The following is a 55,753-nucleotide window of genomic DNA, read 5'->3' as shown; positions in this document are numbered from 1 at the left end:
CAGCTATACCGATCCGGCGATGGGAAATGCATAAGCAACAGTATACTTTACGATATAAACAACCTTCTTACCATGAAAATGAATTACTCCCTGCTTGCATCCTCCATGATGCTCATTATGGCTACATCCTGCGGAACGGCAGACAAAAAGGATGCCGGCAGCTTTGACAAACAGGCTCACCGTGGTGGACGGGGACTGATGCCGGAGAATACGATCGCTTCTGAAAAGAATGCTATCGATTACGACTGTACGCTGGAAATGGACCTGTATATGTCCCGGGACAAGCAGATCGTGGTTTCGCATGATCCCTATTTCAACGCCGATTTCTGCCTGACGCCCCAGGGAGATACCATGAGCAAAAAGGACGGGCGGAGCCGCCTGCTTTATAATATGCCCTATGACAGCATTGCCAGATACGATGTGGGCTCCAAGCCTTATCCGGCCTTTCCCCGGCAGCAGAAGATGCATGTGGCCAGGCCGCTGCTGAGCGTGCTGATCGATTCCGTGGAAGCCTATGCCGCGGAGAAACATCATGTCAACCATTACAACATCGAGCTGAAGACAAGTCCGAAGAGCGACGGAAAGAATTATTCCAGCCTGGAAGAATATGTTGACCTGGCCTTGGGTATCATCATCGAAAAAGGCATTGCGCCCCGCACGATGATCCAGTCCTTTGACGTACGCGCGCTGAGGATAGTGCATCAGAAATACCCCCAGGTGAAAACTTCTTTTCTTGTAGGGAATAAGGATAAAAAGACGGCCGACGGTTATATTGCAGCGCTGGGCTTTAAGCCGGATATATTCAGTCCCGAGTTCTCGATCGTTACTCCCGAGCTGGTCAAGGCTTTTCATGAAAAAGACGTGCTGGTCATCCCCTGGACGCCCAATACGCTCGAGGAGATCCGGCAGCTCAAATCCATGGGGGTGGATGGCCTGATCACTGATTATCCGGACCTCTATGCCCAGCTGTAGCACGGTCATCCCGTTTTCCTGACCGGCGCTGCGATTTGGATTTTTTCTTAATTTTAGAAGAATCTAAACGATAGCATCATGTCTGGAAAAAATAAGCATAATAATTTCTTTGACCGTTTCTCTGCCGCCGTGACCCGGATAGCGGGCAGCTCTACCGCATTTATTACGGCCCTTGCCCTTATTATTGTATGGGCCGCTATGGGGCCGCTCTTTCACTTTTCAGATACCTGGCAGCTGGTGATCAATACGGGTACTACCATCATCACCTTCCTGATGGTATTCGTGATCCAGCAGACGCAGAACAAGGACACCATGGCCCTGCAGCTGAAGCTGAACGAGCTGATCGCCACCAGTAAAACGGGGAGCAATCGGCTCATAGATGTGGAAGACCTGACGGAGGACGAGCTGAAGCTGCTGAAGGAGTTTTATGTGAAGCTGTCCGAAAAGGCCAAAAAAGAGAACGACCTGAGGACCAGCCATTCCATAGAGGAAGAAAAGCCCGATAAGGACGTTCCGGAAGAAGACGGGGATAAGAAGGCCTGAATAAAAATGCTTCGTTTACAGGTCGGAATAATCGGCCGGATGGAGGAAGAAGATGTTTGCTTTTGACACGTTGTGCTGGTATTCCGGCATGGCCGAGAGCTTCTTCCATTCCGGGTCGCTGAAAAATGCCTTCCAGTGCTTCTCTCTGTCCTCCATATTGTTGAAGGAGGTCATGTACATCAGATTGGGCATGTGGCTGCCCGATATTACTTCCGTATAAAAGATGCCGTTGAAGTTAAGGCGTTTAAAGAGGCCGATCTCATTCCCTACGGTAAACATCTTTATCTTGCTGGCATGGTATTGTTCCGTGGGGCCTTCATAGCTGCGCAGTTCATATATCCGTTCCTGCATGGGAGCGGAAAGCTCCGGTTTTACGGGTTGCGGCGGGCCGGGGAAAGCCTCTAAGATTATCGATTCCATGCGTTCATAAGGCGCATGGTCATAGGCGGCATTCAGATAATCGCTGCCGGCGGACAGGTACGTCTTGTCCTGCAGCAGGGTCCTGTTCAGCTGTACCAGATCGTCCAGCGTATGAAACGGGATCAGCACGTACATCCGGGGACCCGAAGTATCTGTTTCCAGGGAGCGGAATACGCCTACCTGCTTTATCCCTGCTTTGTGGAGGGCGGGCACATACGCCGTCTTCAGGAAATGATCCACCCGCTCCTGCTGTGCCTGGTCTTTCAGACGGTATACCTTCAGCTGGTAAAAAAGCTTCTGCTGTGCATATATATGCGATGACATCAGGAGGCAGCAGACCATAAAAAGATAAAAAAGCCTTCCGGGTATTTTGCGCAGGATGGAGCTCTTCATGTCGGTTCGTTTTGCCCTGTAATATACGGCATAAAAATTTTATGGGAACTGATTTTTAAGATTTCCGCCTGTTGCTTCGAAGCCGTTACTTATAATTTGATAAAGATATTTAAAATACCTACTTTAGAGTCGCTTTAACCAATTTAACCGTGTATGAATAAATATGCTACCCTCTGCCTCTTACTGGTTCTCACCGTTATTTCAGCCCATGCCCAGGACGGGGATTTCCCCGGAGATGACGCAACCTATGCCGAGCTGGAAATGCCGTCCTACAAGAAGGATACAACCGCGAATGCCGTTGTCCTGAACGAATTCGGCAGGACCCATATCGTTAACGACCAGGACAACGGACTGATCCACGAATACCATGTCCGGATAAAGATCTTCAATGAAAAAGGGGTGGATGCCGCCACCTTTGTGATCCCCATCCGTAAATCGGAAAAGAATGGGGATCAGGAAGAGGTGCATGGTATCTATGGCACTACTTTCAACCTGGTGGGCGGGCAGCGGAAGGCTACCATGCTCAGCCAAAAAAGAGTTTACACCGAGAACAAAAACCGGTATTACGACCAGGTAAAGTTTACCATGCCCGATGTGCATCCGGGCAGCGTCATCGATGTGAGCTATATTTTTACCTCTCCGTATGTATATAATTATAAGCCCTGGGAGTTCCAGTCGGATATCCCCAAGATCCGGAGCGAATACTGGGCGCAGATCCCGGCCAACTTTGTGTACAACATTACGCTGCAGGGCTTTTACAAGCTGACGCGGAACGAATCTTCCCGCGTTTCGGACTGCTTGATATCCTATGGCGGGGGCAAGGCGGACTGTTCCCTGCTCAAGCTTGGCATGGACAGCGTTCCCGCCTTTGTGGAAGAGGATTATATGACCGCCCGCAGCAACTTCCTTTCCGCCGTTCATTTCGAATTGTCGGAAGTCCATTCCTTTAACGGGCATGTGGATAAGATTACCAAAAAATGGTCCGATGTGGATGATGAACTGAAAAACGAGGATGATTTCGGGAAACAGTTAAAGAGGTCCGGCGGATTGTTTGAAGGATGGCTCGATTCGATAAAAAATGCAAAGACAGAGGATGTGGCCAAGGCAAGGTGGATCTACGATTTTATAAAACATTGGTATAAATGGGACGGCTATACCGGCATGTTTACGGAGAACGGACTCAAAAAAGCTTTCGAACGACACGGCGGCGATGTGGCCGATATCAATCTCTCGCTGGTAGCGGCCTTACGTTATGCCGGGCTGCAGGCAGACCCTGTTACCCTCTCGACCCGGGAAAACGGGTTGCCGAGCATACTCTTTCCGGTCATCACTGATTTTAATTGGGTGGTCGTGCGTTTGAAAACCGGGGAGGATACCTATCTGCTGGATGCCTCCGATCCTTATCTGCCCTTTGGCATGATCCCGCTGAGATGCCTGAATGACAAAGGACGGTGTTTTCCGCAGGACGGCCCCTCGGAATGGATCGATCTTAAACCTGCCACCGGCTTCCGGCAGATGACCTATGTAAACCTGGAGATGAGCCCGGACACCGGTAAGATCAGCGGAACCATTACCCTGCAGTACGACGGATATAAGGCCGTGGACAAGCGTAGGACGCTGGCTTCGTTTTCCTCACAGGACGAATACCTGGAGAAGGTCAGCGGGAAGCTGCCCGGTTTCAGGATAACCGGATATCATGCGGAAAACCTGAAAGACCTGCACAAGCCGCTGACCGAAACCTTCTCGGTGGAGATGGATTCCGCGGTAAGCATGGAGGGTGACCGCCTGGTGCTGCATCCCTTTGTGATGCCGGAGTTCCGGCAGAATCCGTTTAAATCGCCGGAGCGGAAATATCCCGTGGATTTCGGCGCTACGGAGGATATCCGGACGTTCTTCACCTTTAAATTCCCTGCCGGCTACCGGATCGTATCCCTCCCGGAAAAGACCAGTCTTATGTTAGCCGGAAACGGCGCCAGCTATCAGCTGGAAAGCGACGGTCTCAGCAACCAGGCCATTGTCCGCAGCATATTGATGCAGCACAAACCGCTTTACAGCTCCGATGAATATTTCTCGCTTAAAGAGCTGTACAACAGGATCCTCCAGGCGGAAGGATCGGATGTTATCCTCGCAAAAAATCAAAAATGAACCTGTCGTTATCGCGCTGTATTGCGTTGCTGATCCCGTTGCTCCTGCTGTTGTCTTCCGGCCGCAGCTATGCACAGGAGGGAGGGCAGCTGGATGCCGGAAGTATCCCCCCGGCCCTGAAGGCTTTTGCGGACGCCGTCGTCCGTGAGGCTTCCCTCACCGTGGAAATAAAAGACGAAAACGAAACCTGGATAACGCAGCGCCGGGTCATCACCATCCTGAAGGAACAGGGAAAGGAGATGGGATATATCGGCATCCAATACCGGAAAAAAGAGCCGATAAAAAACCTGACCGCTTCCATATACAACGCCGAGGGAGAGCTGATTCACAAGTTCAAGACATCAGAGTTTGAAGATGTAAGCGTTGCGGACGGCTTTTCGCTCTTTGACGATCTGCGTGGAAAGACGCTGGCTCCCGGAAGTAACCATTATCCCTATACGATTGTTTACGAATACCAGCAGAAAAAGAAGCAGTCCTTTACCTTGCCGGGCTGGTACCCGATACCCGATGCGCATGTTGCCGTCGAAAAAAGCTCTTATACGCTTGTTGCTCCCGAAAGCCTGCCGGTGCGGTTCAAGATGCTGAACCTGAAAGCCGCGCAGCGCGAGTTTACGGAGAAGGGTGAACATCACTACGTGTGGGAAGTGACAGGCCTGTCCGCCGTCAGGACCGAACCCTACAGTCCGCCGGACAGAAAATACCTGCCCATGCTTTGGGCGGAGCCCGTACAGTTTTCGTATTACGGCATAAAGGGAACGATCCGCAACTGGCAGGAATATGGCCGTTGGGTATCCATTCATCTGCTGCAGGGAAGGGATGAGCTGCCTGAGCAGACGGTGCAGAAAGTCCGGGAGATGACGAATGATCTTCCCTCTACCGAAGAGAAAGTAAGAAAGCTGTATGCCTATATGCAGTCCAAGTGCCGGTACGTTAGTGTGCAGATGGGTATAGGGGGCATGCAGCCGATGCGCGCGGAAGAAGTGGACCGCCTGGGATATGGCGATTGCAAGGGACTGGTCAACTATATGAAGGCTTTGCTGGCTGCAGCAGACATACCCGCTTATTATACCGAGATAAAGTCGGGAGATGAGAAGCAGGACTATCTTGAAGATTTTGCCAGCCCGGTTCAGGGCGATCATATCATCCTTTGTGTGCCGTCGGGGAAGGATTCGATATGGCTGGAATGTACAGACCGGAATGAACCTTTCGGATTTCTCGGGTATTTTACCGACGACCGTTATGGTCTTCTCTGCAGCGAATCGGGCGGCGTGCTGGTCCATACCCCAACCTATGCCGATACGTTGAACAGACGGCAGTATGCCGCCAGCTTTGCGCTGGACAGCAGCTGTGCCCTATCCGGAAAGGTCAGCGCTTTGCTTACCGGCCTGTGTTACGAGGATCGCGATTTTCAGGATCACCTGGGACAACAGGATGCCGAAAAACAGCTGAGGCAGATGTATGATTTTCCCAACGGCATCATCAGCGGATACGGCATAGCGCGTGAAAAAACTTCCCGGCCGCTTGCAAAGGAGCAATTCGACATCCGCTGCGACCGGTATGCGACGGTTAGCGGAGACAGGATGTATCTGCCCCTGAACAGTGTGAACAGGCTGGGTGGTGTGCCGGACAGGGTATATCACCGTACCCGGAAAGTTTATATCGCACGCGGCTTTACGGAAACCGATACCCTGATATATGCCCTTCCCGCACATTATCATCCCGAGCTGGTTCCGGCGGATATCGATGTTAAAAACGCCTTTGGCGAGTATCATGCCAGCTGCCGGATAGCGGATGGCCGGATCACCTACTGCAGGAATTTTGCACTCCGCGGAGGTACTTATCCCAGCGAGAGCTACGAGAGCCTGCGGGGCTTCATGCAGCAGGTCTATAACGGCGACCGGGAGAAGCTGATCTTGCAAAAGGAATGAAGATGAGGACAACGGAGCGCCGGCCGCTTCAGAGAAGATGATGAGCAATCGCCAGCCGGATCAGCGCAGCGGTATTGTTCACCCCCAGCTTCATCAGCAGGTTCTTCCGATGACTGTCTACCGTCAGCGGGCTGATGAAGAGCTGTGCGGCGATCTGGTTGTTGGTGAATCCTTCTGCGATCAGCTGCAGCACTTCCTTTTCTCTTTTGGTCAGCGCAGGCAGCACCCCCGCTGTCAGGGCTGCAGAAGGCTGTAATACATGTTCCATTTCCAGGCTCAGGTAGAGTTTTCCCTGCAAGACCGTCCGGATGGCGCCGGCTATCTCTTCTGCCGAGGCGCTTTTGATGAGGTAGCCCGACGCTCCGTTCCCGATCATGCGGGAGATATAGCTGCGCTCGCTGAAAGTGCTGATGCCGAGTATTTTTATGCCGGGAAATTCCCGGTGTATCTTTTTACAAAGATCGATACCGCTGACATCCGGAAGATTGATGTCCAGCAACAACACATCGACCGTATGTTTTTTCAGCAGCGGCATGGTTTCAAAGGCGCTTCCCGCAGTGCCGGCCACTGTAATATCTTCCAGCTGCCCCAGCAGGGTCCGCAAGCCGGCGACCACCATAGGGTGGTCATCTACGATAAAAACCTGGATGGACATATCGCTTGGTTATCATGAAAAATGCCGCATCGTAAAGAGCGGTTATCCGCAAGTGCCGTCAACCGTTACCGAGGTGCCCTCTCCGGGCGCGGACCGGATATCCACCGTACCGTCCAGGTATTCCGCCCGAGCCCTGACATTGGCCAGGCCCGCTCCTCCCTGTCCGGATATGCCCTCCGTATCAAAACCTTTTCCGTTGTCTTCGACAGTAAGGCTGAAACGGTTCTCTTTTCGCATGAACTGTATGAGCACCTTGTCAGCTTCGGCATGCCTGATCACGTTGTTGAGCAGCTCCTGGATAATGCGGTACAGTACGATTTCGGTATTTTGTTCCATACGCTCTTCGAGACCATAGGTCTGAAGGCGGACGGTGATCTTTCCCGACAGGTTCAGGTTTTCACAGTAGTTTTCCAGGGCTTCCTTTAACCCGAATTTGATCAGGGCTTCCGGCATCATGTTGTGCGATACCCGGCGCAGCTCCGTGATCGACCGGTCCAGCTGATCGATGATATGGTTCACCGACCGGGCATGCTGCTCTGATAAAAATACATTTCCTTTCATGGTTGACAAAGCTAATTTTACTCCTGACAGCAGACCGCCCACGCCGTCATGCAGATCGCGGGCCAGGCGGCTTCTTTCTTCTTCCTGCCCTTTCAGTACGGATTGGGCAGCTACCAGCTGCCGTTCTTTTTCCAGCTCGGCAATCTGTTGCGTATGCAATGCCTCCTCCTGCCTGAGCAGGCGGTGCTTGTTTTTAAAGTTCTTATAAACAAGCGTCCCGATCAGCAGCAGCAGCGCGCAGCCGGCGATGAGGGCAATGTTCAGCATGCCTTTCCGGTGAAGGGCGGCTTGTTGCAGCTGTTTGTCTTTTTGCAGGGTGATGATCCGGAGCTGCTTTTTCCCGGCCTGGTACTTGTTCTCTATTTCGTTGATTTTTTCCTGGGTTTCCGTTTCGTTGAGGCTGTCGCTGAGCCGGATATATTGCCGGTAATAATCAACAGCCGCTTTATTGCGGTGCTGCTGACTTTTCACTTCGGCCAGATTCTTCAGCGTGCGCGCTTCACGGTGTTTATCACCGGTAGCGCGGGTAAGGATCAGGGCTTTCTCCAGATAGGCGCCGGCAGCGGCGTAATCCTTTTTTTCCGGGTCCGCGCTGATGAGTCCCATCTGCAGCAGGGCGCTGACCTGGCCGTAAATATCCCCGGCCTGCTCCGCATAGCGGAACGCTTGCTCGTAAGCGCGCACCGCCCCGTTCAGATCACCTTGCTTATCGTAGAAGCTGCCCCGGGTGCCGTACAACTGACAGAGCAGGGTGGGGGAATTTAATTTCAGAGCGATCGCCTTTGTACGGTTAAGATAGGCTTCTGCCGCTTTAAAATCCTTTACCGAGATCAGGTTGCCCGCTACAGCCAGCGCGGAGAAGGCTGCGGCGACCGGCTTGGTTTTGTCCTGCTCCAGCTCGGCCAGGCTTTTTTGAGAATAGCCGAGCGCTTTATTGTACTGCCGCAGCTGCCGGTATACGTTGGCTATGGCCGCATAAGTATTCCCGATGGCATTGTGATCCTCCGGAGCATACCGGTTGAGCGTGTCGATCACCTGCAGGTAAATACGGATGCCGGTGGTAAAATCTCCCCGGTCTACGCGCACATCGCCGATTTCGGACGTTACGGTTAAAACGGCTAACCGTGCCTCGAGGGAGGTGTCTTTTTTAAAAAGGGCGATACCCTGCCGGTAATAATAGAGCGCGCTGTCATAATCATCTTTATAGTAGTAAACCGTGCCGGTATAGGCCATGGCGGTCCCCATATCCATATACCGGCTGCTTTTTCGGGCCAGCTGATAGGCGGTGGTAAGATATGACCTGGCTTCATCGCCGTTGTAGTAGGCGCGTTTATCTCCCAGTGTCAGGAGGATGCCGATCCGGGCGGTGTCCGGCAGCGGCTTTGTCAGCTCTTGTATAAGGCTGTCTGTATACTTGTCCTGCCCGTGCAGCTGCGTCAGGAAACCGGAAAGCAGGCAGAAAAGGAGGAAAGCATGTAGCGGTTGTCGCATAGCGGTAGATAGCCGTTGCCGGTCTTTCTGATAAAATTCATCAAAAAAAACCAACCCCGCAAGCGCTTCCCTAAAAATCCCCTTTTCAGGGGAGATGCAGAAATCCTGCTTTTACAGGATTGACCGGCATGCGCAGGTAGCGGACATTTGTACCTGCAACTTCCACAAATCATATGCTCATGAAAAAAACACTCCGTCTTTCTGTAAGCCTTCTCCTGCTCGGGCTCTTGCTTGGCCTCCGTCAGCATGCAGATGCCCAGCTTTGGAAACGCATCAAAAATGAAGTAAAAGACCGCGTCGAAAGGCAGGCGGTAAATACTTCCGGAAATGCCGCCGATGCCGCGGTCGACAAGGTTAAAAAAGGAGCTGCCGAAGCTGTAAAAGGAGAAGAAGCCCAGGCTCCGCAGACGCAGCGTGATGCTCCGCCTCCGGCGTCTGCCCGTGAGGATGCCGCCGCGCCTTCCGTCGCTCCGGCTCCCATGGCAGATTATCACAACTATGATTTTGTACCGGGCGACCGGATCATCTTCCAGCCCGATCTGAGCAGCGAGCCCGACGGAGAGCTGCCTGCGCGGTTTACGCTCGACAAAGGCAATGCTGAAATCCAAAGTTACGAAGGGCAGAAGCTGTTGCACATGGCAGCCGGTACCCGCGGAATGGTGTCCCCGCTCATGAACAGCAGCAGCTACCTGCCGGAGCAGTTTACCGTGGAGTTCGACATGATGTACGAAAATCCGGACGATAATTATTTCCGGTATGTCAACAGCTTTGCCGTCGAATTTCGCGACAGCATCGATAAGCATTCCGGTAATCATCCCTTATACGGGTTTTATATCCAAAGCGCATCGGGGGGGATCTGAGGAAGTCCGGGAACGGCGGAGATAAAGTTTCCGGAAGCCGTTACCCGGTCTCTGTATACGCGCGGCAGGTGGCACCATATCGCCGTGTATGTTCGAAAAAACATAGGGAAAGTCTATATCGATCAATATCGCGTAGCAGCGTCCAATACCCTGCCGGCGGGAGCCGGTCATCTCGCGATCCTGGGTGATCCGCATTATGGCTTTAAGATAAAGAATATGCGTATAGCCGCCGGGGGAGACGATAAGTACAACAAAATTGTTACCGACGGAAAATTCATTACCCACGGAATATTGTTTGACGTCAACAGCTCGGTCATCAAACCGGAATCCATGGGCACGCTCAACGAAATAGCACGGCTGATGAAGGATCACGGCGATCTGAAATTCGAGATTGACGGGCATACAGACAGCGACGGTGATGATGCGGCCAACATGAAGCTGTCCCTTGAAAGGGCATGCGCTGTGAAAACCGCGCTTGCAGGGATGGGGATAGCGGGCAGCCGTCTCAGTACAAAGGGGCTGGGAGAGACCAAGCCCATAGATAAAAACAATACCGCCGAAGGTAAAGCCAACAACAGGCGTGTTGAATTCATCAAGCTGTAAAAAACCGGACACTTTATTTTTTCTATTGCCTATCAATCCTCAGCTATGAAACGATTTATCCATCTGTCTTTCTTTTTTCTGCTCCTCGCTGCCGTATGTGTACAGTGCAGCAAGGACAACGATGAACACCCTTCCGTTCCTCCGTCTGACACGGGCGGGGCTGCTCTTTCTTACAATAGGCAGGATACCGCCATTACCCTGCAGGACGGCAGGATTACATTAAATATACCGGCCGGCGCCATGATGTCCGGCACCCGCGTGGAGCTAAGTACTTCCGACGCCCGGTTTGCAGACAGCGCTGCGCTGCTGCATCAGTTCCGCCTGCTGCCGGAAGGTACCCGTTTTAGAAAACCGGTATGGCTTACCTTCCATTATGACAGCGCCTGGCTGAAAGGCAACGCTCCCTGGAATATCGGGGTAGCCTTCCGTTACGACAAAGACGGGAAGTGGTATGCGCCCATCAACGGGGTGGTGGATACGGTAAAGCATACGCTTGCCGTACCCATTACCCACTTCAGTCATTGGAGCGTCTACACCTGTTTTCACCTGACCCTGCGGTACCAGGGTCAGCATTCGACAGATAACGCGCGGACCGTTCATATGCCGACGGAAGCTGTTGCCAGCCTGACGTGCATTATGCGGGCGCCGCCTTCTACGATAAAAAAGGATAATGCAGACGACGGCGACATTGCGCTGCTGGCGCCCCTGGTGGCCGATCCCGTAACCGCTGCCGACAATGTAGACCTGAGCGGCTGTGCGGACTGTAACCTGCTGGCGCCGCTGGTACCGCCTCCGGCCACCCCGGAAGAAGAGCAGCAGCATGCGCTGAAACCCGACTTCTGGTTTGTAAACGGCGTCGCGAACGGAAATACGCAGACCGGCACCATCACCGGAAGCCAATCCTTTTCCTATCATGCTCCCTCGAAGGTGCCCGGCCAAAATCCGGTGGCCATTACCGCCGGCATACAAACCCTGAAACATGGCCGTATCTATCTTGTACAGGATGTGAGCATCATGGGCAGCAAATGGCGGCTGAATATCAAAACCACCGGAACGGCCACTTCAAGCGAGGGTATCCAGATTGTAACATCCTTTAACAACAATGTTTTCTTTCATCTGGATGCCGGGCAGAAAGTAATCTATGACCGGGAGACCCACGACGTTTATAAGATCGATTACCTGCATGTGCCTGACGGTACTTTCTCCATGGTAACAACGGCTTACCGCAACATCACCATAACGGGAGGCAGCTATAACCCGGAGACGAATGAGCTGACCTGTATATTGAAATCGGCGCTGGTAGACGGTACCTGGACGGCAACGGCCTGTGACGAGAGCGGATGTCAGACCAACACGGTGGATCATCCCCTTGTTTCGGTTGAACCTCCCTCGGAGCAACCTCTAAGCCTGCAGGCGCAGTCTTCTTTTAGCCGGGTATACGATACCACTTTTACGGCCGACGGGGGACGGTTCCGGTATCAAAAGGTCTTTACCCTGACCAGCCTGCCCTGAGGATGCCTGTATATCCGTTTTGCAGGGAACAAACGACATCAAGAAAAACAACCATCATGCTTATCCGAAAAGAAACCATACTGAAGAGCAGCCGCGCGCTTGGCCTTGCTGCGGGCCTGACGGTGCTGGTAACAGCAGCCCAGGCGCAATTCCTGAAAAAGTTGAAAAACACCGTTAAGGAGGTGGCCGGCACGGCGTTGTCCGGAGATGCGGCCGGGGGAGATGCCGCGCAACCCGGGCCGGGCAGCGATATCCCGCAGGGCGGAAAACTATCGGTATCCGGTCTTGAGCAGCAAGGTGTAACGGTAGTACATGCCGGCAGCGCCGCCTTCCTGAAGGGAGAATATTTTATAGAAGATCATTCCGGCGTAGCGGTCCGGGATACGATGATCACGGCCACCGTCGTCGTGGGAGTGATGACCAAAGCCGAAAGCCTCAGCGAGGCGGGCATGGGTTCGGAAAAGGATGCGGCTTATATTTTTGAGAATGGTAAAAAAAGTCAGGAGACCACTGTGGGCGGACTGGACAAAGCGTTGGTCGATGCCAGCCGGCGCTATGACTATCCGTGGACCGTTGAGCTGTCGCCGGGAAACGATAAAGAGTACGATCGCTATGTAAGCGGAGATGCGGCGGGAAGTCTCCGGATTTCCATTCATTTTAACGGGAAAACATACGGGCCTTATATGGCGGTCAACAAGCTGTATGTCGATAAGACCCGGTCAAAATTCTATGCCATTGTGCTGCCTGATGCGGAGAATGCATCCAGGATGAATTACCTGCTCGTTTCCGGGCAGGGTAAATCCCGGAGCATAGGACTGGCCAGCGACATACTGTTTAACCGCGACCTGGATCACCCCTGTCTGCTGCTTCCGGCGGGATACGAGGAGATGGCTGCGCTTTCCAAAATCACCGATGATACCCAAAGAGAGCAGCTCCAGCAGCAAATGACCCGGCAGATGATGGAGCATTCCGGGGAAGGGAGTACGGTTTTTGAGAACGGAAAGATGCTGAAGGATATTCCGATCAACGATCCCTGGCTGGACCTGAGCGGGAACAACCTCTTTTCCATAATGGTGGAAAGCGGTTCCAATAAGCAGCCGGCCGGTCTTTATCTCAACGGCAAAAAGATCAGTGACGAGGCGCCCAGTCCCGGGCAGGGTTGGTGTAATGCGGCAGCCTCGGCCTGGGCTTTTCTGGGTGGCGGCGCCGGTCAGGGCAACTATCTTATCTTTAGCGACGGCACCGACATAAAAAGCCCGCTTCATCCCCGGCAGCTTGTTGTCAACGGCAGGAGCTATATGACCTGGTTCATGTATGACCGCGGAAAATCGGATGAGATCCTGCTGTGCAGCAAACCGCTGTAGCAGGACTATGCGAATGGCAATAAGAGCCCGGGTATACGCCGGTCCTTGCACCTCCCGGCCGCGTCAGAGGTTTATAGCCGCGGGCCTACCGGGTTGCTGTCAGGCTTTTCCAGTCTGATCCGTAATAGGCTTTGTTCAAAGCTTTCAGCAGGGTGCGGTCTCCCTTTCGCATAAAAAGATCTTCCAGGTCTTTGTAGATATAAAACTGCAGCCAGTACCCGTTGTGGTACTTTTCCTGCACGGAGTATGCGCTCAGGAGCTTGGCGTACCAGGCCGTGTTCAGCCCGTACTGTTTGGCCGCCTTTACGGCAGCCTGGGCATTTTGCCAAAGCTGTTCTGCAGTTTTTTTCTGCAGATTGGTATAATCACGGTAGCTGAAACGGGAAACGTCGATCAGCTCGCAGCGATCGTCTATACCCAGGGATTTGAGGTCTACCGTCTGTTCAAAAGTAGTGTCTCCGTCGAGGTCGTAACGTATCTTGTCAAAAAAACCGTTGTTGTCGCTATCCTCGTATTTGACGGTGGCGAATGTTTTGGGTTCCGTTTTTATGATGCGCCGGTCCCATCCCTGGTAGGCGGCGGCCTCCTGGTCTATTCTCCAGCAGCCCCACTCCGCGCCGTAGAGATGCATCCTGCCGTCGAAGCGGCTGATATAAAGCTGTCCTTTTCCGGAATTATCCAGGTCCCATTCGCCCCGGTCGCCGGCAGGGTCGGACTGGGGATTGTTGTCGATACCGCCTTTGCGGGTGCCGGTCTTAAAGGGATCCAGCGGGTCCAGGAATTCCACCCTTTCCCAGCGGTGACAGTCGTCGTCTTCGTCGTAGACGAAATAAACCTGGTCCCATTTCCCGCGGTTGAAGATGAGGGGCAGGGCATGCTCGTGGTCGGCGTAGATCAGCTGGTCAAGATGACGGAACCGGGGATCCAGGAAAAAGGAGTCGGCGGCGGCAAGTCCCCCCATATTTTTAAAGGTATGCACCTGATCGCGGTAGTCGAATCCTTCCCCGCGGAAGCCCAGCGTAAAGTCAAAATCGAATTCATCGCCGGTGCCGTTGTCGTTGTCCAGGTCTACGGCGATGGATACCCAGTTTACCTTACCCGACAGGCGCATGGTCTCCGGGTTGGTCTGCTGCTTCGGGTCGTTGAAGTAGCCGGGCGGGTCTACCAGCCGTACGGCCATTTCAGAGAGGCCGTCTTTATCCGGGTCATAGAAGAGAAAAGGATTTTCCCAGTTGAGCCGGAGATCGGCTATCCTGTTCGTGGCGGCATGCACTTTCATGAACATGCTTTGTCCGCTGTAGTCCGGGAAGAAATCAGAAGTGCCGCTGTGCTCCCATGATTCCAGGCGGAAAGTATTCCAGTCCACGTAATTGAAAACCTGATCATGATCGGTGTCCAGCACCCACATGTAATGCCCGTTGGGCCATGCCTTGGGCGTCTTTGAAGACGGATAATCCGCAATGACCTGCATGTCGGCCAGCTGGTCTCCGTCCGTATCGGACCAGTCGATGACCAGGTCCCCGAACGAACCGTATTTTCCGTCTTTGTTCCGGTCTATCAGCAGGCAGTCGCTGTCGGTATCCCCTTCCCAATCGCCTTCCTTCATATCATCGTCGTCGTCCACCCACAGGACGGGGATACTGTCTTTTGTCATGGATTTCAGGATATCGGGATCGCCATCTCCGTCCAGATCGATATAGACGGGCTTATACCCGGCCGGCGGCAGGGGAAGCCGGAAGGGTACGATCTTCAGATCGCTGTTCCAGTATTGGTTTCCGGTGGTTTTGTCCGACGACCGGGAAGGGGACTGGGCTGCCGCGAAGGAGGCGGACAGTCCGGCCAGGAGGGTGAAAAGTAAGCGTTGTTTCATTCGGGCTGATTATGATTCAGGCCGGCCTTTGTGTGCAAAGACCGGCATGCCGCTGTACGGCGGCATGAAAAAAAGGCCAATATAAGCGATTCCGGTTAAATTTTTCCGGGACATTCCGGGCGGGGGTGGAAACAGGTTGTCCCGCGAGGATCGGCGAAGATTTCTCCGGATGGATCAGCGAAGATTATCCCGGAAGGCGCGAAGGGTCCTCTCCCAGGCCAGCGTAGCGGCCTGCTTATTGTAACGCGTAGGGGCGGTATCGTTATGAAAAGCATGTTGTGCGCCTTCATAGACGTACAGCTCGTAGTGCACGCCTGCTGCTTTCAGGGCGGCTTCATAAGCCGGTATGCCCGCGTCGATACGTTTGTCCAGTCCTCCGTAATGAAGCTGCATCACGGCCTTGATACGGGGTACGTCGGCGGCATCCGGCTGCATGCCGTAATAGGGGACGGCCACCTTCAGCAGGGGATCGTGCACGGCCAGCTGGTTGGCTACGCCGCCGCCCCAGCAGAAACCCACACAGCCGGTCTTGCCGTTGGATTCCGGCCGTTTCCGCAGGTAGCCGAGCCCGTTCATGAAGTTCCGGATGTTTTGCTGCGCGTTTAGCTTTCCGAACATCTCCCTCGCCTGGTCTTCGTTTGAGGGGGTGCCGCCGAGCGGGGACAGGGCATCCGGGGCCAGTGCGAGGTAACCGGCTTTGGCCACCCTCCGGGCGACATCGCGGATATGAGGATTGAGTCCGCGGTTCTCATGGATCACCGCCACGCCGCCGTATTTACCCGCGGCTTTGGGCCGGGCGAAATAGGCTTTCATCGTGGTCTGATCGCCGGCATAGGTGATTTCTTCCGTCAGGATGTCGGGATCGCTCTCGGTAATGGTGGCGGCGGAGGTATACTGCACTTCCAGCAGGGGCAGGATAGCGGTGGCGGCTACCATGCTGCCGGTGAGCTTGACGAGGCGGCTGATAAATTCGTGGCGCTTCAGCGGCTTATGGGTATACTCGTCGAACAGATCGATGATACGCTGGTCCATGGGAAAACGCTTTTTTTAAAGATACGGATTTTCCCTGATCCTCCCGATTTTCAGGAACCGGGGCTTCCGGTTACCTGTATTAGCATGCTGATTTCATTTTTAGTCAATGCCATGATATTATTTCAATTACCTGGTGCCCCGAATGTCTCCATAGCGCTCAGGATACTTGTTAAACATCATGGCTACAAATCCGCAGTCCGCTATCACTTTCAGATCATTTTTACGTGCATAGTCGACTACCGCCTCCACCAATTTTTTACCATAGCCGTTGTGGCGTTGTGAAAGATCAACGCCAGTGTGCCCCGCTCTCAATATACCGGGAGAAATATCAATCATCATTCTGCCCACTTCACGATCATCAATTTTGAGTGAAAAAAAGGTAATTCCGTTATCGCCTTCGTGTATGTCAATTGTTTCCATAATCGTGCTTTTTGCTATTGTTTTAATTTGTCATGGTACAAATCCCTGAACTTTGACAGTTTGGGATTAATGACCGCCTGGCAATATCCAGCTTCCTGATTTTGATTGTAGTAGTCCTGATGATAATTTTCAGCTTTATAAAAATGTTCGAACATTTGCAGCTGAGTAACGATCATGTCCGAATATGACTTCTGCGCTTCGTCAATAACCCGCATGGCCGTCTGTTTCTCCTCTTCGTTTCTGTAAAAGATTATGCTCCGGTATTGGGAGCCGCTATCTGCCCCCTGTCTGTCAACAGTCGTGGGATTATGGGTGCTTAAATGTATTTTCAGTAAATCCTCAAAGGAAATTTCTTCGGGCTTGTAAGTAATTTCGACTATTTCGGCATGTCCGGTTGTACCGCTGCAAACTTCCCTGTAGGTAGGGTTAATAACCGTGCCTCCGCTATAGCCGCTTTCAACCTTTATTACGCCCCTCAGTCGCTGAAAGATAGCTTCAGTACACCAGAAGCAGCCTCCGCCAAAGTCTATTTTCTTTTCGCTGACAGCTACTTTTTTCAACGAAAGCGCGTTGATGCAATAGCGAAGTCCGCTGGGCATGGGGCCGTCCTGAAAGACGTGACCCAGGTGCGCATCGCAAGTATTGCAGCGCGCTTCTATTCGCTGCATGCCGAGGGAGCGGTCTTTGTGATAGGCAACCGCATTTTCTTTTATCGGTTGGGTGAAGGATGGCCAGCCCGTTCCGCTTTCGAATTTTTCTTCCGCATCAAAAAGCGCCGTATCACAACAAACACAAACATATCTGCCCGGCGCAAAATAGGAACAGAGTTCCGAGCTAAAGGCCCGCTCTGTTCCTTTAAGTCGTGTAATCTTGAACTGCTCTTCTGTAAGAAGTGCTTTCCACTCTTCCGGCGTTTTTTCCACTCTTTTATCGGGAGCGGGAGTACCGTTATTTGCAAATTTTATGATATCAAGCCATCTTAACATGAGCGTATTTTCCTTAAGTAAAAAAATTGATTCGATCGTAAACCCTTTGTCGTTGAAAACAAAGGAATCGTTATCCTTTGAAGTACCGTTCTTCTACAACCTGGCCGTTTTCCCATAATGACCGGATTATCTCATGCAGATAGATATTGCTTCCGTCCTTCATATCGAGATCTAAAATGTATTCCGAGAAGGAGGCGTTATCATCAGAAGCAGATCGGAGCAGCTCAATTTTTTTCACCTTTTGAATGGAGCTCACAAAGTCGGTTAGTTTTTTTAGGGCCGCTTGTTTTCCCTCCGTTACCGAGCCGTCATATTCGATGGTCTTGATATTCGGTGCGAAGTATTTTTCGGCCGCGTCGGTAAGCTGACCTTTTGATACCAATTCATTCATGGCGTTTACGAGTTCCTGAAGATGCTTTTCCATTTTTTGTTTTTTTTTTGAATGTGAATAATGTGTGTGCCGGATTTATGACTAAAGGCTTGCTTGTCCTTGCGCGTGAGCGTGCTATGCCGGACGGCGCCGGTATGTTGCGCCCTTATTGCAGATGGAATGGGTTACGCTGCGATTTCTGCCCGTTCGTTCAATGGCGGGCAGGGATGCTCCGGGTAGCTATAGCCGCTTGATTTCGCCGGTTCCTCAGGGGCGGATGCGGATGATCGTTTTTCCCTTGACCCGCTTGGCCGGATTGAAGGCGGCAACGGCGTCATCGAGGGTAGAGACGTTGCCGATGTTTGTCCGCAGCCGTCCGTCCCGTGCCCGCCGCACAATCTCACCCAGTTGGTCGCGATCGGGTACGACGATGAAGTCAACCGTCCGGCCGTCAGCAGGCCGCGCCTCGGTAGGGCCGGTGATGGTGACCAGCGTTCCTCCGGCCCGGATCATGCCTGCAGACCGCTTTGCGATGTCTCCGCCGAGGACATCGAAAACCAGATCGACACTGCCGACATCTTCCAGGGTGTCGTTGTCGAGGTCTACAAACTCCTGCGCGCCGAAGTCAAGCGCTGTCTGACGGCCGCCGGCGCGCCCGGTACCGATAACATACGCTCCGGCTTCACGTGCGAGCTGGGTTGCCATCGAGCCGACCACCCCGGCCGCACCGTGCACAAGCACACGCTGTCCCGCCTGAAGGCGGCCGTGCTCGAACAGCCCCTGCCACGCGGTCAGGCCCGGCATCACGAGGGCTGCGCCCATCGTGAAGTCAACATCGCCCGGCAGCGGCGCGAGGTTGCGTGTCTCGACGACCGTATACTCCGCCAGCGTCCCGTCGCGATACCAGTCTGTGAGGCCGAATACCCGCTGTCCTACCGACAACCCTGTTGTTCCATAGCCGAGGGCGATAACCACTCCGGCCAGCTCGTGTCCGGGAATAGACGGCGTCCGGTCACGGTCGAGCCGATCGGTCCAGGTAGAGGGCCATGTGAGCTCATCCCCGGTGAAACCCGACGCATGAACCTGGACGACGACATCGCCATAGCCTACGCCGGAGAGATTGTCGAGTCCCGCTGCATGTGGCTCAGGCCGTTCCACCAACTTCATCCCGGCTGTTCCTGCCGCCTGGTCCGTTACTACGATCGCCTTCATAACAGACCTCCCTGTTTGTTCATCATCCATCTCCTTAATGGAGCGATGCGGTCGTACACTGTTGTGCTCCATCCTGTTTTCAGCATGATCTTAATATTGAAAGTTGTACAATGACTTTTTAATAGCCGTATAAAACTAACCTTTAATTTGGTTACCTTGAGGGTCCAATTTCAAAAAATACAGGGGTCCAGTTATGATAAAAAAGATTCTTGAGGTTTCATTCAAAAAAGACGGGCAGCATAGTCCTTTATACCTGCAATTGGAATCGGAAATCATACAGCTGATTTGCCGCGGCATCCTGAAGCCGGGCCAGGCGCTGCCGTCTTCACGCGAACTGGCGCAAAGCCTGCAGCTCAATCGTAAAACGGTGGTGGCGACCTACGAGGAGTTGGATGCGCAGGGCTGGGTAGAAACCAAGGATAGAAGCGGCGTGTATGTTTCCAGTCATCTGCCGGATACTTCGGCTCGTACCATTGAGGAAAATAGCAAAAAGTTAAGGCGCAGCCGGCAACCTGCTTATCCGTTGATCAAGCAACGCGCTTCTGATGGCGGTATCCTAACAGATCCGGATAGGAGCGTCAATGACCTGAAAGTACCTCCGCCGCTGTATAAAATCGATGACGGCTTTCCTGATCCCAGAATTGCCCCGATTGATCAGCTGGTGCGGGAATACAGAAGATTTGGGAAGGGCCGGTCATCAAGCCAATTTCTTATGTATGGCCCGGAGCAGGGTTCCTATCGTCTCCGGGTCGAACTGGCTAAATTTCTAAACCGGACCAGAGGGATGCAGGTCACAGAAAAAGAGATACTGATCACCAAAGGAACGCAGATGGCCATTTATTTAACTGCGCAGCTGCTCATACGTCCCGGGGATACTGTATGCGTCCCGGAACCAGGCTATATGGATGCGAATCAAACCTTTAAGCTGGCAGGAGCAAATCTGGTATTCGTCCCGGTAGATAAAGACGGTATGGATGTAGACCGGATTGAGCGGTTGTGTAAAAAGAAGGTGCCTAAGATGGTCTACATTATCCCGCATCATCACCGGCCTACCACGGTTACCCTCTGTGCAGAGCGGCGCATGCGCCTAATGGACCTGGCCCGCCAGTACGGATTTGCATTGCTTGAAGATGATTATGATTTTGATTATCACTTTACCAGCAGTCCTCTTTTGCCTTTGGCAAGTCTGGATATGGGCAGGCATATTATTTATGTGGGTTCCTTTTGCAAAAGCATTGCACCCGGCATCCGGATCGGGTTTATGGTGGCTCCTGAAGTGGTCATAAACGAAGCCGCTGCCCTTCGTAAATTGATTGACCGGCAAGGCGAACAGCTGCTGGAAGAAGCGACCGCCGAGCTGTTAAGCACCGGTGATATTGCCCGGCACATCAAAAAGTCGCACAAGGTTTATCAGGACCGGTTGGAAAATACCTGCCGGTTGCTTCGGGAGCAGCTGGGAGAATATTTAACGTTTGACCGGCCGAACGGTGGATTGGCCATCTGGGCAACCTACAGAAAGAATATAAGCGCCAGCGCCGTTGCCCTGAATGCAGGAAAGCTGGGATTAAAGATCAGCGATGGTAGTAATTATTTTTTTCAACCGAATGTTTCTACGCCACGTGACTTCATACGCATAGGTTACTGTTCTTTAGATGAAACGGAAATGGCCGGCGCCATTCATATATGGAAACAGGCCCTGGCTCCGTTTGCGGCAAGATGACAGGAGAAATCGCGGAAGGCGCGGTCAGTTGCCCCGTTTATTGACCTCCGTTCGCTTTCAGATCATTGCGGCAGTTGTCGTCAAGAGGAGGAATATTCCCGGAAATAATGACGCCCAGTATGTCTGTGGTTTCAGCAGCATAATACATCAGGCAATTCTGGTTGTTGCAGTGATGGATATGTTCCCGGTCTTCATGGTCGGCTTGCATGTCGGAGCCGGTATTCACCAGGCCAAGGAGGTGCCCGGATTCATGCTCCAGTACCGTAGCCATAAGCTTGGTCCGGCTTACCTGTCCGACGTTTCCGGAATGAGTGGCAATGGTTTTTCCGAACAGGCATATAGAAGTGTTCCGGTAGGCAATGCCCAATACATCCGGATCGGTATATCCGCCATCCGTATAAATCAGCGAGACATCCAGCTCATTATCGTGCGTATAGGACTTGCGGTATTTTTTTTCTATGCTTATGATGTCATTCAGGGAAAGCTCTTCTTTTCCCGATGCGGGCAGTTGGGTCTGTGTGATACGGATCCCGCCCGGTTTATGTACCAGGCTGCTTAGGAATTCTTTCCACTGTTCGATAGCGGCTCCGTCCGGCGCGTATCCTTTCATATAAAGCACTTCGATATTCAGGGTGGTAAACCTGTCCGCTGTGAGCAGGTCATGGGCAGATTTTCCGGGAGCCTGTTGACTGTAATTTTCCCCCTTGGAATCCCCGGCTGAGCTATCGTCCTTTTTGCTGCAGGAGCAGATCAGGCATAAAAGGGCGAAGGCGGTAAAGAGATTGTTTCTGCTGGCTTTGTCCATGGTTATATCTGTAATGATCCTGCTAAAGATATAAAAATTCTGTTTCAGCATCTCTGCCGTCAACAGCGTCCGCCGCGCAGCCGGGAAATGCCTGCGTCTGACCCCGGAGGGCAACGGCATATCCTGCTGTGCGGCGGATAAAAGCTGTGCTGATTCGGTTTACCGGGTGGGACGGGCCGTGGAGTCCGTGCCGGGATAAGCGGCGGGCGGTCCCTGCCGGTGTTCCGGGAAACCGTCATGCCGCCAGTGCCGTTCGGCGGGATAGCCGCGGTGGCACCAGCCGTACCCGTTGCCCCTGATCCCGCGCATGACAAAGATGTTCATGCCGATGTAGATCAGGATCACGAGGATCGTGGCCACCCGGGTGATGGTCCTGAGCGCCGGTTTTTTGGAAAAGGAACCGAATACATAACCGATGATGAATACCATGCAGGCAATAAACAATACCCGCAGGATGATCAATAATACGAATGCCATGACGTTTGATTTTTGAAGTGAATAAATGCGTTACAGATTACTATCCATGTTATCCATGAAATCGCTGGTGCGGTCCACGCCGAAGCTGGTGAAGAAGCCGATGAAATAATACCGCCGGGCAGGCGGCGTAACGGGGATCTTATTAAGTCCGTTGCTGCTGTAGTTATACCCGAACACCTGGCGGGTGCCCAGCAGGTTATTGGCGCCGAGGGCTACCCCGGAGAAGGCGGGCTGTTTCCATTTTTTGAACATATTGAACAGGTAAGCGATATGCAGGTTAACTACATTGTAAGCGCGGGTATGGCCCTCGTCGCGGACCCGGGCCGGCCCCTCCGGCTGTTCCGCTATGTCGTAGTACGGACGTCCCGCAGCGAAAGCATAGGATACATTCACGCTGGTGCTGATGCCGGGAAAGAATTTCTTGACCGCCAGCGTTGCGGTGTGCGGCGATGTAAAAGCCGGGCGCAACGTATACGGATAGTCGAGAAAATCCCTTTTGGTATCCAGGTAGGTATAGGAAACCCAGTAATCCAGATCGGGTATCGTCTTTTTATCGCGCCAGAACAATTCTATACCTTTGGCATACCCCTTCCCGTTATTGTCATATGCCGGATCGGTCTTTACCAGGTCATGATATTGCTTGTAATAAGCTTCGATCCTGAAGAAGCGGTTATCGGCCTTTCGGGTGAAATTGATCACGTAGTGATCGGCCCGGGAGAAGTCCAGCCGCCGGTTGGCGAACAGGTAGACATTATCCGGTTTCTGGTAGAACATGCCATAAGCGGCGTTGAACTGCGCGCCGTCGCTGATCCGGTAAGCCAGGCTGAGCCGGGGCGACCAGGTAGTGCGTCCGAGCAGGGAGGAATATTCCATCCGCAGGCCGGCGCGTGCGGAAATATGGGAGCTGAGCTGGAGATTGCCCTCTGCAAAAACGGCTGAAAGATGATCGGTAAGCGCAGACAGGGAATCGTTGTGTGTGAACCGGTCCCGCGTATAGAAATGTTCCGCACCGAAATCGATTGACTGGTTGCGTCCGAACATATGCGTCAGGACCAACCGCCCCTGGGCAAAGACGGAGCGTGTCAGAAAATCGCTGTTCTTGTAGCGGTACGGATCATGAGAAAGAAATACCTGTTGGTTATCCCGGTCCAGGAGCCGGGTATTGACCTCATCCCGGTTATCGTCGTAGGCCAGGCCGGCGCTGATCTTCCAGCTGTCGCCCAGGAGCTGCCGGTAATTGACATGAGCATACAGGTTGCGGCTTTTCGATGTGTAAGCCGATTTCAGGGAAAGGCTGTCGACATCAGGATTGCGCAGGGCGGTATGGCCGTGATCCCAGCTTACATACAGCTTCAGCATTCCCGTCTTGCCGATTTTTCTTCCCAGGTTGGCATTACCGTTGTAATATTCCGGGCCATAGAAATAGTCCGGCTCCTGGGGTACGATCCGGTTATAGAGATGCTGGTTGTTATAACTTCCGCTGATGCCGTAGCTGCCTTTTTTGTCCCCGGTGATCTTCTGGAACCCCGCACTGAGGTTACCGGGCAGGAATGCGCTGAAGTCGGCCGACGATCTGTCGGGAAGATCTACACTGTTGAGGATGAGCGCGCTGCTCATGGCCTCCCCGTACAGTGCGGAATAACCGCCGGAGCTGAACAGGATACCCTGGAAAAGAAAGGGGTCTACGCGGGCAGGCTGGGGCAGGCCCGGTATCGACGGGTAGTTCGGAAAAGGCATCAGCATGCCGTCTATGAACTGCTTGGTTTCTTCTCCGGTGCCGCCGCGGACAAAAAGCCCGGCCTGTTCCCCGATCTGCTGCGCACCCGGTAGGGAACGCAGCGCCGTGGCCAGGTCGTTGTTGCTGCCCGCTACGGTAACCGCATCCATCGGGGTCAGCGAGGCGCCTTTCGCCTTGTCGCTGGCCTCAAAGCTTCCCGCGCTGATCACCACGCCCTGCAGCTCCTGCCGGCGTGGCTGCAGAACGATCTGCATAGTGATGTCTTTTCCCTGCAGGTTGACGGGCTGTGTATAGGTATTGAATCCGATGGAGGAAACCACCAGGGTCTGCTCTCCCGAAGCGGAAGCGGAAAAGCTGAAACGACCCAGGCTGTCGGTAGTGGTGCCCTCGTCTGTACCGCGGATCTTCAGGCTGGCAAAGGGGACAGCCTGCTGTGCGCGGTTTTTTACCATGCCGGAGAGGATGATCTTATCGTGACCGGTTAAGTTCTGCCCCTTTGCGGAAGGAGACAAAAGCAAGATTAGGAGAAAAAGTGCCGGAAGTAGGATGATCGGTTTCATGATTGCTGTTTTTGTCATTTTTGATTGCTATGACAAAACTATCTTCAGAAACAGCGCAAAAAACGGAGAATAGAGGAGCGGGGCAGGTGTTGCGATGAACCGGGGATATCCGTCTATTTTATCTTCCGGTCAGCTTGTCCAGTGCAGCTTTATAGGATTCGCTCAGCGGCAGCTCGGTATCGCCGATATAAACCAGATCGCGTTTGATGGTGGTGATCTTGTCTGCCGCCACGATATAGGATTTATGTACGCGGATGAAACTGCCGGGCGGCAGCTTTTCTTCCATAGCCTTCAGGCTCATGCGGGTGATAACCGGTTTCCGGTTGCCCGTGAGATGGATTTTGATATAGTCTTTTAACCCTTCGATATACCGTATATCGTCCACGACTATCTTAACCAGCGTGTACTCAACGTTGACGAAGAAATGGCCGGGCTTCTCCCCGGCGGCGGGCGCAGCTGCCTGCTGCAGCCGGTGCCGTTCATAAGCCTTGTTACAGGCCTGCAGGAACCGCTCGAAGGATACGGGCTTCAGCAGGTAATCCACGGCATTGAGATTAAAGGCTTCGAGCGCATATTGTTCGTAGGCGGTGACGAGTATGGTCATGGGCGGGTGCGGGAGGGAGCGGAGGAACGACAACCCGTCCAACCTGGGCATCTGTATGTCAAGAAAGATCAGGTCTATCTTTTCCTGCTGCAGCACGGCGGCAGCCTCCATCACGTTTCGGCAGGATTTTACCAGCTCCAGGAAGGGAACCTGCCGGATATTGTCCTCCAGCAGCTCCAGCACCAGCTTTTCGTCGTCTATGGCGATACAGCGCATCATTGCAGTTGCAGGGTCAGGTGGACATGAAAGGTATCATTTTCCTGCGAGATGGCCAACCGGTGTCGCTGTGGATAGAGCAGGAGCAGCCGCGATTTTACGTTGGCCAGCCCGATGCCGGAGGAAGCGTCCTTGGGGCCGTTGTCGGCCGGGTTGAATTTGTTTTCCACACGGAAGCTGAGCTGTCCTTCCTGCGCATTCAGCGCTATCCCGATACGCGGATCCTTTATCCAGCCCACCCCGTGCTTGAAGGCGTTTTCCACGAAGGGGATCAGGAGCATGGGTTCTATCCGGTAGCGGTCTGCATCAGCAGGAAGTTCGATGGCGACGCGGATGTCCACATCATGACCGAACCTGAGCTGCTGCAGGGCGATATAGCTTTTGAGATAACCCGCTTCTTTTTCGAGGGATACCTTTTTATCATCCGAATCATAAAGCATATAGCGCATCAGGTCGGAGAGCATGATCAGGGAGGGTTCCAGCCGGTCGGATTTTTTCCGGGCCAGGGATACCAGATTGGCCAGCACATTGAACAGGAAGTGCGGGCTCACCTGGGAACGGAGAAATTTCAGTTGCATGGCCAGCTGTTCGGACTGTTTTTCCTTCTGTGCTTTTTCCGCGTTGATTCTGTTGGCGGCAAAGCGATAGACCGTGCCGGCCAGCAGGGCAAAGAATGTGGGGGCAAAGATGAACCGGGCGTTTACGCCGTAAAGCGGTATCTCAGGATACCAGGTTTGCAGCAGGGTCGCTTTCAACGCGTTCCCAGCGATAACGAGCAGGATAAAACAGAGCAGATACAGCCACCATCTTCTTTTGTTGCACAGCCGGGGATAAAAGAAAAAAGCATTGCTGTAAAACAGCCCTGCATGCAGCAGGACGGTCAGCAGGAAAAACGGGGCGGGCAGCGTTGTAATAGTATCGTAGGACTCGCCGGGTGTACGGAGCAGCCAGGGCAATAGGAGCAAGGCGCTCCAGATCAGGATATGGAGCGCAAGGGTGATTTGCCGGTGGGAAATTTTAAAGACGGTCATATCGTATAAAGATCGCAAATTTAACGGCAGCCGGGGAGGATAAGAAAAGATAGAGACGAAGCCCCCGTTTTTAGCGATCAACAGGACAGATGTGGCGAATTGTGTACATTCGTGAATGTTTAATGCGATGGTATGTATGCGGTTGTAGATATAGAAACTACCGGGGGGAATGCGACGGCAGCCGGTATTACGGAGGTAGCCGTGGTCTTGCACGACGGCGCCCGTGTGGTGCGCACCTGGGAGACGCTGGTCAACCCGCGGCAGCCGGTGCCGCCCTATATACAGGCCCTTACCGGCATCACGCCCGCTTTGCTGGCGGATGCGCCGGTATTTGAGGCCATAGCTGCCGAGCTCTTCGGGCTGCTGAAGGGGAACATCTTCGTGGCCCATAATGTCAACTTCGACTATTCTTTTCTGAAACACCAGCTGGCAAAGAGCGGGTTTACGCTGGAGGCGCCGAAGCTCTGTACCGTAAGGCTGAGCCGGAAGGTATGGCCGGGACTGCCCTCTTACAGCCTGGGTCGTCTTTGCCGGCAGCTGGGCGTTGCCCTGGAGCACCGGCACCGTGCGGGCGGCGATGCCGCCGCTACGGCTGAGCTGCTGACCCTGCTGATCCGCGACGACCGCGAAGGACATCTTCAGCAGCATCTCAAGAAGAATTCTCCCGAACGTTTTCTGCCGATGCACCTGCCGGAGGAACAGCTGGAAACATTGCCGCAAAGTCCGGGTGTGTATTATTTCCACGACCGGCAGGATAAGGTGATCTATGTGGGCAAAGCGCGCAACCTGAGCCGGCGGGTGAGGAGTCATTTTGCCAACAACAACCCGGGCCGGCAGCGCCAGGAGTTTTTGCGCCGGATACACCGCATTTCCTTTGAGGTCTGCGCCACCGAGCTGGCGGCGCTGGTGCGGGAGTCGGTGGAGATCCGGCAGCGCTGGCCGGAATATAACCGGGCGCAGAAGCGGCCGGAACAGGTATTCGGGCTGTATGCTTTCGAGGATCAGCAGGGCTATCTCCGGCTGGCCATCGAAAAGCGGAGGCGGCAGCTGCAGCCGCTGGAGACCTTTTCGCTGCTGATCGAAGGGCAGACCTGTCTGCGTCGACTGGTCCGTGAGTTTGGTCTTTGTACACGCCTTTGCTTTTTGCAGCGACGTAGCGGCGCGTGCACCGCGGTAGCGGAAGGAAGCTGCCGGGGCGCCTGTACCGGCCTGGAAGCGCCGCATGACTATAACCGCCGGGTGGAGGCCGCCATGGCTTCGCTTCGGCAGGAACAACCTTCGTTTGTGATTGCCCTGCCCGGTCCGGGTGCCGGTAAGCAAAGCTGCATGCTGGTAGAGCGGGGCCTGTTTTACGGCATGGGAGAGGTGGAGGCGGGATCCTTCCCGGAGGCCATAGAAGACTGGAAGGCCCGGCTGACGCCTTATCCCGGTAACGACTACATCCGTCAGCTGCTGCTGCGGTATGCACAGGCTCATCCCGCTGAAGTGCGGATGTTGGGAGCGCTTCCTCCTGCTTCGTAACTTTGCCTTCCTCATGAACCATGCATCTGATCACGGACCCCTGCTGCCGGAAGCTTTTCTGGATGGGCTCGAAGGGTTGCCCGGCTTCGACCGCAGTGCATTTGTCGCTGCTCACCAGTCGGCGCGGCGGGTGACCTCGCTGCGGGTCAATCCTGCCAAGCTTCCGCCGGGGGCGGATGCCGCCGGCCTTATCCCGGGAGATCTCATCAGCGGAAAGGTGCCGTGGTGTGAGCATGGGTTTTATCTTTCCGGACGGCCCGCCTTTGTCGACGATCCCCTCTGGCATGCGGGAGCTTATTATGTACAGGAGGCCTCTTCCATGTTTGCAGGCTATGCCCTGCAGCAGCTGCAGTCCGGAGGACGGCCGCTGACGGCGCTGGACCTCTGTGCCGCCCCGGGCGGAAAGTCCACCCACCTCAGCAGCGTGCTGCCTGCGGGGAGCGTGCTGGTCTCCAACGAGGTAATCCGTTCGCGCAGCGGCATCCTGCTGGAGAACCTGGTCCGCTGGGGCAGTCCGGACCTGATCGTTACCCAGAACGACCCGCAGGATTTTTCCGGCCTGGGCGAGCTGTTTGACGTTGTGCTGGTAGATGCGCCCTGCTCCGGCTCCGGTCTTTTCCGGCGCGATCCGGCAGCGGTGGCGGAATGGTCGCCCGGACATGTAACCCATTGCAGCCTGCGGCAGCGCCGCATCCTGGCCGATGTGCTGCCGGCGCTAAAAGAAGGAGGTTTTTTAATTTACTCTACCTGTTCCTACTCCCGGGAGGAGGACGAGGATATTGCGGATTGGCTCTCGGAAGAGCTGGGGTTAACGGGTGTGTCGTTGCCGGTGCCGCCGGAATGGGGGATCACGGCGGCTGTCTCCCCGCGCTGCAGCCTTCCGGTTTTCCGGTTTTACCCGGACAAGGTGGAGGGGGAAGGACTTTTTCTTTGCGTGATGCAGAAAAAGGGGGCGGGAGGAAAAACGCCCGCGGACGGTGCTTTCAGAAAACAACGGGAGCGGCGTCCCCGCGTTCCGGAGCAGCTGCTGCCGGCATGGCTGGAGGCGCCGTCGGGGGAGTGGCTGCCGGCTTTGGAGCAGGATGAGCTGTGGGCGGTGCCCAAAGCGGTAGGACAGTGTCGCGATCGCATGGGCGGACTGCGTATCCGCCAGGCCGGCATCCATATGGGCAAATGGCTGGGAGGGCGGCTGTTGCCGGCCCATGCGCTGGCGCTGAGTACCCGGGTACGGCAGGGTTTGCCGGCCGTACCATTGGATACGGAACAGGCGTTGAAATATCTGCGCAAGGAAGACGCCGGGCTGGAAAACGTTCCCGCCGGCTGGGTGCTGGCCCGTTATAAAGGAATGAACCTGGGCTGGATGAAAGGATTGGGCGGCCGGGTCAACAATTACTATCCGAAGCAATGGCGGATCAGGAAACGGTAAAGGGGATCGGAAAGCGGCAGCAGCCGTTATTCAGGAGTTGGCGATCAGGTCGTAATATTCATCATCCTCGTTCTTACCGCCGAAGCCTTTGCCTACGGTGGTGTGACTGTCTACAAACTCAATCCGCGCTATCCATTTCACCATTTTATACCCGAGCTGATTTTCGACCCGTAACCGCAAAGGGGCCCCGTACAGTTCGGGCAAAGGCCGGTAATTCATTTCCCAGGCGAGGATCGAAGCAGGCTTAAGACAGTTGTCCAGCGTATGGGTATCGTAATACGTGCCGCCGTACAATCCTTCCCCGAAGGAATAGAACACCAGCGTGGTCACTGACGGGTACGGCTGTACGAGATCGATCAGGGTTTTAAGCGGCAATCCTCCCCATTCGGCTACGCCTGACCAACCCTGTATACAATGGTGCATGGTGATCTGTTGCTCCTTGCCCATGGCCTTTAGCTCGGAAAGGGGTAACTCGACGGGGTTCTTTACCAGTCCGCTTATTTTCAGCTTATAGTCGCTGAACCCGTTTGCGGCCAGCGCCTGCCATTCGGAGGAGCCGGGTATTTTCCCGTTTGCCCAGAATTTCGGGGAGATATCCTTCTTTTTATAGTAGATGCGGGGCTTGAACCTGTTGATGGACAGCCGCCAGAGGGATTCGTTGACAAAAGCTTCGGCACGCTGTAAGGAGCGGGGTCTTTTCCAGGACAGCCAGTGGGCGGCAAATCCGAAAAACAGGGTAAACAGCAAAATGGCCGCACCCACCCAGAGGCCCGTCGGCTCCGAGGCGCTGTCGGTGCCCGTGACGATATGGTTCATGTTACGGCCCAGTCCCGTTGCTGCCACCATCGCCACATGAATGAGGATAAAACCGGTATAGGCCAGCATGACCAGAAAATGCACCGAACGGGCTCCCTGTCTGTTCCCGAAGAGCCGGGGTATCCAGTGAAAACGGTTTTCGATGGCAGGCGACATGGCCATGCCGCTGACCATGGCAAGCGGCGCCAGCAGGAACACTACTGCAAAGTAAGATAGCTGCTGTAAGGCATTGTAGTGATAAAAGCCGTTAGGCTCCGCCGGCATATGAAAGGTGGCGTAATGCACAAAAACGCGCCATGCGTCGGGAAGGATGTGCCAGGAGGCGGGTACCAGGCGTTTCCACTGGTTGGTCGTAAAAAGCAGGGTAATAAATACCGCTCCGTTTAAAAGGAAAAAGGGCACCGTTAAAAAGTGCCAGCAGCGCGCCAGCCCCACGGAATGACGATAACCCGGCAGGCCGATCCAAGGGCTGATATAACGGGCATCTTCTTTGGCCGTCCATATTTTATCTTCGGGTACTTTCAGGGGCGTAAAGCGGATCCATTCGGAACCGGGCAGGCAGCCGTTGTTCCAGTAGAGGCGGGGATGATCCATCAGGATGGACAGCCCGCTGCGGATGATGAGCACGAGGAAAAAGAAATTGACCCAGTGGCTCAGCCGCAGCCAGTACGGAAACCCGGCGGGGCCGCCCGCCGGCACAGGCGGCAGGGAAGCGGAAGGGTCCTCCGGTAGGCCGAGGGTGAGGTATTGTATCCAGGCTGCTCCCACGGTGACCAGCAGCAGGGCCAGGATCGCCAGCCAGACCTGCGGTTTTAGTCCGATAAACATCCGCCTGTCCGGCGGAAAGTGTACGGCCTTTTCGGCTTCGCTAAATCGGGTAAACATGAAGATGGATTGCCTTTCCGGAATTATGCTAAAGCTTGTATTATGTTAAAATGTTTAATTCTTCAATCCGGTTAAAATGTTTTTTGTTTAAGGTAGCGAGAGGCAGGTTATGGGTGATGGCAGTGGCGGCAATAAACAAGTCTGCTATATCTATTTGTTTCCTCTTTCGTTTTAGGCTGGAATTTATTTTCACTGCCGTATCAACGGCTGCTTCATCAAAAGGAATAACTTCAATCCTTAGTAAATGTTATTCCAGAAATCCAATTGGCTTTGAGTGGCTCCGCTATAAATTTCATACTTGGTGATTGTTGAAACGGCAAACTCATATCCTTGGCGCAACAGTTCAATCCAAACTGAATTGGTCTTATCCGTTTTACGATAAAAATCTATCAGAACGGAGGTATCAACCAGGATCATTTGGACCGCCATTGGTTAATTGCTCTTCGGTTGTTCTCAATGATTTCAAGCTGCTTTTTTGTAGCAATGGGGCCGTTTAGTAGCAGAGCTTCCAAATCGGTCTGGCTTTTTTTATCCTTTGCTTCTTTTTCAATTTCAACCTTGAGTTTTCTCAATTGTTTTTCCGGTAATGTCCTGACGATCTTGATCAACTGATCAAATTCTATGTCTATATGAACTTGCATAGAAGATAACTTTACCTAAAGGTAGCCATTTCCGGGGAAATGGGGAGGACGGCGGAGGACCGGAGCTTATGTCGCGCCGGTTGCTCAAAGTCCGGCCAGTACCCTTTCCAGGTCTTCCGGCGTGTCAATAGCAACGTTTTCATGCTCGGTGAGGGCGAGCTGTATAGCGTAGCCATGTTCCATCCAGCGGAGCTGCTCCAGCTTTTCGGCATGCTCCAGCCGGCCGGGCGACAGCTGCGCCAGTTGCGCGAGCACCGGCGCGCGGTAGGCATACATGCCGATATGTTTGTAAAAAACATGCTGTTCCAGCCAGCTTTCCTGTGGTGTATCCCGGAGATAGGGGATAGGGCTCCGCGAAAAATAAAGCGCCCGCAGCTGTTCGTCAAAAACCACTTTGGGGATATGCGGGCTGCGGAGCGTCTGCAGGTCCGTGATCTTTTTGACCAGCGAGGCGATCTGTGTGCCGGGCCGGTCAAAGCAGGAGAGCACCGCGCTGAGGTGCGCTGCGGCAATAAAAGGCTCGTCGCCCTGTACGTTGATGACGATATCGGGAGATGTCCCAAGCAGGGAAACGGCCTCGGCGCAACGTTCGGTGCCGCTTCCGTGATGCCGGGAGGTCATAACCGCCTCCCCCCCGAAAGACCGTACATGGCCGAAGATGCGGGCGTCATCGGTGGCGACCAGCACCTGCGCCAAGTCTGGCACGGTTTTCACACCCTCGTATACGCGGCGGATCATGCTCTTGCCGCGGATATCGATCAGGGGCTTCCCGGGAAAACGGGTGGAAGCATAACGAGCAGGAATAACGGCGACAACCCGCATAATGAAAAATTTGAATATAAAGCTGCAAAATTAAGACATAAATTTGCCGTTAAAGCATAACAACCCATAAATTTTGTCTGTGATGAAGAAATGGCTCACCGGATGTTTTCTGCTGTTGTTGATGGCCGGTACGGCACGTGCGCAGGATACCCTGCTGGTGTCGGGTGTTTCCCCCGACCTTTATATTTATTACGTGGTGAAGCCGGGGGAATCCTTATCCACTGTGGGGAAAAAATTCGGGGCGAGCGCTGCGGCGGTCAGCCGTCTGAATGGCGCGGGGGTAAAATCAGGCTTGAAAGCCTTCCAGGTGATCAAGGTGCCCCTGTCCTCCGCGGCTTATGTCCATAGCGATGCCGCTGCCGTTGCGGGGATGCGTCCCCTCTATCATAAAATATTACCGGGTGAAACCCTTTTCGGGATCAGCAAGACACACAATAACGTGCCGGTAGGCGGTCTGCGCCGGTGGAATCACCTGCAAGGAGATAAGATCGCAGCGGGGAAATACCTTATCGTCGGGTGGTTGAAAACCGGGGAAGCTCCGGGGCAGGACGTTCCGGCCGGGAATACGCCCGCCCTGGCTGCGGCGGACAGCGCCGGAGACGATACGCCTGACCAAAGCGCTTCAACAGTTGCGGTGGCGGCAGCGGACAGCGAAAATGCCGAAGATACCGGAGATGCAGGGGCGACCGCTGCGGCGCAGACGCAGCCTGCCGGGGGAGGACAGGCCGCCCCGCAAGCGGCTCCTACTCCCGAGGGAGGAAGCTTCCTGAACGAGGTCATTGCTTCCGAACATCAGCGGCGGAAGGCGGCGGCGCCGGAGCAGGCCAATGAGGCCCCGGCGGCAGAAGCCGCCCGCCCGCCGGAGAGTGACAGCAGGCCGGCAGCCGTAGCTGTGGCGCCTGCGCCTGCTGCTGCCTCCGCTCCTGTAGCCGGAGCCGGAACGGAAGCGGCGCCGGTAACCGCCCCGGCAGTTGCAGATACGCCCGGAGCCGCCGTTCAGGCCCCCCGGCCCGCGCCTGCTCCTGCCGTCCCCGCAGGCCGGAAGGATACGGCAAAGACGCCGCCTGCCGCAAAGACCTCCGGCGACTTTTCAAAGATGCTCTCCGGAGTCACCTCCCGGAGAGCGCCTGCCGGAACGCCGGCCCCCGTATCCGCGGCCAGGCCTGCCGCCCCGCCGCCGGCGAGACAGGATGATACCGGTGCAGCCACTGCCCTTCCCGCACCGGCCGGAGCACCGGCTCCGGCGGGTGCGGTTCCTACGGCTCCCGTTTCCACCGGAACGCCGGCCGGGGAGATAAATCCTGCCGCCGCCTTGGAGGGAGACAGCGCCGCGGAAGCCGACAGCACTACGGAGGACGACAGCACTGCGCTCATTCCCGAATCGGCCGCCAGTCCTTATGAATCGGAATATATGGACCAGACGGCCAACGAATCTGCCCTCCGGACCGAAAAGGGGGCTGCGGCCTGGTTCAAGAGCAACGCCGTACCCGGCTCGGGACGCTATTTCGCCCTGCATAACCGTGCGCCGCGGGGTACCATCATCCGCGTTACCAATCCCGTAAACGGGAAGTTTGTCTATGTAAAGGTGCTGGACGCCATTCCGAAGCTGGGAGAGAATAACAACCTCATCATCAAGATCAGCGATGCGGCCATGCAAGAGCTGGGCACTACCCGTCCCCGTTTCTGGTGCGAGCTGAAATACAAGAAATAAACGGATTCCGGGCAGGCTCTCTCAGCAGATGCTGGATAAGGAGGGAAGGACCGGAGAAGCGTTCAGCGCTTAACGCTGGGTAGGGTGGGCGGTAGCCAGCACCACCTTGGCGCCGAGCTCATGAGCGATCTGCATTACCTCCACAAGATGCTCGATGGCCACGCTGCGGTCGGCGTTCACCACGATGGTGCCGCCTTCGGCATCCTGGGCCAGCTTGGGGAGCAGGGCTTCCTTCAGCCCGGCGAGCGGCACCGCATTGGTGCCTACATAAAAGATATTGTCCTTATCGATGGTGACCACTACCGTTTGCTTGGCCTTGGTATTGCTCTGGGCCTTGGGCAGCATCACCTTGATCACGTTCGGGTTGGCCAGGGTGGCCACGATGAGGAAAAACATCACCAGGATGAACAGGATATCGTTCAATGCACCGCTTTCAACATGCGCCTGTGGCCGTATTTTGCTTCGTAGGTTCATGAGCGTTGTTCTTCTCTTTCTCTTTAGCGGGTCGGTTCCTGCAGGATATCGATAAATTCCGCGGAAGCCGCTTCCATTTTGTATACCAGCTTGTCGATCTGCGCACTCAGGTAATGATGTCCGATATAGGCCAGGATGCCGATGACCAGACCGGTGGCGGAGGTGATCATTTTCACATAGATACCGCCGGCGATGGTACCCAAGGTGATATCGGAGGTAATGGCGATGTCGAAGAACAGCTGGATCATCCCGGCAATGGTGCCGAGGAACCCGAACATGGGTGCGATGGCGGCGATCATGGACAGGATGATCAGGTTTTTTTCCACGTGATAGACCTGCAGCTTACCGGTATTTTCCATCGCCTTTTCGATATTGTCGATAGGCTTCCCGATCCGCTGTAATCCTTTTTCGATCATACGGGCAGCCGGATTGTCGGTATTTTTGGCGAGGGAACGGGCCGACTGCACATTTCCGCTGGTGATATGGTCGCGGATCATAAACATAAAGTTATTGTCGATCCGGCCGGCCTTTTTGATGGCGATAAACCGTTCAAAAAAGAAGTAGATGGCAATGAGCAGCAGGACGGCCAGGGGAATCATCAGCACGCCCCCCTTCACCAGCAGGCTGAACAGGTTGATATGTTCATCTGCGCCGGCTACCGGGGTTCCTATCTGGTTCAGGCTGTCTGCCGCCTGCAGGACGGTATCCTGTATCTGCAAGAAAAATCCGGACATTATCACTGTTTTTTTACCGGGTCAAACGTACATGAAAATTTTTTATCTGCATAAAAACCCGCTGAAAAAAAATTTACCCCGCAAAAGAGCATTTCTGCCCCTTCATTTTTCCCTCCGGAGAAAAGGCCGGGGGAAAGGGTTGTTCTGCAGCGTTAAAACATATTCGAAATCTTTTCGATGGATGCTGTATAAATCGTAAGGAAAACCAGCTTCCCTTTGATGTTTTGTAAAATGCAGAATAGTGCGTTAAATATATGTTAAATCAACCCGGTTTATATAATAAAAATTATTAAATCAGCGTATTGTTACCTAAATTAGTAGGGTTGAACTATTTGGAAGAAATGCAAAATTGCACGAACTTTGCAGGACTTTTTCGGCCTCCCCTACCACCTCATGTAAACAATGCGGCAGTCAACCAAACCTGGAACCGAAACGTTAATAGTACGTGTAAATTGCCTGTAAAGGATGATTTATATCACAAACGATAAAAACAAAGGCCGCCGGCTTTGGCCTTCCGGCTTATCAGATACACCTAAAACCAAACTATCATTATGAGGCAGCTTAAAATTGCCACCCAGATTACCAACCGTGACTCCCAGGCCGTAGAAAAATACCTGCAGGAAATATCCAAGATATCGCTGCTGACCCCGGAAGAGGAAACCCTGCTGGCCCAGCGTATCAAAATGGGAGACCAGCAGGCGCTGGAACGCCTGGTGACCGGCAACCTGCGCTTTGTGGTTTCCGTAGCCAAGCAATACCAGCACCAGGGCCTGTCTCTCAGCGATCTCATCAACGAAGGCAACCTCGGCCTGATCAAGGCCGCCCAGCGCTTTGACGAAACCAAGGGCTTTAAGTTCATCTCCTATGCCGTATGGTGGATCCGTCAGTCGATCCTGCAGGCGCTTGCCGAGCAGGGCCGCCTGGTACGCCTGCCCCAGAATAAAATCGGCACCTATAACAAAGCCAATAAGGCCTATATGGCCTTCGAACAGGAGAACGAACGGGAGCCTTCTACCGAAGAGCTGGCCGAAATGCTGGAAATGAGCGAATCCGAGATCAACAACATCTTCAGCAGCAACACCCGCCATATGAGCCTCGACGCCCCCGTGCACGAAGCCGAGGACGTAGCCATGGGCGACTTGCTGGAGGGCGGCGCCATCACCGACGACGATGTGATGAAAGATTCGCTCCGGGAAGAAATCCGCCGTGTACTGAAATCGCTGAGCCCCCGCGAATCCGAAATCGTCAACGCCTATTTCGGGCTGGACGGCGAAAACGGCGTTTCCATCGAACAGATCGGTCAGAAATACGATCTTACCAAGGAACGCATCCGGCAGATCAAGGAAAGGGCCATCAAGCGGTTGCAGAAAGCCCGCTACAGCAGCTCGCTGAAATCCTATCTGGGATAAGCAACGGCAAAAAAAGAAGAATATGCACGCACCGGCCCCGAAAAGGCCGGTGTTTTTGCAGATATCCCTTCGGCCCGCCCTTGCTCCCCATATATGTATATTATAAATGATAACCCTTAATTTTGCAGCCGGTATGCAAAAGTGGCTTGTGATCAGCTGTGGTATCCTGGTGTTCTTCGCATCGTGTGAAAAGGATATTGATATCCCCCTCCATGAAACGCAGCCGGAGCTGGTGGTGGAAGGCAGCATCGAAAACGGCCGCCCACCCATAGTGATCCTTACGCACAGTCTGTCCTTCTTCGACGGGCTGGACAGTCAGCAGCTGGCATCCTCCTTTGTACACGATGCAACGGTGGAGGTAACGGACGGGCAGCAACGTACGGTATCGCTGAAGGAATACAGCCTGGATACCACCAACGGGAACAAGGTGTATTTCTATTCCATCGATACCACAGACCGGCAGCCGCTGCTGGGGATCAGAGGCGGAAGCTATCGTCTGCATATCCGTACCGGGGGGCAGACCTATGAGGCTACGACCGATATACCGGAGCAGGGCATATACCTGGATTCGCTGTGGTGGCAACCGGTGGTGGTGGTAAAACCAGAGGATACCGACCGGGTATACCTTACGGGAAGGCTGGTTGACCCTCCTCACCGCGGGGATGCGGTCCGGTATTTTACCCGCAGGAACAACGAGCCGTTCTATGCGCCTTCGATATCGGTGGCAGACGACCAGGTCACCAACGGCAGCGTCTTTGATATCGCGTTTGACCAGGGCCGCCCGAAGGACGACCCTTCCGATGACGATGAGCCGGGTTATTTCCGGCTGGGAGACACGGTGACGGTAAAGTTCTGTGCCATCGACCGCGCTACCTATGATTTCTGGCGCACCTGGGAATATGCCTACGGGAATAACGGCAATCCGTTTTCCGCTCCGGTGAAGATACTGGGAAATATCAAAGGGGCAGCCGGGTATTGGGGTGGTTATGCCGCCCAGTACAAAACGATCATTATTCCGAAGGAGGAGTAATTAGGGGTTGTCTAAAGTTCCAGGTCTAAGGTTCCATTCCAGGCAGATCAACTTTAGACGTTAAACTTTAAACCTTAAACTATTGAACCGGAAACGAGAAACCGGAAACTGTCAAACGATTAAAGCAGAGGACATGGAAAAAAACGAACATGTACAAATACTGATCATCGGTTCGGGGCCCGCGGGGTATACCGCCGCGCTATATGCCGCCAGGGCCAACCTGAAGCCGGTATTGTACCAGGGTATACAGCCGGGGGGACAGCTGACGATCACCACGGAAGTGGAAAACTATCCCGGCTATCCCGAAGGCATACAGGGCCCGGAAATGATGATCGACTTTGAAAAGCAGGCAGCCCGTATGGGCGCTGATATCCGGTACGGAACGGCTTCCGCGGTAGACCTTTCCCGTCAGCCCTTCCGTGTGACGATCGATGAAGAGAAGACGGTAGAAGCCGATGCCCTGATCATCGCCACCGGCGCCTCGGCCAAATGGCTCGGCCTCGAAAGCGAGCAGCGGCTGAACGGCAGCGGCGTTTCTGCCTGCGCCGTCTGCGACGGATTCTTTTTCAAGAGCCGGGAAGTGGCCATCACCGGAGGCGGCGATACGGCCTGCGAGGAAGCCCTGTATCTTTCCAAGATATGCAGCACGGTGCATATGCTGGTGCGCCGCGATGAAATGCGGGCGTCCAAGGTGATGCAGGAAAGGGTAAAAAAGACAAAGAATATACAGGTATACTGGAATACCGAGATCGTGGAAGTGCTGGGCGATAAAAAAGTAGATGGTGTAAAGGTAAAGAACAACCAGACCGGCGCCGTCTCCGAGATCCCGGTAAGCGCATTCTTTGTGGCCATCGGCCACCAACCCAACTCCTCCATCTTCCGGGGGCAGCTGGACATGGATGAGCAGGAGTACATCCGCACCGTGCCGGGTTCTACCCGCACCAGCGTGGAAGGGGTGTTCGCCTGTGGCGATGTGCAGGACAAGATCTACCGCCAGGCAGTGACCGCCGCCGGCAGCGGCTGTATGGCCGCCCTGGATGCGGAACGTTATCTCAGCGTGAAGGAGCTGGCTGTGGAAGCCGATACCGAAGACAGCGAAGGATCCCTCGCGTCCTCCGACTATACCTTTACCGGACCCAAAGCCGGATAAAAGCGCATGCTTACAGTCAGCCTGAACGGAATACGCTTTCATGCCTTTCACGGGATGTACCCCGGCGAAGAAAGGACCGGTACCGATTTTATCGTAGATGTCGCCGTCAGCTGTCCCGAACCCGGAGATATACGCGATCTTACCCAAACGGTGGACTATGAGGTGGTGTACCAGCTGGTCGAGGCCAGGATGGGCCGCCCCGTGAAGCTGATCGAAGAGCTGGCACAGGACTGCGTGGAGGCCATACACCAGCGCTTTGACTTTGCGCGGATCATTGAGATCAGCATCCGGAAAATGTATCCGCCTCTCGGCGGTGAAGTGGAATGCTCGCGGGTGGTGCTGAAACGGGAATTTGTCTAATGCCGCTATATATATGTGTATACTCCGTCAAAAACAAGGGCGCCGCTGTCTGAAGCAGATCCTTATCCCGCTGGCCTGCCTGTTTTTCCGCTTTGCAGGAGCGCAGGACCTGGAGGCACAGCTCGCTGCTGCCGCCAAGCTGGAGGCCGCCGGAAAGGAAACCGAGGCCCTGCAGCAATACCGCGAGATCCTGCAGCAGGATTCCACCCATCCGGAAGCCCTTTCTCATGCCAGCATCCTCTGCAGCCTGGAAGGCAGCCGGCAGACCGGCAAAGCGGAAACCCCTTATTTCAGAGCGGCGCAGCAATATGCCGCCGCAGCGCTCCGGCAGAACCCGGATCAGACCACAGCCAACCTGGCGATGGCCATGGCGCTGGACCGGCTGGCGTCTGTTTCCGGCGTCAAAGAAAAAGTTACTTATCTCAGGGATGAAAAAAAATACGCCGACCTTGCGCTGAAGATCGACCCGCAGAATGCACAGGCCTGGTATATACTGGGCGCGTGGAACATCCGGATCGGCAACATGAACTTTGCCGAAAAAGCGGCGGCCAAAATGCTCTTCGGCGGTCTTCCCAAAGGAAGTCTTCAGGAAGCCATACAGGATTTTGAGCAGTGCCGGAAGCTGGATCCCGCCTTTATCCGTAATTATTACGCCCTGGCATCGGCCTATCATGCGGCGGAGGATGACCTCAAAGCCATCAGCACCCTGCAGCAGGGCCTTCGCCTGCGCAGCATCCGTCAGGATGACAACCGGATCAAGCAGGACTGCCGTAAGCTGCTGGAACAGCTGCAGTAGGCGGCATCCGGGAAAATATTGCTATTATTGCAGGGCAGAAAAGATCCTATGTCCGACGTATCGACCCTTAGTCCGGCCTTTGTGGTGGAGGATGCAGCAGCCTTGTCGGGTACCGACCTGAGCCGCTGTATACTGCTGGTAACGGCAGGCAGTCACCAGTTTTCTTATGTGGTGCTGGATCCGCTTAATAACCTGTTCATCTGCCTGAAATCATACCAATACGGAAGCAGCCCGGGAAAAGAGATGTTTCCGGAAATGCTGGCCCGCTGTATCGGCGGGGATGAGTTGCTCCATGCCGCTTTCGGGGAGATCCGGCTGGGTCTTGACGAGCCCGTGCACACCCTCGTGCCCCGCGCTTATTTTCAGCCGGGGCGGCGGCGCGATTATCTTTCTTTTCTTTTCGGAGAACGGCCCGAGCTGGCCGTCCGTCATGATCTGCTGACCGCAACGGACGCCGTAAATGTATACGGCATTGATAACCGCTTGCTGGAGCAGCTGAAAGAAACCTTCCCCGGTGCAAAGGTGATCCACACGGAGACCGCCTGGCTGAGCAGCCTGCTGAAGGAGCATGGGGCCGAAACGGGAAAGCAGCTATATCTCCGCATATTGCCGCAGCGGCTGACCCTTACCCTGCTGGAAAAAGACAAGCTGCTCTACCACCAGACCTTCTTCTTTCAGCATGAGCTGGATGTAGTTTACCATACCCTGCAGGTCTGCCGGGAATACGGTCTCGATCCCGCTGCCGCAGCTGTCCGGATCGGCGGGGAAGTGGCTGCTGATGCAAAGGTCTGCCGTGAGCTGGCCGCCTGCCTGCCCCGCATGGGCTGGCTGGACCGTCCTTCGGGTTTTCATTACGGCGAACCGTTCAGCCGTTATCCTGCTCATCATTTTTACAGCCAGCTGGCATTGGCCGTATGCGGATAATCGGCGGAAAATACGGAGGACAGCGGATACAGCCGCCGGCCCATATGCCCCATACGCGGCCCACTACGGATATCGCCAAGGAAGGGTTGTTCAACATCATCGAAAACAGCTTCAACCTGGAAGGCATCCGCACCCTTGACCTTTTTGGCGGTACCGGCTGCATCAGCTATGAGCTGGCCTCGCGTGGCGCGGACGATCTTACCATCGTGGAGAAAGATGCCCGGCAGGCACAGTTTATCCGGAAAACGGCCGACCGGCTGGGTATTCCCAATCTGCAGCTGCTGAAAACGGATGTATTCCGCTTCCTGCAGCAATGCGACGGGCAGTACGACTTTATCTTCGCCGGCCCGCCTTATGCCTTACGGGAAATAGACCAGCTGCCCGTGCTGGTGTTTGAAAAAAATATCCTGCGGGCGGGAGGATGGTTTGTGCTGGAGCATACCCCGCGTAATGATTACAGCCGTCATCCCCGCTTTTACCGGCAGCGCAACTACGGAACCACCATATTTTCTATCTTTACACACGGAACGGAAACCGCCTGACTATGCCCGGCATTTGTTTATTTCCTGGCTCTTTTGACCCGGTTACTCTTGGCCACGTGGATGTAATCGACCGCGCGCTGGATTTATTTGATCAGCTGGTGATCGGCGTGGGAGTGAACTCCGGCAAGGTGGCGATGTTTTCCGTTGAGCAGCGGGTAAAGTGGTTTCGCGAAATTTACCGGAACGAACCCAAGGTATCCGTATATTCCTATGAGGGCCTTACGGTAAACTTCTGCCGGCAGGTAAAGGCGCGGTTCATCCTGCGTGGTATCCGCTATGTCAGCGATTTTGAATATGAGAAAGCCATTGCCGATATGAACCGGCGGCTGGATCATGAAGTAGAGACCGTTTTTCTGACCTGCTCCCCGGAATTTTCGACCGTGGCCTCTACGCTGGTACGGGATGTGATCCGCCACGGAGGGGATGCCTCGCAGTTTCTTCCGGAGCCCGTGATCAGCGACCTTGCCTCCCTGGGAAGTGAAGGGTTGAAGGCAAAAGTGGAAGGGTAAAGGGTCTTTACATAATGTGCGAAGTAAATCAGCACATCCCCAAATCGTCAAATCAACCTCATGCACCATACCATCTGGCATTCGCTGGACATCAGCCTGGACGCGCTTAACGAACGCAACGCCGGAACCATGGCGGATTTCCTGGGCATTGAATTTACCGAGATCGGCAACAACTATCTGCGGGCTACCATGCCGGTGAACGAACGTACCCTCCAGCCCCGCGGCATCCTCCATGGCGGGGCCGCCGCTGCGCTGATCGAGACCATCGGCAGCGTAGCCTCTTCCATGGTCATCGACCCCGGTGTTTTTGTCTGCGCCGGTATCGCAGTGAATGCCAACCATGTCCGCTCGGTCGGCAAAGGTTTTGTACATGCCGTGGCCACGGCCCTGCACATAGGATCTTCCACCCATGTGTGGGAAGTAAGGGTGAAAGACGACGAAGACGCGCTGATCAGCGCCGGTCGCCTTACGGTAGCGGTTCTCCGGAAAAACAAGTAGGCTTATTCGGCGCTGCGGGTATGCAGCGTCATCCTGAAGTCGGCCAGGATGGTGTTAAAGTCGAACTGCTGGGGCGTCAGCTTCAGCACGCGGAGTTGCTCATACATCTTAGTGCCCTGCCAGGGATAAAGCGAGATGATCTTGCCGTCGAAGCTGATGGTATATTTCCCGGAATCTGCCTTGCCCCCGAAAGAAGCCCGGAAAACGCCGTCGCGGGTAAACTGGAACCACGCATTTTTATAAAAGCCGTTCTTCAGATCTTCTGCCTGGTGCGTGGCTTCCACATCAAAGATACCGGGAGGAGGCGTTACGTCGTAGACTTTCCAGTGCTTGTCCCATAGCTTTTTTTCCGTGCTGCTTTTCCCGCAGGAGAGCAGCAGCAGGCAGGCGGATGATATCAGGAGGGTATATTTTCTCATGGGAAAGCGGATTTATGTCGGGTTGTTGATTGTTGTGATACGGAAACGTTGTCTTATTCCGGCTGCTGCTGTTGCCGCATTTGCGCATTGAAGGCATCGGATTGTCCCACGGGGATGGACAGCGAATCCCATGCCGGCCCCAGCAGGGCCTTGGCGATACAGATCATTTGTCCCACATGATAGGGATAATGCGAAAGCTGGCGGTTCAGCGCATCGGCGGCGGTATGCGCTTCCCCGCGGATGTAAACCGTCTTGGTCAGGTCTTCGTCCTGCAGCTGCGCCAGCGCATCTTCCAGGCATTGCCAGCCCTGGTTCCAGAGCAGCGTCAGCTGGTCCTTGCTGTACTGCCGGTCTTCAAATTCCATATCCCGCCGACGCCAGGACTTCTCGCCGTCGCTGCTCAGAAAATCCGTAAAGCGGGACCGCATGTTGCCCGCCATATGCTGGACGATTATCGCCACGCTGTTGGACTGTTCGTTGGGCGTCCAGTGCAGCTGTGTTTCATTCAGACGGGACAATACCTTATTCCCCAGTTTTTTGTAGGTTAGAAAGCGGTTTTTATAACTTTCGCGCAGCAGGCTTTCGAGCGTTGCAGCCATATCGTCCGTATAAATATGATCAAAAACAAGCGATATACGAAGTTAGGTAAATCCGCCTGTATGGCAAAACAGCGCCGCTGTTCATGATGTATCCGGCATCCTCCCGGGAACCCGTATCTTTGCAGCTTTAATAAAAGCGGGGATGAATGAAAAAACCCTTACCGGAGCGCCGCCGGTAGCCGCTGCGAGACTCACTCCCTTTCTGAAATACCTGATGGCGACCGGATGCGGAGTGGTCGTGGCCAATATTTATTACTGCCAGCCGCTGCTGGGCGCTTTGTCGCGGGCTTTCCACGTGACGGAAGAAAAAGCTTCAGTCATCAATATCTGTTCGCAGGCCGGCTACGGGCTGGGCTTGCTGCTGCTCGTGCCGCTGGGCGATAAGGTGGAGCGGCGTACCCTGATCGTCTGGATGCACCTTGCCGCCGCGGTTTTTCTCGCGGCAGCGGCCATGGCGACCAATGTGTTCTGGATGGATGTGGCCAGCCTGGCTGTCGGTATGGCCAGCACGGCCTGCCAGGTATTTATTCCCCTGGCAGCGCACCTGGCGCGGGATGAGGAACGCGGCAATGTTATCGGTGTGATGATGGGCGGCCTGCTCACCGGCGTGCTCCTGTCCCGGACGCTCAGCGGCGTGGTAGCGGATTATTTCGGATGGTCCGTTTTGTATTTTATTGCCGCCGGCCTGATGCTGATCATGGCCGTGCTGATGTGGTATGCCCTGCCCCGGGAGGCGCCGGCTTTCAAAGGCAGCTATGCCGCGCTGATGCGTTCGCTGGCCGGGTTGTTCCGGACGCAGCCGGTGGTGCGTGAAAGCGCGCTGATCGGCGGTGCGCTCTTCGGCGCTATCTCCGCTTTCTGGGCCACGCTGGCTTTTTTCCTGGAAGCGCCGCCCTACCGCTACAGCCTGTCCGTCATCGGGCTTTTCGGGGTCATCGGTACCGGCGGCGCCCTGGTTTCGCCCTATATCGGCAGGATAACCGACCGGAGCGGCCCCTTCAAACCGATGCGTATAGGCGTAGTGTTGATGCTGCTGGGATATGCCGTGTTGTTTGCCGGAACGCTGAGCGTATGGGTGGTCGTGGCCGGTGTGGTGCTGCTGGACGTGGGGCTGCAGGCCGCCCATGTACCCAACCATGCGCGCAATTATTCGCTGCTGCCCGAAGCGCGTACCCGGCTGAACACGATCTATATGAGCTCCTTTTTTCTGGGCGGGACCCTGGGATCTTCCCTGGGAAGCGTGGCCTGGAACTGGAAAGGATGGCCGGGTGTATGTATTACCGGCCTGCTGATGGTGGCAGCTGGCGGATGGGCCGTATGGAACAAGCCCCTGAAGAAGGTGAAGGGCGAAGGGTAAAAGGTACCCCCCCTACCCCCTAAAGGGGGAGGTAAAGGGTAAAAGGTGTTTAAAATTCAAGGTCTAAAAACAAGAAATCCGAAATCAGAAACAAAAAAACCCATTAATCCATGAAACAGACTTTAGCGGTAGACATGGACGAAGTGCTTGCCGATCCCGTAACCAAGATGTGCGACTGGTATGCCCGTGATTACGGGGTGTCCATCACGGCGGCCGATCTGCAGGGGCACGCCCTGTCCGCGCTGGTGCCGCCGGAGCGGTCGCATATATTTCATGACTATCTCAATACGCCTGGTTTTTTCAGGGACCTGCCCCTGCTGCCGGATGCGGTGACCGTAATGGAACGGCTGAATGAAAAGTATGAGCTTTTTATCGTATCGGCCGCTATGGAGTTTCCCAATTCCCTGAAGGACAAATACGACTGGCTGGGAGAATACTTTCCTTTTCTGCACTGGCAGCAGATATGTCTCTGCGGCAGCAAGGTGATCATACAGACGGATATCATCATCGACGACCGCAGCCGTAATTTCGTCCGTCACCGCGGCAGGAAATTATTGTTTACCGCTCATCACAATGTGCTGGAGAAGGAGTGCGAGCGGGTAAACAACTGGCAGGAGGTGGCATCCCTGCTGCTCTGAGCGCGTTTGCCCTCATCATAAATACCTGCGGCGTTCCCGGAATTTTAATAATTTTAAGCTTCATCTTTAAAAAAACTTCTATGCAACCCATGAGACAATGGCTGCGTATATGCCTGCTGACGGGCTTATGCGGCTGGTTTACCCAGGCGGGTATGGCGCAAAAAGGTGCAGCTAAGCTGGGCTGGCAGCTGGGCGCTCAGGCCTGGACTTTTAACAAGTATACCTTCAGCGAGGCGCTGGACAAGATCGACTCCTGCGGCCTGAAATACGTGGAGATGTTCCCCGGTCAGCAGATCGGCGGCGGCGTGGAGGGAACCACCGACTTCCACATGGACGCGGCCACCCGGAAAAAGGTGCAGCAGATGGTGAAAAAGCATCACCTCAAAGTAGTGTCCTACGGTGTGGTGGTACCCGAAAATGCCGAGGACTGGAAAACGCTTTTTGAATTTGCCAAGGCCATGGATCTCGAAAATATCGTGTCCGAACCGAAGGAAAGCGATATACCGATGATCTCCAAGCTGTGCGACGAGTACAAGATCAACGTGGCCATCCACGACCATCCTAAACCCTCTCACTACTGGAATCCCGATATTTTGCTGGCTGCCATAAAAGGCGCAAGCCCACGTATAGGCGCGTGTGCGGACATCGGCCACTGGACGCGTTCAGGTCTTGACCCCATGGAATGTCTTAAGAAGCTGGAAGGACATGTCAAGGAATTTCATTTCAAGGATCTGAATGTAAAAGGCCCGGACGCGCATGACGTACCCTGGGGTACCGGTGAGAATAATGTCACCGCTATCATGGCCGAGATGAAACGGCAGCATTTCCGCGGTCCCGTATCTGTGGAATATGAATACAACTGGTATGGCAATGTGCCTGAGGTAAAGCAAAGTGTGGAATTCTTCAACCGGGAGGCTGATAAACTGGCTAAGTAGGACGCTTTCATTTTTTGGTATGATATCAAAAGGGCCCCGTCTCACTTCAGGTGAGGCAGGGCCTTTTGAGTTTTGTGACGGACATAGCATACGGCGCATATTTCTTACCTTTGTAGCAGGCAGTTATCTGCTTTAATCCCGAGAAAACGATATATTATGCAGAGAACGACTACTTTTACTTTTATTGGTTTGTTTTTACTTGCCGGACTTTTTTCCTGTAATAATCCGTCTTCCCGCACTTCCGATGAACAAAGCGATTCTGCAGCCGCCGCTACTCCGGCAAGCGCGGATAATAAGCAGGCGGATGCTGCAGCAGCTAATGGTTTTGACATAAACAAAATTCCGGTTTCAGATGCGTCGATAGGCGAGTTTCCCTTTTTCAGTTTGCCGGAAGGACTGAGACCGATGAACAAACCTGTTCAAAAGAAATACGACATGTTGTTCTTTCCGATCGACAGCGTAATGACGCCCATTGAAGGAAAGGTCTGGAGGACATATGTTGAGGCCGAATCGGGCAAGTATGATGATTGGTCACCTGTTTTTTTTGAAAAAAGCTATGACGAGGCCATCAGGACTGCCGGTGGTGTGAAAATTTTTGAAGGAAAAGTATCCAGAGAAGAATTGGACCGGATTAAGGAAAAGGCCACCTATTTCGGCGATGAAGGATCCATAGATTACTGGAATGATCCGGTACGGGTATATGTAATCCACCGGGCGGACGGAGGCGATATCTATATCCAGCTGTCGGGGAATACGGCCGGCGGCTCGATACAGATTTTGCAAAAAACGCCGTTCAAGCAAACCATTACGATCCTAAAGGCAGACCAGATACAGAAAGACCTGGCTGAAAAAGGTAAAGCCATTCTGCACATCAATTTCGATACGGACAAAGCCACCTTGAAACCTGAAGGAAAGCAAGCTGTGGATTAGATCGTCAAAGCGTTAAAGGCAGATGATAACCTGAAAATAGCGATCAATGGTTATACCGATAATACCGGGAATCAAACGCACAACCTGCAGCTTTCCAAAGACCGCGCAGCGACTGTCATGATGATCCGGGATCTGGGCTACTATAATACTTGCAGCCTTGCCGGTATTTGCGATGAAGATAATACTCCCAAAGAACCCCCCATTTGGGATTATGTAGCCCAGCCCGGAAATAGCTCCATGCAAAGGCTGGGATTAAGTCCTTATGAAAAAAAGCCCTGACCTTCCCGCGGGTTCAGGCCTGCTTATTTTCCGTTCCCGTCTCCCGCTCTCTCCCAGATCTCATAGATGGGGTCGCCCTTGGAGCTAAGGCCGGTATGGTGCCACTGTCCGTTGCTGATATGGTCCTTAAAGCTCAGCGACATGCCTACCCGGCTGCTGTCTCGCGAGAAAAACTCAATGTTTTCCGTGTACTTCCCGTTTTTGAACGTATAGGTGCCGCCCCCGGTGCCGAAGAACTCTCCCGTAGCGGTATTGATGGCAGACCACTGAAAGCGGGTGCCCGTAAGGAGCTTGAGGGTTTTCCGCGGCCCTTCCTTGATCGGGTTCATTTTGCCGTCCTGCTTCCGCTGCGTGATATGCCAGTTGCCCGCCAGAGGAGCTTTCCCGTTATCCACCTGCTTCCAGGAACCGGAGGCCATGCCGCTGCCTTCCAGGGTCAGCTGTCCGTCCTGCAGCCGGGCGGGATAGGAAAAATCCTGACCTACCCATTCGGGATGCGCGGTGTGGAATTCGAGGGTGCCGGAGAGGTTGCCGTCTTCATAGTCGCAGTGGCCGCCCATGGACAGGATGAACTGCTTTCCGCTTTTATCGAAAATGCTGAGCATAAAATAATGATCGGCTACCAGGGCGATGGTCGTCGTAGTACCGTTGCCGTTATCGCGATCCATCATCCAGGTGCCGTCTAATGCAGCGGTTTCCTGTGCGTATCCGGCAGACGGACGCAGAAAAAGCAGGGCGGCCGGCAAAAAGCAGAGCAGCGTTGCCGCACGGGAGAGGTATCGCTTCATCGTATCATTTTTTTAAGGGTCTGTGATCGATGAGCTAATATAGTAAAAAAATGCGAAGCGTCCGTCCCGGGCAGCTCGGGCATGACCCTCAGTTACCTGATCATAGCCGGTAATTTCAGGCATATGCCGCTACCGGCTCGCAGGTGCAGATCAGGTTGCGGTCGCCATAGGTATTGTTTATCCGTCCGGTGGAAGGCCAGAACTTTTGCCGCCGGAGATAGTCCAGCGGAAAAGCGGCCTGCTCCCGGGTATAGGGATGTGACCACCCGGAGCTGCAGACGGCCAGCTGGGTATGCGGTGCGTTTTTTAACACATTGTCTTTTTTGTCCGCATGCCCCTCCGCCACCGCCGTTATTTCCCCGCGGATGGCGATCATGGCCTCGCAGAAGCGGTCCAGCTCGGCTTTGTCCTCGCTTTCGGTGGGCTCCACCATCAGCGTGCCGGCCACGGGGAAGGAAAGGGTGGGAGCGTGAAAGCCGTAATCCATCAGCCGCTTGGCCACATCTTCCGCCTCGATGCCGGCGCTTTTGAAGGGACGCAGGTCAATGATAAACTCGTGCGCACAGGTACCGTTCCTGCCGCTGTACAGAATCCTGTAATGCCCATCCAGCCGCGCTTTCATATAGTTGGCGTTCAGGATGGCATATTCGCTGGCCTTGCGCAGGCCGGAAGCGCCCAGCAGCCGGAGATAGGCATACGATACCAGCAGTATGCTGGCGCTCCCGAAGGGAGCGGAGGAAACGGCGTGTATGGCCTTTTCACCGCCGGTATTGCCCATGCGGTGACCGGGCAGATAGGGCGCCAGGTGAGCCGCTGCGCAGATCGGTCCCATACCCGGGCCGCCGCCGCCATGCGGTATGGCAAAGGTCTTGTGCAGGTTAAGGTGACAAACGTCTGCTCCGATCAGTCCAGGGCTGGTCAGCCCCACCTGGGCATTCATGTTGGCCCCGTCCATATATACCTGTCCCCCATGCTTGTGGATGATGCTGCAGATATCGCGGATACCTTCTTCAAATACGCCATGTGTGGAGGGGTAGGTGACCATGAGCGCTGCCAGGTCGTCCTGGTGGGCCGCTGCTTTTTCCCGCAGGTCGGCGATATCGATATTTCCCTGCTCGTCGCATTGCACCACCACTACCCGCATGCCGGCCATTACGGCGGAGGCGGGATTGGTGCCGTGGGCGGATACGGGGATCAGCACCACGTTACGGTGACTTTCGCCCCGGCCCCGGTGATAAGCCCGGATCACCATCAGACCCGCGTATTCTCCCTGTGCGCCGGAATTGGGCTGCAGGGAGCAGGCGGCGAGACCGGTGAGCTCCGCGAGCATATCCTCCAGCTGGGTAAGGAGCAGCCGGTAGCCTGCCGTCTGGTCTGCCGGGGCAAAGGGATGTATCCGCGAAAATTCGGGCCAGCTCACCGGTATCAGCTGGGTAGCCGCATTGAGCTTCATGGTACAGGAGCCCAGGGGGATCATGGCGGTGTTCAGCGAAAGGTCTTTTTGCTCCAGGTATTTCAGATACCGCATCATCTCGGTTTCGGAGTGATGGGTATTGAATACGGGATGTTGCAGGTAAGAGGAGCTGCGTTGCAGGGCGCGTGGAATGCCTCCGCTTTGCGGCGCCCCGTTCCCTTCCGGGAGCTGCAGTTCCCCTGCCCCGAAGAGTTGCAGCAGCAGGTTGACATCTTCAGGGGTGGTGGTTTCGTCGAGCGAGATGCCGACATGGCCGTCCCCGTAATAACGGAGGTTGATAGCCAGCGCGCCGGCTTTTTCCCGGAGAGCCGCTTCGTCCTTCACGGCTATTTTGAGGGTATCGAAACAGTTGCCGGTCACGGGCGGAAACCCCGCTTTCTGCAGCTGCTTTCCCAGCAGGATGCAGAGCAGGTGTATCCGCTGCGCGATGCGCTTCAGCCCTTCCGGCCCGTGGTATACCGCATAGAGCGCGGCCATGTTGGCCAGCAGGGCCTGGGCTGTGCAGATATTGGAGGTGGCCTTTTCCCGGCGTATATGCTGCTCCCGCGTCTGGAGCGCCATGCGAAGGGCATGATTCCCCTCGTTGTCCACCGACACCCCGATGATACGCCCGGGTATCAGCCGTTTGAACTCATCTTTGGCGGCAAAAAAGGCGGCATGCGGCCCCCCGAAGCCCATCGGTACGCCAAAACGCTGGGCGGAGCCCACGGCGATGTCGGCATCCAGCTCGCCCGGCGGGGTCAGCAGGGTCAGCGACAGCAGATCGCAGGCCATGACAACCGCGGCATCCGCTTCATGCGCCTGCCGGATAAAGTCCCGGTAATCCCGGACCTCGCCTTCGCTGTCCGGGTATTGCAGCAGGGCGCCGAAGAATGATCCGTCCAGCGACGCCGTGCGGTAGTCCCCGTATACAAGCGTTATGCCCAGCGGTTGAGAGCGGGTTTCCAGCACATCCCGGGTCTGACCGAATACTTTTTCATCCACGAAAAAGCGCGGCGCAGGGGGATGGGCTTCGCCTTTGTTTTTATGGGCAAACAGCAGGTGCATGGCCTCGGCGGCGGCGGTGCCTTCGTCCAGCAGGCTGGCGTTGGCTACGGGAAGGGCGGTAAGATCGCTCACCACCGTCTGGAAGTTGAGCAGGCATTCAAGCCGTCCCTGGGATATCTCGGCCTGGTAGGGAGTGTACTGGGTATACCAGCCGGGGTTTTCAAAGACATTCCGCAGGATCACCGATGGGGTAATGGTATCGTAGTAGCCCTGGCCGATAAAGCTCTTGCCGACCTTGTTGCGGGCCGCCAGGCTTTTCAACGCTTCCAGGTACCGGAACTCGTCCTGTGCCGGCGGGAGCTGCAGCGGACGGGTCAGCCGGATGGCGGCAGGCAGCGCTTTTTCGATAAGCGTTTCCATGCTGTCGACCCCGACGGTCTTTAACATTTCTGCGGTCTCGGCTTCGTCAGGGCCGATATGCCTGCGTTCGAATTCCTGTTGTCTGGAGGAAAATAAATCCATAGTGCTGCTGCCCTTTCCGGTATATTAAAAATGATGCGCAAAGTTACAGGAGTTTGGGAAGATAACCCGTGGCGGTATGGCGGGTGTGGAAAAGGTGGGTATTCCTCCCGGCCACGGCTTGGAGAGGCCCCGGGTTTGGAAGGTCCGGCGACTTTAGCGCCGGATAGCAGCAACTGGGAAGGAACACCTACCTTTGCCCCATGGACGGGTTACTCCACAACTGGCAGAAGAAGGCGCAGGAGAAGCGAAAGGAGAATAAGCAGTTCCTGCAGCGGCTGCAAACGAAGAAGGGGAAGGGAGTGGAAAAGCAGCTGCCGGCGTTGCATGAAGAAGCATTTTCGCATATCGACTGCCTGCAGTGCGCCGGTTGCTGCAAGACCATCAGTCCCCGGTTCAAAACCCCCGACATCAAGCGGATAGCCCGGCATCTGAGGCTCCGGGAATCTGATTTTATCGAGACCTACCTGCGGCTCGACGAGGACGGCGATTATGTGGTCAAGCAATCGCCCTGTCCCTTCCTGGGCGCCGATAACTATTGCAGCATCTACGAAGCCCGCCCCGGCGATTGTAAGAATTATCCCTACACGGACAGCTATGATTTTCTAAAGCATCCCAACACCACTTATCAGAATACCACGATCTGCCCGGCCGTATACTATGTGCTGGAGCGGCTGAAGCAGGTGGTCGGCAAATAGCGGCGGCTAATGCGGCAGCTTTTCCCGGAGGCGGGCATAGACCCATGTGCCGGCCAGGGCGCTCAGCAGGGTGACGGCTACCACCCCGTATCCGGCGCCGATCTGGGCGAAAAGCGGTCCGGGGCAGGCTCCGGTCAGTGCCCAGCCCAGGCCGAAGATAAATCCACCGATGACATAGCCCTTGTGGAAGATCTTGGGCGGGATGATCACCGGAGTCCCCTGCATCGTCCGTATCCCCAGCTTCCGGATCAGCAGGATCGAAAGCGCACCTACGGGGATAGCGGTCATAAAGATGCCGTACATATGAAAACCCTGGAAGCGGAACATCTCCTGCATCCGGTACCAGGAAATTGCCTCTCCCTTTGTGAGGATGATGCCGAAGAAAACGCCGAAGAGCAGGTATTTCAGATTTTTCATGATCGTCACAGTTTTAGCAGATAAGGAAGGATGAATTGGGAGCAGCATACGCCGCCGGCGAAAAAGGCCGTCACGGCAACGAGGGAGGGCCATTGCAGGGCGGACAGCCCCATGATACCATGCCCCGAAGTGCATCCGCCGGCATAGCGGGTGCCGAAACCCACGAGGAAACCGCCGGCCACCATAAGAATAAGCCCGCGCAGGGTCAGCAGGGCGGACCAGTTGAAGAGCGTATCCGGCAGCAGTCCCTGCCCGGCCGGGACCTGCATCTCCTGCAGCACGTGGCGGGTAGCGGCCGAAACCGCTACCGGTTCCGGGTTACCGAACACATGCCCTGCGATAAAGCCGCCGATGAGGATACCTGCCACGAAGAACAGGTTCCAGCTTTCCTTTTTCCAGTCATAGGAAAGAAAGGGTATGCCGGCCGGCACACAGGCGGCGCAGATCTGCCGGAGTGTCGAGGAAATGCCGAGCCGTTTGTTACCGGCGATCAGGAGCAGCGGCACGGTAAGCCCGATAAGGGGCCCGGCCACATACCAGGGCCAGGGGCGGTGGAGGAAAGCGACAAAGCTGGACATGATGAGAAGCGTTAAGGATTGAAAGGCAATTTAAGTTTAAAGTTCGAGGTCTAACGTTTAAGATTCCAGGCAGACTAACTTTAGACATTAAAAACCTTGAACCCGGAAGTTCAAACCAGAAACTTCAAATCAGCAACCGGAGATTCATCACAGCCGGTCATAGATAAACCGCGGCATCACCTTTAGCAAAAGCGCTACCAGGGTCCAGCGCCGGGACACATACACGATTTTTCTCTTTTTTTCTATCGCCCGGAAAAGTTGCCGGCCGGCCTTTTCCAGCGGCACGCTCCAGAAGCGGCGCACGCCTTCGGTATCTGCATTGTCTACAAAACCGGGGCGTATGTCTGTGACCGTTACCGGCAGGTGCAGCTTCCGGGCCCGCTGCCGTAATCCCTCCAGGTAATGGGTCTGGTAGGCCTTGGTGGCGCCGTAGGCCGGCGCTTCGCGGTTGCCCCGCAGGGCGGCCAGCGAAGTGATGGCCGCCAGCTGTCCGTGGCCCTGCTGCTGAAAGTAGCGGAAACCGAAGACGGCGGTCCGGCAAAAGGCGCGGACATTCAGGTTATTGATGCTGTCCTCGGTGTCCGGATCGAGCTCGGGGTTGACGGAGCCCCGGCCGGCGCTGATGATCAGCAGGTCCAGCCCGCCCAGCCTGTCAACCAGCTGCTCCAGCTTTCCGGTCGCACCGGCTTCGGTCACATCGAAGGCGCTGTACAGCACCTGCTCCGGATACTGCCGCTGTATTTCCTGGAGCAGCCCTTCCCGGCGGCCGGTAAGGCCTACCCGGCAGCCGCGCCGGGCATATTCCAGCGCCAGCGCCCGGCCCATGCCGGAAGAAGCCCCTACGATAAGCACTTTTTTCATCCGTTGTTATTTTACTCCCCGGCTGCCGGCAGCCGGAATGCGCTACTTCAGCTGCAGCTTCCGCAGTGAAGGCGAGACAAAATACATGGCGAGCACCACCACCAGCGTCATGCAGCCGCCAAAGACGACGGCCGGCACCGTGCCCATCCACCGCGCCGTGACCCCGCTCTCGAAGGAGCCGAACTCATTGGAAGAGCCGACAAACATCGAGTGGACGGCCGATACCCTGCCCCGCATCTCATCCGGCGTCTTCAGCTGAAGGATGGTATTGCGGATCACCACGCTTACGCCGTCGCATACCCCGCTCAGGAAAAGCGCTCCCAGGGAAAGCAGAAAGCTCCGGGAGAGTCCGAATACCAGGATGCTGAGCCCGAAGCCGAATACCGCGCCCAGCAGTTTCAGGCCGGCCTTCCGGTTCAGGGGAATAAAAGCCAGCAGCAGCAACGTTACGCAGGAGCCGACGGCCGGCGCAGCCCGCAGTGCGCCCAGCCCCTCTGCGCCCACATGCAGTATCTTGTCCGCATACACCGGCAGCAGGGCTACGGCGCCCCCGAAAAGTACGGCAAACATATCCAGCGACAAAGCGCCCAGCACCTCGCGGGTACGGAAAACAAAGCGGATGCCTTCGGTAAGGCTGGCCCATACCTTTTCCCCCTGCTTTTTGTAAAAAACCGGTTTGGGCCGGATAAAGGCCAGGCTGATCATGGCCAGCAGGTGAAACAGCACCACAGTGCCAAAGCTGAAAGTAGTGCCGGTCCAGGCATAGAGCAGCCCTCCCGTGAGGGGCCCGAGCACGGCCCCGCTCTGCCAGGCCGAGCTGCTCCAGGTCGTGGCGTTGGGATACAGCTCCCGCGGTACCACCAGCGACATCAGCGAAAAGGAGGTCGGGCCGTTAAAGGCGCGCACCACCCCGCCCGCGAAGGTAGTCAGGTAAATGATGCCCGTGATCAGCGCCAGCGAAAGGTGATGGAGGGCAAATCCGCTGGTAAACACCACGTAGGACAACCCGCAGGCCGCATAGATGTACTCGCAACGCAGCAGCATATTGCGCTTTTCATGACCGTCCACGTAGTGGCCCGCCGGCAGGGCCAGCGAGAGCGCCGGGATCAGTTCCGCCAGCCCGATGAGCCCCAGCGAAAGCGGGTCCCGGGTGAGCTCGTAGATCTTCCAGCCCACCAGGGTGGATTGCATATTCAGCGCAAAGACGATGGCAAAACGGGTGATGATATAATGCCGGAACTCGGGGTGCCGCAGGGCGGCATAGGGGTCATTCCGGGAGGGGATGCTTTCCAAATGATCGGTTTCCTGCAAAATTCAGTAAAAAGCGGCATTCGTGCGCAAAGGTCCTCTGTTTTTTTGTCAGCGCTCCCTCCGCATGCCAATGAAAGGGCAGGGGCTTGCGGAGAGAAAGCGTGCCGATAAATGGAACAATAATTGCACCTCATTTAATTATAAATTAACGTCTTGTGCTATTAAAAACATAATGCGTGTTTGATCTTTGAAATTTTGAGTCCATTTTTGAAATTGATAAACTGGAG

General features: G+C 54.9%; 58 protein-coding genes (1 of these 58 cut by a window edge). 28 read left to right on the top strand and 30 right to left on the bottom strand.

Annotation, left to right across the window (positions count from 1 at the left end; translation table 11 throughout):
• From ABD851_RS16310 to ABD851_RS16300, 3 genes are all read left to right on the top strand, one after another.
• Positions 1-34 carry the 3' portion of a phosphocholine-specific phospholipase C gene (locus ABD851_RS16310; protein ID WP_344981286.1) on the top strand. Its footprint begins 2,522 nt before the window's first position, so 34 of the gene's 2,556 nt are visible here — the last part of the coding sequence; its start codon lies off the left edge, out of view; it ends in the stop codon at positions 32-34.
• 38 nt (positions 35-72) lie between these two features.
• The gene (locus ABD851_RS16305) at positions 73-972 is read left to right on the top strand and encodes a glycerophosphodiester phosphodiesterase family protein (RefSeq protein WP_344981283.1); all 900 of its coding nucleotides are present in this window, start codon (positions 73-75) and stop codon (positions 970-972) included.
• 78 nt (positions 973-1,050) lie between these two features.
• Positions 1,051-1,515: a low affinity iron permease family protein gene (locus ABD851_RS16300; RefSeq protein ID WP_344981281.1), complete on the top strand. Its 465-nt coding sequence runs from the start codon at positions 1,051-1,053 to the stop codon at positions 1,513-1,515.
• A gap of 15 nt (positions 1,516-1,530) precedes the next feature.
• Here the strand turns inward: ABD851_RS16300 and ABD851_RS16295 are convergent, their stop codons facing one another.
• On the bottom strand, positions 1,531-2,328 hold the full coding sequence (locus ABD851_RS16295; RefSeq protein ID WP_344981280.1) for an NIPSNAP family protein: 798 nt from the start codon (positions 2,326-2,328) through the stop codon (positions 1,531-1,533).
• Between the two features lie 153 nt (positions 2,329-2,481).
• Here ABD851_RS16295 and ABD851_RS16290 point away from each other — a divergent pair, with 153 nt between their 5' ends.
• Positions 2,482-4,473 (top strand): transglutaminase family protein, encoded by a 1,992-nt coding sequence (locus ABD851_RS16290; RefSeq protein WP_344981278.1) that lies wholly within the window; start codon positions 2,482-2,484, stop codon positions 4,471-4,473.
• Complete coding sequence (locus tag ABD851_RS16285) at positions 4,470-6,401, top strand: DUF3857 domain-containing transglutaminase family protein (protein WP_344981276.1); 1,932 nt, start codon at positions 4,470-4,472, stop codon at positions 6,399-6,401. Before ABD851_RS16290 ends, ABD851_RS16285 begins: the two co-directional genes overlap by 4 nt.
• 28 nt (positions 6,402-6,429) lie before the next feature.
• Here the strand turns inward: ABD851_RS16285 and ABD851_RS16280 are convergent, their stop codons facing one another.
• Positions 6,430-7,056, bottom strand: a complete 627-nt coding sequence (locus ABD851_RS16280) for a response regulator (protein ID WP_344981274.1) — start codon at positions 7,054-7,056, stop codon at positions 6,430-6,432.
• Between the two features lie 42 nt (positions 7,057-7,098).
• Positions 7,099-9,108, bottom strand: coding sequence for an ATP-binding protein (locus ABD851_RS16275; protein WP_344981272.1), 2,010 nt, complete (start codon positions 9,106-9,108; stop codon positions 7,099-7,101).
• Positions 9,109-9,287: 179 nt separating this feature from the next.
• On the opposite strand from ABD851_RS16275, the gene ABD851_RS16270 reads away from it, so the two are divergent.
• The 4 genes from ABD851_RS16270 to ABD851_RS16255 all read left to right on the top strand — a co-directional run bounded on the left by ABD851_RS16270 (position 9,288) and on the right by ABD851_RS16255 (position 13,447).
• Entirely contained in the window at positions 9,288-9,968 is a 681-nt protein-coding gene (locus ABD851_RS16270) for a hypothetical protein (RefSeq protein WP_344981270.1), read from the top strand.
• A gap of 84 nt (positions 9,969-10,052) precedes the next feature.
• Positions 10,053-10,571, top strand: a complete 519-nt coding sequence (locus ABD851_RS16265; protein WP_344981268.1) for an OmpA family protein — start codon at positions 10,053-10,055, stop codon at positions 10,569-10,571.
• A 45-nt stretch (positions 10,572-10,616) separates the two neighbouring features.
• Positions 10,617-12,083, top strand: coding sequence for a hypothetical protein (locus ABD851_RS16260; RefSeq protein ID WP_344981266.1), 1,467 nt, complete (start codon positions 10,617-10,619; stop codon positions 12,081-12,083).
• A gap of 56 nt (positions 12,084-12,139) precedes the next feature.
• Positions 12,140-13,447 carry a hypothetical protein gene (locus tag ABD851_RS16255; RefSeq protein WP_344981264.1) on the top strand — a complete coding sequence of 436 codons (1,308 nt, stop codon included), beginning with the start codon at positions 12,140-12,142 and terminating at the stop codon, positions 13,445-13,447.
• A gap of 85 nt (positions 13,448-13,532) precedes the next feature.
• On the opposite strand, the gene ABD851_RS16250 is transcribed toward ABD851_RS16255, so the two are convergent.
• From ABD851_RS16250 to ABD851_RS16225, 6 genes are all read right to left on the bottom strand, one after another.
• Positions 13,533-15,317, bottom strand: a complete 1,785-nt coding sequence (locus ABD851_RS16250) for a hypothetical protein (RefSeq protein WP_344981262.1) — start codon at positions 15,315-15,317, stop codon at positions 13,533-13,535.
• A 174-nt stretch (positions 15,318-15,491) separates the two neighbouring features.
• On the bottom strand, positions 15,492-16,349 hold the full coding sequence (locus ABD851_RS16245; protein ID WP_344981260.1) for a dienelactone hydrolase family protein: 858 nt from the start codon (positions 16,347-16,349) through the stop codon (positions 15,492-15,494).
• 126 nt (positions 16,350-16,475) lie between these two features.
• Positions 16,476-16,769, bottom strand: coding sequence for a GNAT family N-acetyltransferase (locus tag ABD851_RS16240; protein ID WP_344981258.1), 294 nt, complete (start codon positions 16,767-16,769; stop codon positions 16,476-16,478).
• Positions 16,770-16,783: 14 nt separating this feature from the next.
• Positions 16,784-17,755, bottom strand: coding sequence for a bifunctional methionine sulfoxide reductase B/A protein (locus ABD851_RS16235; RefSeq protein WP_344981256.1), 972 nt, complete (start codon positions 17,753-17,755; stop codon positions 16,784-16,786).
• Positions 17,756-17,825: 70 nt separating this feature from the next.
• Positions 17,826-18,179, bottom strand: coding sequence for a SnoaL-like domain-containing protein (locus tag ABD851_RS16230; protein WP_344981254.1), 354 nt, complete (start codon positions 18,177-18,179; stop codon positions 17,826-17,828).
• A gap of 213 nt (positions 18,180-18,392) precedes the next feature.
• Positions 18,393-19,337, bottom strand: coding sequence for an NADP-dependent oxidoreductase (locus ABD851_RS16225; protein ID WP_344981252.1), 945 nt, complete (start codon positions 19,335-19,337; stop codon positions 18,393-18,395).
• A 193-nt stretch (positions 19,338-19,530) separates the two neighbouring features.
• Here ABD851_RS16225 and pdxR point away from each other — a divergent pair, with 193 nt between their 5' ends.
• A complete protein-coding gene (gene pdxR / locus ABD851_RS16220; RefSeq protein ID WP_344981250.1) occupies positions 19,531-21,057 on the top strand; it encodes a MocR-like pyridoxine biosynthesis transcription factor PdxR in 1,527 nt (508 codons plus the stop codon).
• Between the two features lie 37 nt (positions 21,058-21,094).
• Here the strand turns inward: pdxR and ABD851_RS16215 are convergent, their stop codons facing one another.
• The 5 genes from ABD851_RS16215 to ABD851_RS16195 form a co-directional block, all read right to left on the bottom strand.
• Complete coding sequence (locus ABD851_RS16215) at positions 21,095-21,862, bottom strand: zinc metalloprotease (protein ID WP_344981248.1); 768 nt, start codon at positions 21,860-21,862, stop codon at positions 21,095-21,097.
• 159 nt (positions 21,863-22,021) lie between these two features.
• Positions 22,022-22,339: a hypothetical protein gene (locus ABD851_RS16210; protein ID WP_344981246.1), complete on the bottom strand. Its 318-nt coding sequence runs from the start codon at positions 22,337-22,339 to the stop codon at positions 22,022-22,024.
• A 30-nt stretch (positions 22,340-22,369) separates the two neighbouring features.
• Positions 22,370-24,637, bottom strand: coding sequence for a TonB-dependent receptor (locus ABD851_RS16205; protein ID WP_344981244.1), 2,268 nt, complete (start codon positions 24,635-24,637; stop codon positions 22,370-22,372).
• 118 nt (positions 24,638-24,755) lie between these two features.
• Complete coding sequence (locus ABD851_RS16200; protein ID WP_344981242.1) at positions 24,756-25,460, bottom strand: LytR/AlgR family response regulator transcription factor; 705 nt, start codon at positions 25,458-25,460, stop codon at positions 24,756-24,758.
• Complete coding sequence (locus ABD851_RS16195) at positions 25,457-26,488, bottom strand: sensor histidine kinase (protein ID WP_344981240.1); 1,032 nt, start codon at positions 26,486-26,488, stop codon at positions 25,457-25,459. The genes ABD851_RS16200 and ABD851_RS16195 overlap by 4 nt, the downstream gene beginning before the upstream one ends.
• Positions 26,489-26,620: 132 nt before the next feature.
• Between ABD851_RS16195 and ABD851_RS16190 the strand changes: the two genes are divergently transcribed.
• Both ABD851_RS16190 and ABD851_RS16185 read left to right on the top strand, forming a co-directional pair.
• The gene (locus ABD851_RS16190) at positions 26,621-28,009 is read left to right on the top strand and encodes an exonuclease domain-containing protein (protein ID WP_344981238.1); all 1,389 of its coding nucleotides are present in this window, start codon (positions 26,621-26,623) and stop codon (positions 28,007-28,009) included.
• 13 nt (positions 28,010-28,022) lie between these two features.
• Positions 28,023-29,435, top strand: coding sequence for a methyltransferase RsmF C-terminal domain-like protein (locus ABD851_RS16185; RefSeq protein WP_344981236.1), 1,413 nt, complete (start codon positions 28,023-28,025; stop codon positions 29,433-29,435).
• Between the two features lie 30 nt (positions 29,436-29,465).
• Here ABD851_RS16185 and ABD851_RS16180 read toward each other — a convergent pair whose 3' ends face one another.
• From ABD851_RS16180 to kdsB, 5 genes are all read right to left on the bottom strand, one after another.
• Positions 29,466-31,136: a molybdopterin-dependent oxidoreductase gene (locus ABD851_RS16180; protein WP_344981234.1), complete on the bottom strand. Its 1,671-nt coding sequence runs from the start codon at positions 31,134-31,136 to the stop codon at positions 29,466-29,468.
• A 40-nt stretch (positions 31,137-31,176) separates the two neighbouring features.
• Entirely contained in the window at positions 31,177-31,371 is a 195-nt protein-coding gene (locus ABD851_RS18100) for a type II toxin-antitoxin system VapC family toxin (protein WP_425549969.1), read from the bottom strand.
• A gap of 2 nt (positions 31,372-31,373) precedes the next feature.
• Positions 31,374-31,553, bottom strand: coding sequence for a PIN domain-containing protein (locus tag ABD851_RS18095; protein WP_425549965.1), 180 nt, complete (start codon positions 31,551-31,553; stop codon positions 31,374-31,376).
• On the bottom strand, positions 31,550-31,777 hold the full coding sequence (locus ABD851_RS16175; protein ID WP_344981232.1) for a hypothetical protein: 228 nt from the start codon (positions 31,775-31,777) through the stop codon (positions 31,550-31,552). Before ABD851_RS16175 ends, ABD851_RS18095 begins: the two co-directional genes overlap by 4 nt.
• An 84-nt stretch (positions 31,778-31,861) precedes the next feature.
• Positions 31,862-32,599 (bottom strand): 3-deoxy-manno-octulosonate cytidylyltransferase, encoded by a 738-nt coding sequence (kdsB, locus tag ABD851_RS16170; RefSeq protein ID WP_344981230.1) that lies wholly within the window; start codon positions 32,597-32,599, stop codon positions 31,862-31,864.
• 82 nt (positions 32,600-32,681) lie between these two features.
• On the opposite strand from kdsB, the gene ABD851_RS16165 reads away from it, so the two are divergent.
• Entirely contained in the window at positions 32,682-34,310 is a 1,629-nt protein-coding gene (locus ABD851_RS16165; RefSeq protein ID WP_344981228.1) for a DPBB and LysM peptidoglycan-binding domain-containing protein, read from the top strand.
• A gap of 69 nt (positions 34,311-34,379) precedes the next feature.
• Here the strand turns inward: ABD851_RS16165 and ABD851_RS16160 are convergent, their stop codons facing one another.
• Both ABD851_RS16160 and ABD851_RS16155 read right to left on the bottom strand, forming a co-directional pair.
• The gene (locus ABD851_RS16160; RefSeq protein WP_344981226.1) at positions 34,380-34,784 is read right to left on the bottom strand and encodes an ExbD/TolR family protein; all 405 of its coding nucleotides are present in this window, start codon (positions 34,782-34,784) and stop codon (positions 34,380-34,382) included.
• Positions 34,785-34,807: 23 nt separating this feature from the next.
• Positions 34,808-35,518 (bottom strand): MotA/TolQ/ExbB proton channel family protein, encoded by a 711-nt coding sequence (locus ABD851_RS16155; RefSeq protein WP_344981224.1) that lies wholly within the window; start codon positions 35,516-35,518, stop codon positions 34,808-34,810.
• A gap of 551 nt (positions 35,519-36,069) precedes the next feature.
• Here ABD851_RS16155 and ABD851_RS16150 point away from each other — a divergent pair.
• The 9 genes from ABD851_RS16150 (at position 36,070) to ABD851_RS16110 (ending at position 42,736) form a co-directional block, all read left to right on the top strand.
• Complete coding sequence (locus ABD851_RS16150; protein ID WP_344981221.1) at positions 36,070-36,927, top strand: sigma-70 family RNA polymerase sigma factor; 858 nt, start codon at positions 36,070-36,072, stop codon at positions 36,925-36,927.
• Between the two features lie 133 nt (positions 36,928-37,060).
• Positions 37,061-37,957 carry a DUF4249 domain-containing protein gene (locus ABD851_RS16145; RefSeq protein ID WP_344981219.1) on the top strand — a complete coding sequence of 299 codons (897 nt, stop codon included), beginning with the start codon at positions 37,061-37,063 and terminating at the stop codon, positions 37,955-37,957.
• Positions 37,958-38,090: 133 nt separating this feature from the next.
• Complete coding sequence (gene trxB / locus ABD851_RS16140) at positions 38,091-39,107, top strand: thioredoxin-disulfide reductase (RefSeq protein WP_344981217.1); 1,017 nt, start codon at positions 38,091-38,093, stop codon at positions 39,105-39,107.
• Between the two features lie 6 nt (positions 39,108-39,113).
• The gene (locus ABD851_RS16135) at positions 39,114-39,467 is read left to right on the top strand and encodes a dihydroneopterin aldolase (protein ID WP_344981215.1); all 354 of its coding nucleotides are present in this window, start codon (positions 39,114-39,116) and stop codon (positions 39,465-39,467) included.
• Between the two features lie 13 nt (positions 39,468-39,480).
• Positions 39,481-40,263: a tetratricopeptide repeat protein gene (locus ABD851_RS16130; RefSeq protein WP_344981213.1), complete on the top strand. Its 783-nt coding sequence runs from the start codon at positions 39,481-39,483 to the stop codon at positions 40,261-40,263.
• A gap of 48 nt (positions 40,264-40,311) precedes the next feature.
• On the top strand, positions 40,312-41,187 hold the full coding sequence (locus tag ABD851_RS16125) for a DUF3822 family protein (protein WP_344981211.1): 876 nt from the start codon (positions 40,312-40,314) through the stop codon (positions 41,185-41,187).
• A complete protein-coding gene (locus ABD851_RS16120; protein WP_344981209.1) occupies positions 41,178-41,729 on the top strand; it encodes an RsmD family RNA methyltransferase in 552 nt (183 codons plus the stop codon). The genes ABD851_RS16125 and ABD851_RS16120 overlap by 10 nt, the downstream gene beginning before the upstream one ends.
• 2 nt (positions 41,730-41,731) lie before the next feature.
• A complete protein-coding gene (coaD, locus tag ABD851_RS16115) occupies positions 41,732-42,238 on the top strand; it encodes a pantetheine-phosphate adenylyltransferase (RefSeq protein WP_344981207.1) in 507 nt (168 codons plus the stop codon).
• A 60-nt stretch (positions 42,239-42,298) separates the two neighbouring features.
• Positions 42,299-42,736, top strand: a complete 438-nt coding sequence (locus ABD851_RS16110) for a hotdog fold thioesterase (protein WP_344981205.1) — start codon at positions 42,299-42,301, stop codon at positions 42,734-42,736.
• Positions 42,737-42,738: 2 nt separating this feature from the next.
• On the opposite strand, the gene ABD851_RS16105 is transcribed toward ABD851_RS16110, so the two are convergent.
• Together ABD851_RS16105 and ABD851_RS16100 are read right to left on the bottom strand one after the other, a co-directional pair.
• Complete coding sequence (locus ABD851_RS16105; protein ID WP_344981203.1) at positions 42,739-43,155, bottom strand: hypothetical protein; 417 nt, start codon at positions 43,153-43,155, stop codon at positions 42,739-42,741.
• 53 nt (positions 43,156-43,208) lie between these two features.
• Positions 43,209-43,754, bottom strand: a complete 546-nt coding sequence (locus ABD851_RS16100; RefSeq protein ID WP_344981201.1) for a DUF1572 family protein — start codon at positions 43,752-43,754, stop codon at positions 43,209-43,211.
• 142 nt (positions 43,755-43,896) lie between these two features.
• Between ABD851_RS16100 and ABD851_RS16095 the strand changes: the two genes are divergently transcribed.
• From ABD851_RS16095 to ABD851_RS16085, 3 genes are all read left to right on the top strand, one after another.
• Positions 43,897-45,111, top strand: coding sequence for an MFS transporter (locus ABD851_RS16095; protein ID WP_344981198.1), 1,215 nt, complete (start codon positions 43,897-43,899; stop codon positions 45,109-45,111).
• Between the two features lie 110 nt (positions 45,112-45,221).
• Positions 45,222-45,749, top strand: coding sequence for a 5' nucleotidase, NT5C type (locus ABD851_RS16090; RefSeq protein ID WP_344981196.1), 528 nt, complete (start codon positions 45,222-45,224; stop codon positions 45,747-45,749).
• Positions 45,750-45,829: 80 nt separating this feature from the next.
• Positions 45,830-46,684 carry a sugar phosphate isomerase/epimerase family protein gene (locus ABD851_RS16085; protein ID WP_344981194.1) on the top strand — a complete coding sequence of 285 codons (855 nt, stop codon included), beginning with the start codon at positions 45,830-45,832 and terminating at the stop codon, positions 46,682-46,684.
• A 104-nt stretch (positions 46,685-46,788) separates the two neighbouring features.
• Here the strand turns inward: ABD851_RS16085 and ABD851_RS16080 are convergent, their stop codons facing one another.
• Positions 46,789-47,016, bottom strand: a complete 228-nt coding sequence (locus ABD851_RS16080) for a hypothetical protein (protein WP_344981192.1) — start codon at positions 47,014-47,016, stop codon at positions 46,789-46,791.
• A 103-nt stretch (positions 47,017-47,119) separates the two neighbouring features.
• On the opposite strand from ABD851_RS16080, the gene ABD851_RS16075 reads away from it, so the two are divergent.
• Together ABD851_RS16075 and ABD851_RS18090 are read left to right on the top strand one after the other, a co-directional pair.
• The gene (locus ABD851_RS16075; protein ID WP_344981190.1) at positions 47,120-47,614 is read left to right on the top strand and encodes a hypothetical protein; all 495 of its coding nucleotides are present in this window, start codon (positions 47,120-47,122) and stop codon (positions 47,612-47,614) included.
• Positions 47,615-47,893: an OmpA family protein gene (locus tag ABD851_RS18090; RefSeq protein ID WP_425549968.1), complete on the top strand. Its 279-nt coding sequence runs from the start codon at positions 47,615-47,617 to the stop codon at positions 47,891-47,893.
• A 23-nt stretch (positions 47,894-47,916) separates the two neighbouring features.
• Here ABD851_RS18090 and ABD851_RS16070 read toward each other — a convergent pair whose 3' ends face one another.
• Together ABD851_RS16070 and gcvP are read right to left on the bottom strand one after the other, a co-directional pair.
• A complete protein-coding gene (locus ABD851_RS16070) occupies positions 47,917-48,681 on the bottom strand; it encodes a hypothetical protein (RefSeq protein ID WP_344981188.1) in 765 nt (254 codons plus the stop codon).
• Between the two features lie 115 nt (positions 48,682-48,796).
• A complete protein-coding gene (gene gcvP, locus ABD851_RS16065; RefSeq protein WP_344981186.1) occupies positions 48,797-51,664 on the bottom strand; it encodes an aminomethyl-transferring glycine dehydrogenase in 2,868 nt (955 codons plus the stop codon).
• A 200-nt stretch (positions 51,665-51,864) separates the two neighbouring features.
• Between gcvP and ABD851_RS16060 the strand changes: the two genes are divergently transcribed.
• Positions 51,865-52,359 carry a YkgJ family cysteine cluster protein gene (locus ABD851_RS16060; protein WP_344981184.1) on the top strand — a complete coding sequence of 165 codons (495 nt, stop codon included), beginning with the start codon at positions 51,865-51,867 and terminating at the stop codon, positions 52,357-52,359.
• A 6-nt stretch (positions 52,360-52,365) separates the two neighbouring features.
• Here ABD851_RS16060 and ABD851_RS16055 read toward each other — a convergent pair whose 3' ends face one another.
• The 4 genes from ABD851_RS16055 to ABD851_RS16040 all read right to left on the bottom strand — a co-directional run bounded on the left by ABD851_RS16055 (position 52,366) and on the right by ABD851_RS16040 (position 55,508).
• Positions 52,366-52,776 carry a DUF6691 family protein gene (locus ABD851_RS16055; RefSeq protein WP_344981182.1) on the bottom strand — a complete coding sequence of 137 codons (411 nt, stop codon included), beginning with the start codon at positions 52,774-52,776 and terminating at the stop codon, positions 52,366-52,368.
• A 5-nt stretch (positions 52,777-52,781) separates the two neighbouring features.
• Entirely contained in the window at positions 52,782-53,354 is a 573-nt protein-coding gene (locus tag ABD851_RS16050) for a YeeE/YedE family protein (RefSeq protein WP_344981179.1), read from the bottom strand.
• 147 nt (positions 53,355-53,501) lie between these two features.
• Complete coding sequence (locus ABD851_RS16045; protein ID WP_344981177.1) at positions 53,502-54,215, bottom strand: SDR family NAD(P)-dependent oxidoreductase; 714 nt, start codon at positions 54,213-54,215, stop codon at positions 53,502-53,504.
• A gap of 42 nt (positions 54,216-54,257) precedes the next feature.
• Complete coding sequence (locus ABD851_RS16040) at positions 54,258-55,508, bottom strand: MFS transporter (RefSeq protein WP_344981176.1); 1,251 nt, start codon at positions 55,506-55,508, stop codon at positions 54,258-54,260.
• Positions 55,509-55,753: the final 245 nt, after the last annotated feature.

The sequence above is a fragment of the Compostibacter hankyongensis genome (assembly GCF_039541075.1).
Classification (GTDB): domain Bacteria; phylum Bacteroidota; class Bacteroidia; order Chitinophagales; family Chitinophagaceae; genus Compostibacter; species Compostibacter hankyongensis.
This window is presented reverse-complemented; position numbering and strand designations above follow the sequence as displayed.

What these genes read in the sequence shown, in the direction of transcription:
- ABD851_RS16305 (WP_344981283.1), top strand. Translation starts at nt 73, where the DNA reads ATGAAAATGAATTACTCCCTGCTTGCATCCTCCATGATGCTCATTATG.
- ABD851_RS16300 (WP_344981281.1), top strand. Translation starts at nt 1,051, where the DNA reads ATGTCTGGAAAAAATAAGCATAATAATTTCTTTGACCGTTTCTCTGCC.
- ABD851_RS16295 (WP_344981280.1), bottom strand. Translation starts at nt 2,328, where the DNA reads ATGAAGAGCTCCATCCTGCGCAAAATACCCGGAAGGCTTTTTTATCTT.
- ABD851_RS16290 (WP_344981278.1), top strand. Translation starts at nt 2,482, where the DNA reads ATGAATAAATATGCTACCCTCTGCCTCTTACTGGTTCTCACCGTTATT.
- ABD851_RS16285 (WP_344981276.1), top strand. Translation starts at nt 4,470, where the DNA reads ATGAACCTGTCGTTATCGCGCTGTATTGCGTTGCTGATCCCGTTGCTC.
- ABD851_RS16280 (WP_344981274.1), bottom strand. Translation starts at nt 7,056, where the DNA reads ATGTCCATCCAGGTTTTTATCGTAGATGACCACCCTATGGTGGTCGCC.
- ABD851_RS16275 (WP_344981272.1), bottom strand. Translation starts at nt 9,108, where the DNA reads ATGCGACAACCGCTACATGCTTTCCTCCTTTTCTGCCTGCTTTCCGGT.
- ABD851_RS16270 (WP_344981270.1), top strand. Translation starts at nt 9,288, where the DNA reads ATGAAAAAAACACTCCGTCTTTCTGTAAGCCTTCTCCTGCTCGGGCTC.
- ABD851_RS16260 (WP_344981266.1), top strand. Translation starts at nt 10,617, where the DNA reads ATGAAACGATTTATCCATCTGTCTTTCTTTTTTCTGCTCCTCGCTGCC.
- ABD851_RS16255 (WP_344981264.1), top strand. Translation starts at nt 12,140, where the DNA reads ATGCTTATCCGAAAAGAAACCATACTGAAGAGCAGCCGCGCGCTTGGC.
- ABD851_RS16250 (WP_344981262.1), bottom strand. Translation starts at nt 15,317, where the DNA reads ATGAAACAACGCTTACTTTTCACCCTCCTGGCCGGACTGTCCGCCTCC.
- ABD851_RS16245 (WP_344981260.1), bottom strand. Translation starts at nt 16,349, where the DNA reads ATGGACCAGCGTATCATCGATCTGTTCGACGAGTATACCCATAAGCCG.
- ABD851_RS16240 (WP_344981258.1), bottom strand. Translation starts at nt 16,769, where the DNA reads ATGGAAACAATTGACATACACGAAGGCGATAACGGAATTACCTTTTTT.
- ABD851_RS16235 (WP_344981256.1), bottom strand. Translation starts at nt 17,755, where the DNA reads ATGTTAAGATGGCTTGATATCATAAAATTTGCAAATAACGGTACTCCC.
- ABD851_RS16230 (WP_344981254.1), bottom strand. Translation starts at nt 18,179, where the DNA reads ATGGAAAAGCATCTTCAGGAACTCGTAAACGCCATGAATGAATTGGTA.
- ABD851_RS16225 (WP_344981252.1), bottom strand. Translation starts at nt 19,337, where the DNA reads ATGAAGGCGATCGTAGTAACGGACCAGGCGGCAGGAACAGCCGGGATG.
- pdxR (WP_344981250.1), top strand. Translation starts at nt 19,531, where the DNA reads ATGATAAAAAAGATTCTTGAGGTTTCATTCAAAAAAGACGGGCAGCAT.
- ABD851_RS16215 (WP_344981248.1), bottom strand. Translation starts at nt 21,862, where the DNA reads ATGGACAAAGCCAGCAGAAACAATCTCTTTACCGCCTTCGCCCTTTTA.
- ABD851_RS16210 (WP_344981246.1), bottom strand. Translation starts at nt 22,339, where the DNA reads ATGGCATTCGTATTATTGATCATCCTGCGGGTATTGTTTATTGCCTGC.
- ABD851_RS16205 (WP_344981244.1), bottom strand. Translation starts at nt 24,637, where the DNA reads ATGAAACCGATCATCCTACTTCCGGCACTTTTTCTCCTAATCTTGCTT.
- ABD851_RS16200 (WP_344981242.1), bottom strand. Translation starts at nt 25,460, where the DNA reads ATGATGCGCTGTATCGCCATAGACGACGAAAAGCTGGTGCTGGAGCTG.
- ABD851_RS16195 (WP_344981240.1), bottom strand. Translation starts at nt 26,488, where the DNA reads ATGACCGTCTTTAAAATTTCCCACCGGCAAATCACCCTTGCGCTCCAT.
- ABD851_RS16190 (WP_344981238.1), top strand. Translation starts at nt 26,621, where the DNA reads ATGTATGCGGTTGTAGATATAGAAACTACCGGGGGGAATGCGACGGCA.
- ABD851_RS16185 (WP_344981236.1), top strand. Translation starts at nt 28,023, where the DNA reads ATGAACCATGCATCTGATCACGGACCCCTGCTGCCGGAAGCTTTTCTG.
- ABD851_RS16180 (WP_344981234.1), bottom strand. Translation starts at nt 31,136, where the DNA reads ATGTTTACCCGATTTAGCGAAGCCGAAAAGGCCGTACACTTTCCGCCG.
- ABD851_RS18095 (WP_425549965.1), bottom strand. Translation starts at nt 31,553, where the DNA reads ATGATCCTGGTTGATACCTCCGTTCTGATAGATTTTTATCGTAAAACG.
- ABD851_RS16175 (WP_344981232.1), bottom strand. Translation starts at nt 31,777, where the DNA reads ATGCAAGTTCATATAGACATAGAATTTGATCAGTTGATCAAGATCGTC.
- kdsB (WP_344981230.1), bottom strand. Translation starts at nt 32,599, where the DNA reads ATGCGGGTTGTCGCCGTTATTCCTGCTCGTTATGCTTCCACCCGTTTT.
- ABD851_RS16165 (WP_344981228.1), top strand. Translation starts at nt 32,682, where the DNA reads ATGAAGAAATGGCTCACCGGATGTTTTCTGCTGTTGTTGATGGCCGGT.
- ABD851_RS16160 (WP_344981226.1), bottom strand. Translation starts at nt 34,784, where the DNA reads ATGAACCTACGAAGCAAAATACGGCCACAGGCGCATGTTGAAAGCGGT.
- ABD851_RS16155 (WP_344981224.1), bottom strand. Translation starts at nt 35,518, where the DNA reads ATGTCCGGATTTTTCTTGCAGATACAGGATACCGTCCTGCAGGCGGCA.
- ABD851_RS16150 (WP_344981221.1), top strand. Translation starts at nt 36,070, where the DNA reads ATGAGGCAGCTTAAAATTGCCACCCAGATTACCAACCGTGACTCCCAG.
- ABD851_RS16145 (WP_344981219.1), top strand. Translation starts at nt 37,061, where the DNA reads ATGCAAAAGTGGCTTGTGATCAGCTGTGGTATCCTGGTGTTCTTCGCA.
- trxB (WP_344981217.1), top strand. Translation starts at nt 38,091, where the DNA reads ATGGAAAAAAACGAACATGTACAAATACTGATCATCGGTTCGGGGCCC.
- ABD851_RS16135 (WP_344981215.1), top strand. Translation starts at nt 39,114, where the DNA reads ATGCTTACAGTCAGCCTGAACGGAATACGCTTTCATGCCTTTCACGGG.
- ABD851_RS16130 (WP_344981213.1), top strand. Translation starts at nt 39,481, where the DNA reads ATGTGTATACTCCGTCAAAAACAAGGGCGCCGCTGTCTGAAGCAGATC.
- ABD851_RS16125 (WP_344981211.1), top strand. Translation starts at nt 40,312, where the DNA reads ATGTCCGACGTATCGACCCTTAGTCCGGCCTTTGTGGTGGAGGATGCA.
- ABD851_RS16120 (WP_344981209.1), top strand. Translation starts at nt 41,178, where the DNA reads ATGCGGATAATCGGCGGAAAATACGGAGGACAGCGGATACAGCCGCCG.
- coaD (WP_344981207.1), top strand. Translation starts at nt 41,732, where the DNA reads ATGCCCGGCATTTGTTTATTTCCTGGCTCTTTTGACCCGGTTACTCTT.
- ABD851_RS16110 (WP_344981205.1), top strand. Translation starts at nt 42,299, where the DNA reads ATGCACCATACCATCTGGCATTCGCTGGACATCAGCCTGGACGCGCTT.
- ABD851_RS16105 (WP_344981203.1), bottom strand. Translation starts at nt 43,155, where the DNA reads ATGAGAAAATATACCCTCCTGATATCATCCGCCTGCCTGCTGCTGCTC.
- ABD851_RS16100 (WP_344981201.1), bottom strand. Translation starts at nt 43,754, where the DNA reads ATGGCTGCAACGCTCGAAAGCCTGCTGCGCGAAAGTTATAAAAACCGC.
- ABD851_RS16095 (WP_344981198.1), top strand. Translation starts at nt 43,897, where the DNA reads ATGAATGAAAAAACCCTTACCGGAGCGCCGCCGGTAGCCGCTGCGAGA.
- ABD851_RS16090 (WP_344981196.1), top strand. Translation starts at nt 45,222, where the DNA reads ATGAAACAGACTTTAGCGGTAGACATGGACGAAGTGCTTGCCGATCCC.
- ABD851_RS16085 (WP_344981194.1), top strand. Translation starts at nt 45,830, where the DNA reads ATGCAACCCATGAGACAATGGCTGCGTATATGCCTGCTGACGGGCTTA.
- ABD851_RS16080 (WP_344981192.1), bottom strand. Translation starts at nt 47,016, where the DNA reads ATGTCAAAACCATTAGCTGCTGCAGCATCCGCCTGCTTATTATCCGCG.
- ABD851_RS16075 (WP_344981190.1), top strand. Translation starts at nt 47,120, where the DNA reads ATGTTGTTCTTTCCGATCGACAGCGTAATGACGCCCATTGAAGGAAAG.
- ABD851_RS16070 (WP_344981188.1), bottom strand. Translation starts at nt 48,681, where the DNA reads ATGAAGCGATACCTCTCCCGTGCGGCAACGCTGCTCTGCTTTTTGCCG.
- gcvP (WP_344981186.1), bottom strand. Translation starts at nt 51,664, where the DNA reads ATGGATTTATTTTCCTCCAGACAACAGGAATTCGAACGCAGGCATATC.
- ABD851_RS16060 (WP_344981184.1), top strand. Translation starts at nt 51,865, where the DNA reads ATGGACGGGTTACTCCACAACTGGCAGAAGAAGGCGCAGGAGAAGCGA.
- ABD851_RS16055 (WP_344981182.1), bottom strand. Translation starts at nt 52,776, where the DNA reads ATGAAAAATCTGAAATACCTGCTCTTCGGCGTTTTCTTCGGCATCATC.
- ABD851_RS16050 (WP_344981179.1), bottom strand. Translation starts at nt 53,354, where the DNA reads ATGTCCAGCTTTGTCGCTTTCCTCCACCGCCCCTGGCCCTGGTATGTG.
- ABD851_RS16045 (WP_344981177.1), bottom strand. Translation starts at nt 54,215, where the DNA reads ATGAAAAAAGTGCTTATCGTAGGGGCTTCTTCCGGCATGGGCCGGGCG.